Origin of the sequence: Streptomyces sp. NBRC 110035 (genome assembly GCF_000829695.1) — a bacterium.
Taxonomy (GTDB): Bacteria; Actinomycetota; Actinomycetes; order Streptomycetales; family Streptomycetaceae; genus Streptomyces.
Window position 1 is genome coordinate 1 of record NZ_BBNN01000042.1, and the last position, 45,034, is coordinate 45,034.

A 45,034-nucleotide genomic window follows, 5' to 3' on the forward strand; every position below is an offset into this window, starting at 1 on the left:
CCCGCGACCCGCACCCCGGACTCGTCCGCGTGCGCGACGGGAGCGGTGGCCAGATGCTCTTTGACCTGGGCTTCGAAGCCGGCGAGACCGTCATGGGCGCGGGCCAGGACCGACAGGACGGTGCCCGTCGAGATCGGCAGGGCGAACATCGATCCCATCGCTTCGGCCAGCCGCTTCGCCGGCAGGTGCTGATACGCCGACAGGTAGCAGATCGCCGCCCGGACACCGGGTCCGTACACGGCGGCCGCGCTGACCTGCCCGGGAGCCACCGCTGCGGTCACGTGCCCGCAGCCGCAGCGGACCTGGTGCAGCCGGTGCTCGGTGACCTCCGGCGTGATCTCGGGCAGATCGAAGACCTGCCGGGCCCGATACCCCGAACTCGCCACACCCGACAGCGTGTTCCCGCAGCCGTCGCACGCGGACGGATGGTGATCGACTATCGCGTCCGGGTCGCAGACCTGCTCCAGCCGGCCACCCGGATCCCCCTTGGCCCGACCCGGCTTACGGCCAGACGCCTTGCGTAGCGATTTCGGCGCGGGCTTCTTGCGCAGCCCGTCACTCGACGGCGGCTTGGAGGAGTTGCGCGAGTTGACGGCGACCTGCCGCTCCAGCTCCGCGATCCGCTCCGCCTGCGCGGACACCAGGAGCTTCAACTCCGTGACCAGCGTGGCCAGCTCCTCGTAGGAAGGCGGCGACGGCGGGCTGACGGATACAAGATCAACCTACCCGACCGGAACGGCCACCCCGAACGGCATCGCCGCAACTCAGCAGCCGTCCTAAACAGTCACGAACTGGCAGCCGACGGCACTCTGCCGCAAGCCAAGATCAAGGCGAAACTGCGCGACATCGAACGCCAGCGACAGCACCTCAAGGAGCGGCTCACAGAGGCTGGTCAAGACCTCTCCGAGGGCGCCCGTCTGATCGATGTCTGCCTACGGCTGTTGGAGAACCCCCAGGAGCTGTATCGCCGCTGCGATGACGACCAGCGACGCCTACTGAACCAAGCGATCTTCCACGGGCTCTACGTCGACGAGGACCAGGTCGCCGACCACGACCTTCAGGAGCCGTTCGCACGTCTCCACGCCGTTCAGGTTGCCAGGCAGCAGCCTGGGGCCCAGAACAACAGCAGGTCCCTCCCCCATACGGGGAAGGGACCTGCGTTGGACACCATCGAAGTCCTGCTAGGGGGCGTTGATTCGGCCCCATGTTCTAGTAAGCCTTCTATGGTGGGCGATACTGGGTTCGAACCAGTGACCTCTTCGGTGTGAACGAAGCGCTCTCCCACTGAGCTAATCGCCCGGGAACGCAGTGAACCATACAGGGCCGGGCGGGCTCGGTTCAAACCGCTCGGAGGTGGGCGGCCAGGCCGCGCCGCCCGGAGCGCATCATCAGGGCGTGGTTCGCGCGGAAGAGGGGACGCCCGGGCACGGCGAGGCGGCGCAGGAGGGGCTTGCGGACGTCGACCTCCTGCTCGTAGCGGGCGAGTGTGCCGGCGGGGCCGGCGGGGGCGACGGTCCAGCGGGCCCAGCCGTCGAGGTCCCCGGACAGGTGCACTTCGAGGATTCCGGCTACGGGGTCGCGCCGTGTCTCGCGCAGGGCCGTCCTCAGGTCGAAGGGCAGTACGGAGCGGATCCGCACGGCCCCGCCGACGGCGTCGTGCCGGGTGACCTCACGCACCTGCGGCCACCAGCGGGGATAGTCCTCGATGTGCTCCAGGGCGCGGTACACCGGCCCGGCGGGCGCGGGCAGGCTCCACAGACTGAGGAAGCGGTAACGGCTGCGGTCCATGGAGGGAGTCTGCCCGCCCGCGCCCGGTGCGTACGGTCTCCTACGGCCCCTTGTCTCCTTCTACGGCATTCGGTCGCCCAGCAGAGCGAGGTTCTCGATGGCGGCGAGGCCGTAGAGCGCGGTGTCGTTGGTGGACACCCAGGCGGCCTCGCTGCCGGCGACCAGGGCGGTGGGGCCGGTCACCTTCTCGGTCTTCCAGGGGGCGGATTCCCTGTAACCGTCGGAGTTGTAGAACTTGTCCCAGGCCCGGTCGGCGAGCCGGTCGTCGCCGGTCTGCACGGCGGCGTAGGCGTCGAGGCGGGAGTGGCCCTGGAAGAGGATCAGGCTGCCGAAGTGGGAGCCGTAGCGGGCCGCCTGTTCCGTCTTGCTCGCGTTGAAGTAGCGGCAGTAGTCGTAGTACGCCTCGTTGAAGGCCGGCATGTCGACCAGGTCGATGAGTTCGGCGCACAGTTCGTTCAGGCCGAAGACGGCCGAGAGGTGGGAGACGCCGACCACGGGTTCCTCGGCGATGGCGAACTTCCCGGTGTCCAGGTCGTACAGTCCGGTGCCCTGGACGAACCCGTTGGGCTGGGCGGCGATGGTCTCCATGGTCGACAGGACACGCGCCCTGGCCTTCTGCCACTTCGGGCCCCGGCGTTCCCATTCGGTGAGCCAGGCCGAGACCAGGCCGCTCCAGTCGGTGCCGAAGCCGATGGACAGGGCGTGCCGGTCGGGGGTGTACGGCTCGGTGCGGATCTTGCGGATGGGGTCGAGGACGAGGAAGGTCTCGTCGGAGTCGACGTTGGCGTGCATGAGGTCGCCGACGCGTTCGTCGGCGGTGAGGAAGTAGTAGTAGCGCCGGTAGGTGGTGTTGGCGATGCGCTGCTGCTTGGCGCTGTCGGCCCAGTGCTGGACGCCGTGCCGGGTGCCGAGGCCGGCCCACTGGCCCAGGTGGTAGACGTCGACCTCGCCGGTGTGCCGGGTCATCGCCTCGGCGAAGCGGAAGATGTCGGCGCGGCCGGAGCGCAGGTAGGCGTACCAGAGCCAGAGGTCCGGCGAGAGTTCGGAGTTGTCCCAGGCGTAGCCGCCGACGTCGTAGCGCCACTGGTGCCGGGCGGTGTCGTAGGTGTGCATGATGTCGCCGTAGTCCCAGAAGCCGTACCAGCGGCGCATCTCCACCTGGTCCTTGTAGTAGGTGAAGAGGAAGTCGAGGTGGTCCTCGATCTTCGCCTTGGCCGGGGTGGAGCGGTCGGGTGCGGAGAACAGGCCGGGGCCGAACACCTTGGCACCGATGAGCTGTTCCGGCGGGGCGGCGAGTTGTGGGAGGACGCGGACGGCCTCGACCTGTTGTGCGAGTCTCTCGGCGCTCGGGGTCGACTCGTTCGCCCAGAAGAGGAGTTCGGAGGTACGGGCGATGCCGTAGGGGGTGCCGAACCCGGGCTCGTGGTCCTCGTAGGTGATGTTGAGGCCTTCGAGCTGTTCGGGGAAGGTGTCCTGGCCCATGCCGTCGTGGTAGAAGCGCAGGTCCATGGGCTGCGCCTCGGGCGACCAGAGCCAGAGGGTGACCTCGGCCGCGTCGGTGTGGGCGTCGCGGATGTCGAGCTGGGCGGGGTGCTTCTCCCAGAAGTCGCGCAGGCCGAAGGAGAGTCCGCCGCCGACTCCGCCGACGTAACCGAAACCGGAGGCGCGCCGGCCGCCGCCGGCCGGGATCCAGCCGTGGCCCTTCTTGGTGCGCTTGCGCAGGGCGAAGCCGTCGGCGGAGAGCTGGGAGAGGGTGTAGTCGCCCCATTCGGGGATGTACTGCAGGCGGGTGGTGACCCGCTGGTCCCAGGTGGCGGGGTCGGGGAGCTTCTCACCGGCGAACTGGGCGGCCTGCACGGCGGCGCCCGGGTCCCGGCGCAGTCCGGTGATGCCCTTGACGGCCTCGCGCAGCAGTCCTGTGCCCTCACCGCCGATGCGGATGTGGCGGTCGTAGGCCTCGTCGCGCAGGGGCACGGTGAAGCGGACGCCGATGCCGCGGATGAAGTCGCCGCTCGCCTTGCCGGGTTCCTGCGTGCCGTCGTAGGTGATGGTGTGCACCATGCGGAAGGAGTCGGAGCCCGCGTAGAAGTAGAGGCGGACGGAGAAGGGCAGCCAGCCGCGGCGGCCCTTGCGGTGTTTGCCGTCGACGCGGACGACGGCGCGGACCGGCCCCTCCTGTTCGACGGTGACGCCGTCGACGGCGCCGTCGAAGCGCTCGGTCCTGACGGCTGTCTGGTCGCCGTCCTCGAACTCGGGCTGGCTCAGCAGGACGAGGCGCCCGTTTCGGGCGATCTCGGTGGAGCCGCGGGTGACGGACTTGACGATGGTGGCGCCGGACTTGGCGATCCTCGCGGTGATGACCCCGGTGGAGATGCCGATGGTGCCGCCGCGCCGGTCGACGGTGACCTTCCGCTCGGGTGGTGCGGGGGTGCCGGCGGTCAGGGTGAGCTTGCCGGTGCCGGAACTCACCGCGTGCGCGGTCCACTTCAGGGAGCCGTCGGGCCAGTAGGCGAGGGGCCAGGACTGTACGGGTACGGCCCTGCCGTCCGCGTCGGTCAGCGCGAAGGTCTGGTCGTCCTGGTGGGCGCCCTTGGGCCAGGGCACGCCGACGGTGGATCCGGGCGCCGCGCCCAGGCCGCCGTCCTCGAGCCAGTCCAGGGTCACGGGGCCGTCGGCGGCGGTCTCGGCTCTCGGCGCGGCGGCGGCGTCTCGGCTGCCGAGGGCCCAGCTGAACTGGGCGGCGGCGCCTGCGACGGCGGCTGCCTTCAGGAGGGACCTGCGGGGGATGGGAGACATGGCCTTTCCTTTCCGTGCGGGACGCAAGAGGATGTCAAGGGCATGACAGACAAAGGAGCGGCGCCGGGGCGCCGGACCTGGTACGGAAGGCACCGCCCGTCAGCGGTGCCGGTAGCGCTCCTCCACGGCGACGGCCGCCGCCGCGACCGCTCCGAGGACGGGCAGGGCGAGCGGCGCGCTGAACCAGGCGGAGCAGACCACCACGGCCAGCCCGCCGACGACCAGGAAGGATCCGGCGGGGTCGAGCACGGTGCGGCGGCCGGCCCCGGCGAGCAGCGACCGCCAGGAGTCACCGGGCTGCCAGGAGGCCGCCGCGCGCAGTCCGGCGACGACCGCGGCGATGAGGGCGAGCACGCCGACGGCGCCCACGAGTGCACCGCCCGGCAGCCCGGCCCGTACGGCCCGCACGTCCACCAGGACCACGGCGAGGGCGGCCCACCCGGCGAGGCCGACGAGCCACCCGCCGCGCAGCGCCGACCGGAAGTCGGCCGCGAACTCCCGCAGTCCGCCACGCTCATGGGCGAGCTGCCGCCCGAGGTGCCGCGACCCGGCCGCGAACGCGGCGGGGTAGGTGACCAGCGGGAGTGAGGCCACCGCGATCCACACCCCGGTGAGCAGGCACTCGGCGAACAGGGCGAACCTCCCGGCGAGCGGTGACTCGCCACGTGCGGCCCGGCTCCCACCGCCACGGCGTGCGGTACGGGTCCCGGCGTGCGCCTCCGGCATGATCGGTCCTCCTCAGCCCTTCAGGCCGGACGTGGCCATGCCGTCGATGAGATAGCGCTGGAAGGCCAGGAAAAAGGCCAGCACCGGCAGCAGCGCCACCAGGGACATGGCGATCATGCCACCGTAGTTCGCCAGCGCTTCCTGGTCGACGAACATCTTCAGCCCGAGCGAGACGGTGTACTTGCCGGGCTCGTTGAGGTAGATCAACGGGCCCATGAAGTCGTTCCAGGCGTTGATGAAGGTGAAGATGGCACTGGTGATCAGGGCCGGCCGGCACAGCGGGAGCACGATCGACCAGTAGATGCGCAGGTGCCCGCAGCCGTCGAGCCGGGCCGCCTCGTCGAGTTCCCTCGGCAGGTTGCGCATGAACTGCACCATCAGGAAGACGAAGAACGCCTCCGTGGCCAGGTACTTCCCCAGCAGGAGCGGGGTGTACGTGTTGATCATGTCCATGTTGCGGAAGAGCACGTACTGCGGGATCAGCAGGACGTGGTACGGCAGCAGCAGGGTGCCGATCATCAGCGTGAAGAGCAGATTGCGGCCGACGAACCTGATCTTCGCGAAGGCGTAGGCGGTCAGCGAGCAGGACACCACGATCCCGATAACGGAACCCACCGCGAGGAAGAGCGAGTTGAAGAAGAACGTGGAGATCGGGATGTCCGCGATGCCGTCGGCGAGGCTCGTGTAGTTCGAGGTGATCGGGTCGGCCGGGAAGAGGTCCAGGCTGCCGACGATGTCCTCGCTGTTCTTGAAGGACCCGCCGACGACCCAGATCACCGGATAGAGGATCACCGCGAGGATCGCCAGTGACCCGATGTGCCAGGCGAGCGAGCCGGGCAGGCGGCGCCGGAAGGCACCCGCCCTCGTGGACCGGGCCGGTCCGCCGTCGGGGGCCGGCGGGGGTGTCCCCCGACCGAGCGGAGCAGAGATGTCGGGGGAGCTCATCGGCCGCCCTCCTCGTAGTGCACCCAGCGCTTCTGGGACCAGAAGAGCACCGCGGTGACCAGGGCGACCCCGGCCAGCAGCATCCACGCCATGGCGGAGGCCAGGCCCATCCGGCTGTTCTCGAAGCCCTGGACGTACAGGTAACAGGTGTAGACCATGGTTCCGTCCGCGGGACCGCAGGCGTTGCCTCCGGCGCCGCCGCCGACGATGTAGGCCGAGCTGAAGATCTGGAAGGAGTGGATGGTCTCCAGCAGCACGTTGAAGAAGAGGACCGGGGAGATCATCGGCAGGGTGATGTTCCAGAACTGCCGCAGCCTGCCCGCTCCGTCGACGTCCGCCGCCTCGTACAGCTCGCGCGGCACCTGCTTCAGGCCGGCCAGGAAGATCACCATGGGGGCGCCGAACTGCCAGACGGTGAGCGCCACCAGGCTGTAGATGATCAGGTCCGGGTCACCGGTCCAGCCGCCGACGTCGACGCCGAAGAGCTTCTGCGCACGGTCGACGATCGCGTCGTCGGAGAAGATCGCCTTCCAGACGATGGCGACGGAGACGCTCGCCCCGATCAGCGAGGGCGCGTAGAAGGCGGCCCGGTAGAAGGCCTGTCCGCGCCGTTTCTGGGCGAGCAGCAGCGCCACCCCGAGCGCCGCGATCAGCTTGATCGGCGTGCCGACGGCCACGTACCAGAGCGTGACCTGCACCGAGTGGCGCCAGCGTGGGTCGGCGAACATCTCGGAGAAGTTGTCGAGGCCTGTCCACCGGGGGGCGTCGAACAGGTTGTAGTCGGTGAACGCGAAGTAGAGCGAGGCGGCCATCGGGCCTGCCGTCAGCAGCAGGAACCCGGCGATCCAGGGGGACATGAAGAGGTAGCCGGCCAGGTTCTCCCGGCGGCCCCGCCGCTTGAGGGCGGCGGGGTGCGGGGACGTCACCGGACCGTGCCGCGGCTCGGAGTCCCGGGTGGGGCCCTCCGTCGCAGGGGCGTGTGTCACGGCGCTTCCCATCAGCCGGCGAGAGCCGTCTTCGACTCGGTGAAGAACTGCTTGACCGCGTCCGCCACGGAGCGCTTGCCCAGGCCGAGTTCCTCCGCGATGCGCAGGAAGGCGGCCTCGCAGATGTCGGCGCCGTTCGGGTGCGGGGTGATCGGTTCCAGGACGCCGGCCTCGACGAGGGACTCCTCGTACGCGGCGATCGCCTTGTTGACCGGGTCGGTCGGCTGGTACGCGTCGTACTGCGCCTGCGTCGTGGGCACACCGCGGTCGTAGCCCATGATCTTGGCGACCTCGGGGTCGTGCACCATGAAGTCGATGAACTGGGCGACCTCCTTGGGATGCTGGGTGCGCCTGGAGGCGCTGAGCATCAGGGAGCCGAGGTACTGGCCGGTCTTCTTGCCGTCCGTGGTCGGAATGGGGGCGAGGCCGTACTCGCTCTTGCCCTCGGAGGTGTAGCGGACGGTGAAGTTGTCCCAGGTGAACTCGCTTCCGGCGAGTTCGGCGGAGAGCGCCGACTTGGGCTTGATCTGGGCGACCTTCTTCGGGTCGGCGAACAGGCCGGTCCTGACGCCCTTCTCGGCCTTGGTCCACCACCGGGTCAGATCCGCCTCGGTGAAGCCCAGGCCGTCCTCGGTGAAGAACGCCTTGCCGTTCTGCCGCAGGTACAGGTCGTAGAGGTACATGACGCCGTACATTCCGCTGTCCCCGGCGCGGCCGGCCTTGTCGCGGATCCTCACCATCGCGTCGTCGAAGTCGTCCCAGGTCCACCCCTGTTCGGGCTTGACGCCGGCCCGGGTGTAGACCGGCTTGTCGATGACCAGGGCCAGCGAGTTCGACCCCACGGGCACACCGAGGAGCTTGCCGTCCACCTCGCCGAACTTCTCCAGGCCGGCCCGGAACCCGTCCATGGAGAGGTTGCCGGCCTTCACCTGGCCACTGAGGTCGAGCAGCACATTCTTCGCGTCGTACTTGCGCAGGAATCCGATGGCATTCTGGAAAACGTCCGGCGGGTTCCCCCCGGAGGCCTGCGTGTTGAACTTCTTCCAGAAGTCGGGGTAGGGCTGGAAGTCGGTCTTGATCTTGATCTTCGGGTACTTCTTCTCGAAGAGCGCGATGGTCTTGTTGATGCGCTCGGCCCGGTCCTCGGCACCCCACCAGGAGTAACGGAGCGTCACCGTCCCGTCGCCCGATCCGCTTCCGCCGCCGCACGCGGTGGCCGTGGCACCCAGCCCCGCGACGGCCAGCGAGGCCCCCGCCGCCTTGAGGACCGTACGCCTCCCGGCCCGCCTCGCAACCCGCCCTTCCGAATTCCCGCTCTGCTGCATAGGAGCCTCCCGCGCCGTCGCGTCCGCCTCATGAATCGTTTCAAGTAAGCGCTTGCTGGCACAAAGTACGGAGGACCCACGGGCGCGTCAATGATTCGGACAGGAATTGATGGGCGCACCGGCCGGACGCCGCCCTCGACGGACCCCGCCCTTTTGGCGGGAACGAGTACGAACACCCAGGTCCACGCGGTCCGGTCGACGGACCGAACGCCACGAGGCCCACCGGAACACGGAGTCCGGAAGGTCACGGTTGAGTGAAGGGCGGCGCAGCCGGGAGGGTCTCACCCGACCGGACCGGCGCGGGCGAACCGGTGGGGGGGCGCACGGACTCGCCCGTCACGCACTGGAGCGACGGCCGGGGAACGGATCCAGACGCGCCGCGGCCCGGCTCACTCTCGGTGAGCCGGGCCGCGGCGCGATCCGGTGGGCGATACTGGGTTCGAACCAGTGACCTCTTCGGTGTGAACGAAGCGCTCTCCCACTGAGCTAATCGCCCGGACGCAGGAAGAACATTACCCCATGTCAGGGAGTGCCCGTGACGGGCGGAGACCGGCGGCCGCGCCTCCGCCGGGGCTCACTGGTTCTCGATCTTCCAGGGCATCGCGAGGCCGAACTTCCACAGGTAGACCCCGGCCAGCACGGCCGCGACCACGAGCCCGACGGTGGTCAGAATGATGTTCCGGCGCCGCACCCGGGGATCGAGCGCGCGCTGCGCCGCCTCGGTGACCTTGCGCTTGGTCCACCGGAGCACCAGCTGGGCCCAGACGAACTCGGTCGCCCAGATCGCCATGCCGCCGAAGATCACCACCCAGCCCGGCCCGGGAAGCACCAGCATGGCGGCGCCGGCCAGCACGACCGCGAGCCCCACGATGAAGACGCCCACCTGCCAGCTCAGATGCAAGGTGCGGCGCGCCTTGACGAAGGCCGGCGCCCTGGAACCCAGCGCCCGCTCGTCCGATGCCTGGCCGGCCCTGTTCGTCCCCGCTCGATCCGCCGTCACGGCCGCCTCGCCGGGTGTGTGACTCCCCGTGTTCATACAGCCAAACACTACCGGAGCCCATCACGTCACTGGAACGGACGCGGCTCGCGAACGATCTCTCGGCCGGTTGAGTTACGTAAATCCACGCAAAACACTCAGAGGGGTTTACAACGGCACCGTAGGTGGCATGTCGATTTCGCCGACGTGCGAATCCCCGAGCGCACACTGAGCGAAAGGCCCTGGCGCTTATGAACACCACGGTCAGCTGCGAGCTGCACCTGCGCCTCGTTGTGTCGAGCGAGTCCTCCCTGCCTGTCCCCGCAGGCCTGCGGTACGACACGGCCGACCCCTACGCCGTGCACGCCACCTTCCACACCGGAGCCGAGGAAACCGTCGAGTGGGTGTTCGCCCGCGACCTCCTCGCCGAGGGGCTGCACCGCCCCACGGGCACCGGCGACGTCCGCGTCTGGCCGTCGCGCAGTCATGGTCAGGGCGTCGTCTGCATCGCCCTGAGCTCTCCGGAGGGCGAGGCTCTGCTCGAGGCCCCGGCACGGGCTCTGGAGTCCTTCCTGAAGCGTACGGACGCCGCCGTGCCCCCCGGCACGGAACACCGGCACTTCGATCTCGATCAGGAGCTCTCGCACATTCTGGCGGAAAGCTAGGCGAGGGTTCACCAAGCTGCCCGGCGCCGTCGACTCGGGGTGACGGCTCGGGCCCTGACAGCCGTGCGACGGCACGCAACGGCGCCGACGCCGCGGAGCACCGCGGTCGGCGCCGTTGTGCTGTGCGCGGTCCCGGCGGGACACTCCGGCGAACCGATGGGCGTTCCCCAGCCGCGTTCGAAGCCGTGTGCGAGCGAGGGACGCTCACCGGCTCGCGGGAGCCACTACCATCGGCCAGCATCGGCGGGCGCCCGCCCGACCATCAGGCCAGGGAGCGAATCGTGCTGATCACCCACGACACCCGGTGCGCGCTGGACACCGTGGTGGATCTGGTGAACTCCGCGCCGGAGGACGACTCGGCACCGGACGGACTGCCGGACGTCCCGGCTCTCGAGGCCTTCGTACGCAGCCACGAGGTCAGCGAGGTCGGGGTCCTCACGGAGTTCGATCTCTCGGCGGTGCGCAGGATCCGCGGACGGTTCGCGTCGGTCTTCGCCGCTCCCGACGCCCACAGCGCCGCCAACCTGATCAACGAACTGGTCGCGGCCGCGGGCACCACGCCCCGGCTCACCAACCACGACGGCTACGACTGGCACGTGCACTACTTCGCCCCCGGCGCCTCGGTCAGCGATCACCTGGCGGCCGACTGCGGGATGGCGCTGGCGTTCTTCGTGGTCGCCGGCGAGCAGGAACGGCTGCGGCGCTGCGAGGCCCCGGACTGCCGGCACGCCTTCGTCGACCTCTCCCGCAACCGCTCACGCCGCTACTGCGACAGCCGCACCTGCGGCAACCGCCTGCACGTCGCCGCCTACCGGGCGCGACGCAAGGAGGCGGCGGGCTGAGCCGCGTATGCCGGGCGTAGCGGCGGAGGGCCTCTCGACGCCGTGCCGACGCGGTCCCGACGGGTGGCGCCGGGTACCGCGGGTACGGCTCACAGCCAGAGCAGGTCGTGCAGGGCAGCCGTGAGCAGCAGACACCCGATCACCGCAAGGAAGATCATCAGCGGTGGCTGGGAAAGGGCGAAGAGGCATCCGCGCGGCTCGTCCTGCGGCGGCGCGGCCTCGCTCTGTGTCGTGTCCAGCATCTCGCGGCGATCATGACGCACCGGGAGCACCCGACGCGATCGCCACTCACGGACTGAACGCACGCGCGTCGTTTACGCCACTCATGGTCCGGATTGTGATCGTTTACGCATGCCCCGGGACCGCCTGTGACGCTTCGGTCCGTTTCCGTCCGCTGCCGCGTCACACCCGTCACCTGCGGTGCGGTGTCGGCGCGTCCGTCTGCGCCACCTTCATATGCCGTGCTTCTTGAGGATCGCCTCGATGTCGCTGAAGTCGTCGTCGTTCTTGGGCGCGGCCGCGGGTCGGGGCGCGGCCTGACGGGAGCCGGGGCCCAGGGAGGGGGCCGAGGCCGTGGGTGCCACCGCTCCGGGCTGCGCGGACGCTCCGCCCGTACGGCGCTGCTGCTTGCCTTCCTTCCGCTCCTGGCGGGTGCCGCCGCGCCGGCGCTCCACCGCGCGCGTGGTCATGAACAGCACCCAGGACAGGCCCAGCACGCCGAAGCCGACCCAGGCGGTGGGGCTGATGGCGGTGTCGGCCAGCCACTCGACGACACCGGTCATCACCAGGCCGACGGGAACGAGCGCATAGGCGGCGACACGGGTCGCGGTGAGGAAACGCTTGCGGTAGGCGGTGATCAGCGCGATGCCCAGGCCTGCCGCGGACACGGCGGAGCAGACGGTCTCGGCAATCATCCGGTCCTCCAGGCAGGGGTTCGGCGGCATCGGGCAGTTCGTCCCTTCCATCCTGCACCTTCCCGACCCCGCCGGGCCATGCTCCGGCCCTAGATCAGGGACATCTCCGGGTCGGCTCCTCCGCAGGTGCCGGTACCGCGCACTCCCCCGTGTTCGACTCCGCTCGAGCAGAGGGTCCCGGATCGCGTCGCCTCCCTCCTCCGCTCCGTGGCCGCGTCGTCGGCCCCTCCTGCGTGAACCGCCGGGGCAGCCCCGCAGGCCCGCAGACCGGCAGAACCCCAGACCCGCAGAACCGCAGGCCCGACCATCACCAGGTCCGGTTGGGTGCCGCGGGGCGGGGCTGGAAGACTGTCGGTCATGAGTGACTCCTCTTCCGGCCGTGCCGCCCCCGTGCTCGACGTGTGGTGCGAGCTGCAGTGCTCGGACTGCCGTGACGCCCTCGACGACCTCCGCGCCCTGCGTGCCCGGTACGGCGACCGTCTGGAGCTGCGGCTGCGGCACTTCCCGCTGGAGAAGCACAAGCACGCCTTCGCCGCCGCCCAGGCCTTCGAGGAGGCGGCCGGGCAGGGGCAGGGCTGGGCCTATGCCGAGGCCGTGCTGGGGCGGGTCGCGGAGCTGGACCGTGGGGGCGAACCCTTCCTGGTCGAGGTGGCCCGGGAGCTCGGTCTGGACGCCGAGGAGTTCGACACCGCGCTGATCGACGGCCGGCACATCCTGATCGTGGACGCCGACCAGGCCGAGGGCAGGGCGATCGGGGTGACCGGCACCCCGACCTATGTCATCGGCGGCGAGCGTCTCGACGGCGGCAAGAGCCAGGAGGGCCTGCGCGAGCGCGTCGAGGGGATCGCGGACCGGCTCCTCGCCGGACAGGACGGCTGACCGGGGAGTTCCGCCCGGTCCCTACAGCAGGTGCTTGTGCATCGTGCACTGCGTCGTCCCGTAGCCGAGTGAGGCGTAGAGCCGCTCCGCCGGGGTGTTGCCCGCGAAGACGTTGAGCCCGAGGACGCGTTTCCCCGCCGCGACCGACTGCGTCTCGGCGAGCTGCATGAGGGAGCGCCCGTGCCCCCGGCCGCGGTGCGCGGCGCCGACCTCGACGTCGAACACGAAGGCCCGTTCCGCACGTACCGAGAGCCACAGGGTGCCCACCGGGGTGCCCTCCTGTTCGAGGACGCTGAGGATCATGCCCTCCGAGTCCCGTCCGCCGGGCAGCAGGGTGGCGCGGTCCTTGGCCGCCTTGGCTCGCGCCTCGGCCTCCGGCACACCGCGTTCGGTCCAGCTTCGCGCGTACGCCGTCTCGCTCGCGGCCGACCACGGACCGTACTCGGCGTCGGTCATCGGCCGTCCGCGGCTGCCCTCCGGCAGAGCGGGCGGAGCGTCCCCCAGCGCCTTCTCCATGGTGTGGTTGCGCACGACGTAGCCGAGCGCCGTGGCCAGGCGGAACGCGGGCCCGGCCGCCCCTGCCCCCTCCCCTTCGGCGGGGACCGTTGCCTCGATGCGGCGGCAGCCCCAGCCGCGCGCGATCTCCTCGGCGGCGAGCGCGGCCACCGTGCCCCGGCCGCGTCTGCGGTCCGGCTCCTCGATCTGCAGGCTCGTGATCCGTGCCACGGCGTCGCCGAAGACGGGATGCGTACCGATGTGTACGCGTCCGACGGGACGGCTGTTGACGCACACCTGGTAGTGGCGGGAGCGCGTACCGTCGGAGTTCTGCTGGAGCGGCTCGGTCGGCCGCAGGGTCGTGGTCATCACGGGTGTTCTACCCATGCGGCCGCCCGGATCAGCCGCATGGCACGTACCGGTCCCGTGCCCGGGCCCCTGCCTCCTCACGGGTCGAGGTCGGCCGCCGCGTGCTCGTCGAAGATCCGCATGGCCTTGGCCGTCACCGGGCCCGGGGCACCGGGCAGTTCACGGGCGTCGACGCGGTGCACGGCCTGCACGTCGCGCAGGGTGGAGGTGAGGAAGACCTCGTCGGCCCGCTGGAGGACGTCCAGCGGCAGATCGGTCTCGGCGGCGCCGGTCCACTCGACGGCCAGCGCCCGGGTGATGCCCGCGAGGCAGCCGGAGGTGACCGGCGGGGTGTGGATCTCGCCGTCCAGGACGACGAAGACGTTGGACCCCGTGCCCTCGCAGAGCCGGCCGACGGTGTTGCCGAACAGCGCCTCGGAGGCGTCCTGTTCGCGGGCGCGGGCGAGGGCGACGACGTTCTCGGCGTAGGAGGTGGTCTTCAGGCCGGTGAGGGCGCCGCGTTCGTTGCGGGTCCACGGGACGGTGATCACGGCGGTGGAGTCGGGGCGGCGGGTGGTGTCGCCCAGGGCGACGACGAGGGTCGGGCCGCGCTCGCCGCGGTCGGACCCGAGGGGTCCGTGGCCGCCGGTGACGGTGATGCGCAGCCGGCCGAGCGGCATCGGGTTGGCCTCGAGAACGGCCGCGCAGGCACGGCGGACCTCGTCGAGGTCGGGTTCGGGCAGGCCGAGGCCCCGGGCCGAGCGGGCCAGCCGGTCGAGATGCCGGGTCAGCGCGAACGGCCTGCCGTTCACGGCCTTCACCGTCTCGAAGATGCCGTCGCCCACGGTCAGGCCGTGGTCGAAGACGGAGACGCGGGCGGACTCGGTGTCCTGCAGCCCGCCGTCGAGCCAGATCTTCACCTCGGGGTCCCTTCATTCGTCTCGTACCCGCCCGACGCTACCGTGAGCAGCCGGGACGCCTTCAGCTCGGTCTCCCGCCACTCCCCCTCCGGGTCGGAACCCCAGGTGATGCCGGCGCCGGTACCGAACCGGAGCCGGGCTCCGCCGTCCGGCTCCCGGTCGATCCAGAAGGTACGGATGCCCACCGCGAGGCCACCGGTGCCCCGGTCGGCGTCGACCCAGCCGATGCCCCCGCAGTACGGGCCCCGGGGCACCGGCTCCAGTGCGTCGATGATGCGCAGGGCGCTCGACTTGGGCGCGCCGGTGACGGACCCGGGCGGGAACGCGGCGGCGAACAGCTCGGGCCAGCCGGCCCCGGAGCGCAGTTCACCCCGTACCGCCGACACCAGGTGCACCAGCCCCGGATGCTTCTCGACGGCACACAGGTCGGGCACGGTGACGCTGCCGGTGGCGCAGACCTGGCCGAGGTCGTTGCGGACCAGGTCGACGATCATCACGTTCTCCGCGTAGTCCTTCTCGAGGAGGTCGGCCTCGGTGCGTCCGGTCCCCTTGATCGGCCCGGACTCGACGACGCGCCCCCGGCGGCTCAGGAAGAGCTCGGGTGAGGCGGTGGCGATCTCGACACCGTGCCCCGGCAGGCGGATCGTTCCTGCGTACGGTGCCGGGTTGCCGCGGGCCAGCAGGGCGGTGAGGGCGTCCACGTCGGCGTCGGCCGGGACGGGGGCGGAGAGTACACGGCAGAGGTTGGCCTGGTACACCTCGCCGGCGGCTATGTGCTCGCGGACGCGCCGCACGCCGGCCACGTACGCGGCGTGGTCCAGGGAGGACGTCCAGTCACCGGCGACCGGCCCGCGCCAGTCGCCCGGAACCGGCACGGGCACCTGTTGCTCGCGTACGTCGCGGAAGCGCGCGCAGGTCAGACGGCCCTCGAAGTCCGCGCAGACGGCCCAGAATCCGTGCGACTCCAGGGCGGCCGGGTCGTCGGTGACGTCGAGGAGGCCGGTGGCGACGCGGTTGCCGAAGCGGGCGAGAGGTGTCGGATCGAGCACGCCGTCGAGTCTATGGCGGGGGTCGTCGAGGTGGCCCGGCCGTGTCCGTGAGCAGGCGCAGCGCAGCACGCTGCACAAACGGGTTTTTGTGCTGGCCCCGGAATCCGCTAGAGTTCAGCACGTCGCCGGAACGCGCAAGCGGGCCGGACCGACAGGCGGACGTAGCTCAGTTGGTAGAGCGCAACCTTGCCAAGGTTGAGGTCGCGAGTTCGAATCTCGTCGTCCGCTCGAAGGATCGGGGGCCTCCCGGGCCCCCGCACTCCTGGTGGAGTGGCCGAGAGGCGAGGCAACGGCCTGCAAAGCCGTCTACACGGGTTCAAATCCCGTCTCCACCTCCATGGACGATTAGCTCAGCGGGAGAGCGCTTCCCTGACACGGAAGAGGTCACTGGTTCAATCCCAGTATCGTCCACTGGATCTTCGGATCCTCCGCGCGATTAGCTCAGCGGGAGAGCGCTTCCCTGACACGGAAGAGGTCACTGGTTCAATCCCAGTATCGCGCACGCACCGCCCATGATCCGCTCCTCGGAGTGATCGTGGCCCCGAGGACGATTAGCTCAGCGGGAGAGCGCTTCCCTGACACGGAAGAGGTCACTGGTTCAATCCCAGTATCGTCCACACCGCCCGGAACCCCCGGCCGCCTGAGCGGCCGGGGGTTCCGTCGTCGTGCCAGGGCCCGCTCAGGACGAGAAGAGCATGCGGCCGAAGCCCTTGTGCCGGTGGTGGCCGTAGTGGTGGCCCCCGTGGTGACCGCCGTGCGGGGCGCCCCACGCGGGCCGGGGTGCCGCCGGGTACGCCTGCGGGGCCGCGGGAGGCGGCGGTGCGGCCTGCTGGGACCACTGCGACTCCAGCCGGGTCAGCGACTCCAGCTCGCCGTAGTCGAGGAAGATCCCTCGGCAGCCGCTGCACTGCTCGATCTGGACACCGTTGCGGTTGTAGGTGTGCATCGGCGCACGACACTTCGGACACTGCATGATCGGTTCAACTCCTCGCCGGTCGGACCTGGTTCAGGTGTCTCCAGGACAGACTCTGTCCCACTGCGGTCGGTTGCACCCTACTTCGACGATTCGTGCGCCGATTCGGCCGGGACCGCGGCTATTCGCCGGCAGGCGTCGACCAGGGCGTGGTCCACCTCGTCCAGGGACCGCCCGTCCGCCACCGCCTTGGTGACCGTCCGCGCGGCGGTCTGCACGGTGAGGGCACGGGCCGGGACGTCCAGGACGGCCCAGGGATCGCCTGCGGCGTCGAGTGCGGTCCCGCCCGCGGCCCGGTAGGCGTCGAGGAACCGCCCCCATTCCTGCGGCTCCAGCAGCCCGCAGGCGAACCAGGCGGCGGGTCGCCCGAGATCCCAGGCCGGGGTGCCCGCTCCCAGGTCGTCGACGTCGATCAGCCGCCAGGCCCCTCCGGGGACCCGTACCAGCTGGCCGAGGTGGAGGTCGCCGTGACACAGGGCGGCCGGCCGCGGCATGGGTGCCTCGGCGCGCGCCCAGGCCGGCAGGGTCGCCCAGGCGGCCAGTACGGGGGCCACGGCCGGGTGGGGGCCGATCGGGTGGAGCCCGGCGACGGCACGGGCCGCCTTGTGGGGGCCGCGCATGACCGGCGCCGACTCGGGGACGGGTGCGCGGTGCAGCAGGGCGAGCAGCGTACCGACGGCTTCCCAGGGGGCGGCGTCGGGATCGTCCGGGTCGACCGGGATGCCGTACGGCCAGAAGGTCACGAGCCTGCCGCGCAGGTCGGCCGGTGCCGGACCGAGCGGGGGCAGGAACACGTCCGGGAGGTGGGAGGCGAGGGCGAGGCGCCGGGTCAGCCCGGCGGCGTCGGCGTCCGGTGCGTGGGCCTTCGCGACGGTGTCCGCGTGCCGGACGACGGTGCCGTCGGGGCGGTCGGCGAGGGTGCCGCCGGCTCCGCAGGAGCAGGCGGGGGTGCGGGCATGGGCGATGCCTTCGGCCCGGGCGGTGAGTTCGGTAAGGAGGGTGGTGGCTGTCACGGGGCTCCCTGGGTGCGGTCTGGGGAGAGGGTACGCGGGGGCGTGACCGGCGTTGGCCGGTGACGCCGGGGGAGACACGGATGCCCGCAGTGACGAGGCACCGGTGGGCGGTGGCGGCCGCGCGACTCGGCGACGCTCCCGAACACCGTCCGCCGCAACACCCCCGTAGGCACCGCGGCCACGCGTCGGGGACCCCCCGCGGCCGGCGGCCGCCTCCGCGAAGGGGCACACCGGTTCGGGCGCGGAGAGATGCCGGCGCAGCTCCCCAGCTGCGCCGGCATTCCTGCCGTCCGCCGCACCCCCGTCCCCACGGGGTTTCATGGGTGGATGTCCCCGCCCGGACCGCTCTTCCGGGCCTGGGGTCGCCGCTCAGCGCCCCAGCATCTCTCCCACGGACGACGCCTGTGTGGCCACTGTCTCCCACCCGTCGAAGACGAGGAGGAGCAGGACCGCCAGGGGAAGAGCCATCAGTGTCGCCACCACGGGGTGGCGACGGCCCTCGCGGCTCGGGCGGAACATGGCGGCGCCCGCCTTGTGTGCCCGTGTGCGGACGACTGTCCGCGATGCCGTGTGGGCCATGAGCCCTCTCCTGACCGTTTCTTGTTGTCGCGGTGCCTCGGGTGCCGTGTGCGAACCTTCGGCAGCGGCGGGCGTCTGACCTCGGAGGACGAGTACCGCACCCGCCGCTCGACCTCAAATCTAGGTGCCCGGCACTTCCCGGACGTCATGCCCTCGTACCGATTGCCGGGCCTCCCGGAGGATGAGCCATGACCTGCGGCGTACTCCCCTGGGTGGAGACGGGCCCCTCCGTGTCAGGGACATCCCCGAGGGGGCGTCCGGTCCGCCCCTTCTCGTCGCTCATGTCTCCGAGTCGTCCACCCGCGGCACCGGGTGCTCGACCAGCGCGAGGACCCGGTTCGCCATGAACCTGGCCGTGCGCACCGCCGTTCCCGTACGCGTGACTTCACTCACTTCGACCACGCCCCGGCGCACCGCTGTCTCCACTCTGCGGCCCGCCCTGCTCGCCACCACCTCGTACGTGCGCGTCGTGTCCCCCGCGTCCACGACTATCTCCACCCGGTCACCCTTCATTTGATCAATCACCCTTCGGCGTCGAGTGGTTGGGGCCAGCGCGACCTGCGAACCCGGCCTGTCCGCACGTCCCCCGACCACTCTTCAAGTGTCCCACCCGGCACTGACAATCCGTCGCTGCGAGAGGGCGCGGCCTCTGCGCAGGGGCGCCCGGGGAAACGTAAGCTGTGGCACGTCACAGGACCGGGCAGCGGGGATGAACATGGCGATGATGCGCCTGAGGCGCGAGGACCCGCGCGTCGTCGGCTCTTTCAGGCTTCACCGACGGCTCGGCGCGGGTGGGATGGGCGTCGTCTATCTCGGCTCCGACAAGAAGGGGCAGCGCGTCGCGCTGAAGGTCATCCGGCCCGATCTGGCGGAGGACCAGGAGTTCCGTTCGCGGTTCGCGCGGGAGGTGTCCGCGGCGCGCCGCATCCGTGGCGGGTGCACGGCCCGGCTGGTGGCCGCCGACCTCGAGGCGGACCGGCCCTGGTTCGCCACCCAGTACGTTCCCGGCCCGTCGCTGCACGACCGGGTCGCCGACGGGGGGCCGCTCGGGGCGGCCGAGGTCGCCGCGGTCGGCGCGGCCCTGTCGGAAGGGCTGGTGGCCGTGCACGAGGCCGGGGTCGTGCACCGGGATCTGAAACCGTCCAACATCCTGCTGTCCCCGAAGGGGCCGCGGATCATCGACTTCGGCATCGCCTGGGCCACCGGCGCCTCGACGCTCACCCACGTCGGTACGGCGGTCGGCTCACCCGGTTTCCTCGCGCCGGAGCAGGTGCGGGGCGCGGCCGTCACACCGGCCACGGACGTGTTCTCGCTGGGTGCCACGCTGGCGTACGCGTCGATGGGCGACTCGCCCTTCGGGCACGGCAGTTCGGAGGTGATGCTGTACCGCGTGGTGCACGAGGAGGCTCATCTCCAGGATGTCCCGGACGCGTTGGCGCCGCTCGTGCGCGCGTGCCTCGCGAAGGACCCCGAGGAGCGGCCCAGCACACTCCAGCTGTCGCTGCGGCTCAAGGAGATCGCCACGCGGGAGGGGCAGGGATTCACCGACGTACGTCCGCCGATTCCGCGCGGCGCGGAGTCCGAGCGGGGGGCCGGGCGTCTGGCCGGCACCTATCCGGACCGTGCGCAGCGCCGCGCGACGGGGCAGCAGGGCGCGTCCGAGGGCCGGGCCACTCCCCCGCCGCACGGCGCGACCCCGGGTCGCGGTACGGGTCCGGCCGGAGGCGGAGCGCCGCCGCGGCGCGGTGACCGGAGCGTGCCGTCGTCGCGCGGCGGCAGGCCGTCCGGGTCACGGTCGACATCGGGTTCCCGGTCCTCGTCCGGGTCACGGTCGACGTCCGGTTCCCGGTCCGCATCGGGGTCACGGAACCCGACGCGGTCGGATACCGGCTCCCGTCGTCCCGGGCCCCGGACGAGGGGTACCGGCCTGCGGCCGGCCAATCCGCGGCTGCTCGCACAGCGACTGTTCGTGTTCGTCGTGGTGACACTGGTGGTCGCGGCCGGTATCGCCCTGATCCAGGGCTGACCGGAAGGCCGGTCCGCGGCCTCGGCGACGACCGCGGGGACCAGACGGCCACCGGCCGCTGGAGCAGGGCGCCGGCCGGCTCGGGACCGCCGACGCCGTACGAGTCACCGCCCGGCCCCCTGCCCGGGTGCCCGCCCGTGGTCCGTGCCCGCGCCGCGCCCCGGCAGCGGCCCCGGTGTGCTCACGGCGCCGGTGGGCTCACCGCGTCCTGTGCCGTCGGCCGGCCCGTCGCCGTCGCGTAGAAGGCGACCGCGGCCGCCGCGCCCACGTTGAGCGAGTCGACGCCGTGGGACATCGGGATGCGGACCCGTTCGTCGGCGGCGGCCAGGGCCCGGGTGGTCAGCCCGGCGCCCTCCGCGCCCAGCATGAGGGCGACCCTGTCCATCCGGTGCGGGGCGACCTCGTCGAGGCTGCGGGCCTTCTCGTCGGGGGTCAGGGCCAGGAGTGCGAAGCCCGCCTCGCGGACCGGTTCCAGCCCTCTGGGCCAGCTGTCCAGCCTGGCGTACGGCACGGAGAAGACCGCGCCCATGGAGACCTTGACGCTGCGGCGGTAGAGCGGGTCGGCGCAGTCCGGGGAGAGCAGGACCGCGTCCATGCCGAGGGCCGCCGCCGAGCGGAAGACGGCTCCGATGTTGGTGTGGTCGTTGACCGACTCCATGATCACCACCCGGCGGGCGGTGTGCAGCAGTTCGGCCGCCGTGGGCAGGGGGGTGCGCTGCATGGAGGCGAGCGCGCCGCGGTGCACGTGGTAGCCGGTGACCTGTTCGGCGAGTTCCGGGCTCACGGCGTAGACCGGCGCGGGGAGTTCGTCGATGACGTCGCGCATGACGTCGACCCACTTGGCCGAGAGCAGCATGGAGCGCATCTCGTAGCCCGCGTCCCTGGCCCGTCGGATGACCTTCTCGCCCTCGGCGATGAACAGGCCCTCGGCGGGTTCGCGTGTGCGGCGCAGCTCCACGTCGGTCAGGTTCGTGTAGTCGTGCAGGCGCGGGTCGTCGGGGTCCTCGACGGTGATGAGATCGACCACGGGGTGATACTGCCTCGTCCTGGGTGGTGTGGTGCCGACGGCCGGGTCCGGCCGTCGGCACCGGGGGTTGTTTTCGGGTACGTCGCCCGGGTCCGCGAGGACTGCGCGGGCTTACGAGGACTGCGCGGGCCGAGAGGGCTGCGCGGACTGTGAAGGCTGCGCGGCCTGCGCGGCCGGGGGGCCGACGTGCACGACCTCGCCGATGACGATGACCGCCGGCGGCTTGACCTCCTCGGCGCGGACGGTCCCGGCGACCGTGGCGAGGGTGGCGTCGACGCGGCGCTGGGCGGCCGTGGTGCCCTCCTGGACGAGGGCGACCGGGGTGTCCGGGGACCTGCCGTGCGCCACGAGGGTCTCGGCGATCCGGCCGATCTTGTCGACACCCATGAGTACCACCAGGGTGCCGGTCAGCTTCGCCAGGGACGGCCAGTCGACCAGGGAACGCTCGTCGTCGGGCGCGACGTGGCCGCTGACCACGGTGAACTCGTGGGCCACGCCGCGGTGGGTGACCGGAATCCCGGCGGCGCCCGGGACCGAGACGGAGCTGGAGATACCGGGGACCACGGTGCACGGGATGCCCGCCTCGGCGAGCGCCTGGAGCTCCTCCATGCCGCGGCCGAAGACGTACGGGTCGCCGCCCTTGAGCCGGACGACCGACTTGCCCTGCCGGGCGTGCTCGATCAGCGCGTTGTTGATGGCCTCCTGTGCCATGAACCGGCCGTACGGGATCTTCGCCGCGTCGATCACCTCGACGTGCGGCGGGAGTTCGGCCAGCAGGTCGCGCGGGCCGAGCCGGTCGGCGATGACGACGTCCGCCTCGGCGAGCAGTCGGCGTCCGCGCACGGTGATCAGGTCCGGGTCGCCGGGGCCTCCGCCGACGAGGGAGACTCCCGGGGTGCGGGTGCGGTGGTGCGGGGCGACGAGTGTGCCGTCGCGCAGGCCCTCGACCACGGCGTCGCGGATCGCGGCGGTGTGGCGGGGGTCGCGGCCCCTGGCGTTCGTGGTGAGGACGGCGACCGTGACTCCCTCGCTGTGCCCGGTGGCCGGGGTCCAGGCCGTGGCCCGGTCCGCGTCGTCGGAGCGGACGCACCAGACGCGGTGGTTTTCGGCCTCGGCGGAGGCGATGGCATTGGCCTCGCCGTCGCTGGTGGCGATCAGCGCGTACCAGGCGTCCGCGAGGTCGCCCTCGGCGTAGCGGCGCCGTTCCCAGGTGATCTCACCGGCGTCCGCCATCCCCTCCACGGAAGGTGTCGCCTCGGGTGAGATCAGGACGATGTCCCCGCCGGCCGCTATGAGGGCGGGCAGCCGGCGCTGGGCGACCTGGCCGCCGCCGAGCACCACGACTCGACGGCCGGTGAGGCGGAGGCCCACGGGATAGGCGGGGTGTTCGGCCATGAGGCTGCGGCTCCTCGTACAGGCGGGCGTGCGAGGGGCGCTACGACACTGGAGCGGCCCTGACGTGCGGTGTGTGGATGTGCGGTTGCGGGATCAGCGTACGGCGGGGGGGGTGGGACGACCGCGACGGAACACCTGCCGCCGCGTCCCACCCCGCTCCGGGGTGCCTGCTCCTGCTGCTCCTGCTGCTACTTCTCGGTGACGCCGGCCGAGTCGAACGTCGCCACCTCGTGCATGGCGCGCGCGGTGCTCTGCACCATCGGCAGGGCGAGCAGCGCGCCCGTGCCCTCGCCCAGGCGCAGGTCGAGGTCGACCAGCGGGCGCAGACCCAGCTTGTTGAGGGCCGCCACGTGGCCGGGCTCGGCACTGCGGTGTCCCGCGATGCAGGCGGCCAGTACCTCGGGGGCGATGGCACGGGCCACCAGGGCCGCGGCCCCGGCGCTGACACCGTCCAGGATCACCGGGGTACGCAGGGACGCGCCGCCGAGGAGCAGGCCCACCATGGCCGCGTGCTCGAACCCGCCGACGGCGGCGAGGACGCCGACGGGGTCGGCCGGGTCCGGCTGGTGGAGTTCGAGGGCGCGGCGCACGACGTCGGTCTTGCGGGCCAGGGTCTCGTCGTTGATGCCGGTGCCCCGGCCGGTGACCTCGCCGGGGTCCACGCCGGTGAAGACGGAGATCAGGGCGGCGGACGCGGTGGTGTTCGCGATGCCCATCTCACCGGTGAGCAGCGCCTTGTTGCCGGCGGCGACCAGGTCGCGGGCGGTCTCGATGCCCACCTCGATGGCCTGCTTGACCTCCTCGCGGGTCATCGCGGGGCCGGCGGTCATGTCGGAGGTGCCGGCGCGGACCTTGCGCGGCAGCAGCCCCGGGGTGGCCGGAAGGTCGGAGGCCACTCCGACGTCGACCACGCAGACCTCGGCGCCCACCTGGGTGGCGAAGGCATTGCAGACCGCTCCGCCGCCGAGGAAGTTGGCCACCATCTGGGCGGTGACCTCCTGCGGCCACGGAGTGACGCCCTGGGCGTGGACACCGTGGTCGCCCGCGAAGACCGCGACGGCCGCGGGCTCCGGGATGGGCGGCGGGCACTGGCGGGACAGTCCGGACAGCTGCGCGGAGATGATCTCCAGCATGCCGAGCGCGCCGGCCGGCTTGGTCATCCGCTTCTGTCGCTCCCAGGCCTCGCCCAGCGCCTTGGCGTCCAGCGGGCGGATCTGCGCGACGGTCTCGGCGAGCAGGTCGTGCGGCTCCTCGCCGGGCAGCACGCGCCTGCCGTACGTCTCCTCGTGCACGACCCACGACAGCGGGCGGCGCTTGGACCAGCCGGCCTGCATCAGCTCGGGCTCGGCCGGGAACTCGTCGACGTAGCCCACGCACAGGTAGGCGACCACTTCGAGGTGCTCGGGCAGGCCCAGCGAGCGGACCATCTCGCGCTCGTCGAAGAAGCTGACCCAGCCGACCCCGAGGCCCTCGGCACGCGCGGCGAGCCAGAGGTTCTGGACCGCCAGGGCGGAGGAGTACGGCGCCATCTGCGGCTGGGTGTGCCGGCCCAGGGTGTGCCGGCCGCCACGGGTCGGGTCGGCGGTGACGACGATGTTCACCGGGGTGTCGAGGATGGCCTCGATCTTCAGTTCCTTGAACTGCTTCGCCCGGCCCTTGGGCAGCGACTGCGCGTAGGCGTCGCGCTGGCGCTCGGCCAGTTCGTGCATGCTGCGCCGGGTTTCGGCGGAGCGGATGACGACGAAGTCCCAGGGCTGCGAGTGACCCACGGAGGGCGCGGTGTGGGCGGCCTCCAGGACGCGGAGCAGGACCTCGTGCGGGATGGGGTCGTCACGGAAGCCGTTACGGATGTCCCGGCGCTCCCGCATGACCTTCTGCACGGCCGCGCGCTCGGCGTCGTCGTAGCCGGGGGCGGCGGGGCCGGCGGGCGGCGCGGCCTCCGCCGCTCCGGCGTCCCGGGTGGCAAGGCCGTCGGGGTCCTGAGCGAGTACGGGCTGGGTCGGTTCGGCCTGAACCGGTTCGGTCTCCGTGGGCGGGTGCTCGGCCGGCACGTTCTCGGCGAGTCCCTGCTGGGCCGGCGGTTCGGGGGCGGGAGCCTCGGGAACGTCGCCGGTGTCGGCCTGGGGCGGCACGGAGACCGGGCCGGTGGCCCCGGGTCCGGGCTCTTCCGGCTGTTCCTCGGTGGGGAGGTTCAGGGGCTGCGGCGGGGTCGGCACGACTGCCTCGACGGGAACGGACTCCCCCGGGACCCGGTCCGGCATCGCCGCCGGGGGAACGCTGCCGGGAGGCGGCGTGGCGGTGCCGTCGGGAGGGGGCACGGCCGCGGCGGGGACGGCCGGGTCGGTGGCCGGGGCTTCGGGACCCGACAAGGCGGGCGGCACGGGAAGCGGCGTCCACGCCTCCTGGGCGGGCGGGGCGGGGGGGGCGGCCGGGGTCTGCTGGGGCCCCTGGACCGGATGCGCGGCCGGGACGTACTGGCCGCTCGCTTCCTCGGCCACGGGTTCGGCCGCAGCGACGGGAACGGACTCCGCGCCGGGGGCCGGCTGCGCGTCGGGGGTCGTCACTGCTTCCGGGGCCGGGACGACGGGCTCCGGTGCCTCGGCGTGCTCGGGCGTCCGGAGGACCGCGGCTTCGGGAGCCTGTGCCTCGGCGGTGGGGGCCCCCGGTTCGGCGGGGGCCCCCGGTGCCGCGGGAGCCTGTGCCTCGGCGGCGGGAACGGGGGCCTCGGCGTCGCCGTCGCTCAGGGCGACAGCGGGGGCTGCCTGCGGGGCTGCCGGGCCGGTGACCGGGCCCTGGGGCTCGTGGGCCGCGGCGGAGGCGGGGTCGGACCCCCCGGTGGCGGCGACGCCCTCCGGCACCGGGGCGGCCGCGGCCTCTTGGGCCGGGGCCTCCGGTGCCGCGCCGACCACAGGGGCGGCGTCGGCCTCGGGAGCCCGTACCTCGTCGGGCACCTGCGCCTCGGCAGCCGGTGCGGGAACGGTCTCGGCGCCCTGACCCGCGTCCGGGACGAGGGGCGGTACGGCGTCCGCGGCAGGTCCGGCTTCGTGTCCGGGGTTCTCGGGCAGCCCGGCGATCCCACCGGCCGCCGGATCCGCACCCGAACCCGGGCCTGTGCCCGAACCGGAATCGGACCCGGCCGCCCCGGACGTCGGTACGGAGGGGCCCTCCGGGTCCACCGCGGGGCTCTGCAGGTCCGCCGCGGCCACGGCGGGCTGCGGCGCGTTCTGCGGCTGACCGGCTCCCGCCTCCGTCGCGACACGTGCGACCAGGGCCTGGGCGGCGCCCATGGACTGCTGAGGCGGAGCGACCGTTTCCGTTCGGGCGGTCGCGCCCGCCGTGGCACGGGTGCCCCAGGGTTGTGCCGGCTGCGGGGCCGTCTCCCGGGTGTGCGGCACGTCGAGGTACTCGGGGCCGACGGCCGGCGGGCCGACCTGGCGCACCGGCACGTCGGCCGGGCCGCGGTCGGCGAGGGAGCGGACCGGGCCGGCGGTGGTGCTGGGGATGGGCGGGCCGAGGTGCAGTGGACGGCGTGGTGCGACCGGTGTCTGCGACTCGTGCGTGACCGCGGGACCGGGCGCCTGCGGCTGCCCGGGTTCGGGCAGCCGGACACCGCCGAGGTCGACCGAGCCTGTGTCCCGGCCGTCCGTCTCGTGCGGCCCCGGCTCGTGCACGGTCTCGACGACCGGCTCCGGCGCGGGTGGTGCGATCTCGTTGCCCCAGGCGCCCTGGGCACCGGGCAGCAGCAGGTCTTCGTCCTCGGCGGAACTCTCGGAGAGGTAGGTGTACGAGTCGGGCGCGGGGACGCCCGGCTGCTCCACCATGCCTGCGTTCTCCGGCTGCCCCTCGCCCGGGACCCGGCCGGTGTCGGTCATGCGTACCCCTCGCCCATCGGTTAGTGCTCCTACGACCAGCTCACCCGGAACGGCGCACCCGACCGCCCCACACTGAAGAACGAGCGTGCGTCCCCAGCGGCACGAACAGCCTGCCCCGGAATGACGACAAAGCCACTCACAGGCATTGTGGCTGCCGTACGACCGCCGCGTCAGCTTGATCCGCGACGGTTCCGCTGTGGACTGCGCCACGTTGCGCGTCCTCGGGTTGTGCCGTACCACACACGCGTCGGAACGGGCGTGTTTTCAGGACATCGACCGACGGGTCGGCGGGCGTCCGAGATGCGGTACAACGATCGGCCAGCCTACCGCGAGCGGTACGACGATCCGATCGCGGGGACGGCATCGGAACAGGGCCTCGCGGTCAGGGGGCACGCGTCGGCAACACGCCGCTGAGCAGGAACGCGACGCTCCGCTCGGTCTCCGTCCAGGCTCTGGTGTCGAGCTCGACGGACTGCAGAAGGGCGCACTCGACCCGGTAGCCGTGCTCGGACAGTTCCCGGCCGATCCGTTCGGCGGCGTCGCGGGTGGCGGCGTGCGTGACGATGCGCTGCGGGCGGCGGTCGGCGACCGCCAGGACCACGGCCGCTCCCCCGCCGCCGACCCGGACGACGTCCGGTTCGGGGAGGTCCTCCAGTGCCTGCGGGGCGGCGCCGTGCACGATCTGGAGCTGGACGCCGTACCGGCGGGCGGTGGAATCGGTGCGCGCACAGGCGCGCGGGTCGCTGTCGACGGCGATGACCGCGGCACCGGCCCGCGCCGCCTCGGTGGCGAAGGCTCCGCTTCCGCAGCCGATGTCCCATACGAGATCGCCGGGGACCGGTCCGAGCCGGGCGAGCTGGGAGACGCGCAGCGGCTCCCGTTCCCCCTCGCCCAGGTCGCCGCCGTAGGCGTCGGCCGGCAGCGTCCAGCCGCGCGGGCCGGCGGCGGGGGCCCGGCCGGCGATCCAGCCCCCGGACGCGGTGGCGGCCTGGCCGCCGATGACGATGACGACGTTCGGGTCCCGCCAGGTGTGGTCGGCGGCCTTGTCCGAGGTGACGACGCTGACCTGCTCGCGCGTGGTGCCGAGTTCCTCGCAGATGACGAAGGTGCGGTGGACGCCCTCCAGGAGCAGGCCCAGCTCTGCGGGGCCGGCGCCGGGAGAGGTGAGGACCGCCACCTTGGTGTGGGCCCGGCACACGTTCACCGCGCGTCGCAGGGTTCGGGGATGCGCGACGACCACGTGTGCGTCGTCCCAGGGCATCCCGGCTCGGGCGAAGGCGGCGGCGACGGAGGAGACCGCGGGGACGACCTCGACCTCCAGGCCGAACTCGGGTGCGCGCAGGGTCCGCACGACGCCGAAGAAGCCGGGGTCGCCGTCCGCGACGACCACCGCCGTGCCGCGGTGGCCTGCCACCCGGCGGGCGGCCAGGGCGGCGCTGCCGAGCCGGATGCGTTCGGCGCCGGCGGGTACCTCGGGGAGTTCCAGGTGGTGCGCGGCGCCTGCCACCAGAGTGGCGGCGCCCAGTGCGGCGCGGGCCGCTGCGGTCAGCGGCGAACCGTCCCAGCCGATCACCGTGACCCGGTCGGCCATCGTTGTCAGTCTCCTGGTGTGCGCGGGGCGTCTTGGGTGTGCGGGGCGCGGTCGGCCGCTCCGCCCGCGAGGGGGCAGGCTTGGTGAGAGTACCTGGTACGGCTGTCGACCGGGGCGACCTACCGCCGGCCGTCTCCCCGGGAGGGGGTCAGTTCCAGTCGGTGAAGGCGGTGAACTGTCCGGTGTCGGCCAGGTGTTCGGCCGAGCCCTCGAGGTCCTCCGGCAGCAGGCTCCACACGATGAAGTCGGTGCGTACGTCCGTCCAGGCGCCGTCGTCGCCGCGGACGTGGGCTATACAGGCGTTGCGCAGGACGCCCTCGCTGATGCAGCCGATCTTCTGGGCGACCTGCTGCGAGGCGGTGTTGTCGGCGGCGGTGCGCAGCTCGACACGTTCCAGCTTCTGGTCGCCGAAGAGCCACTGGGCCGTGGCGATGGCGGCCTCGGAGGCGTAGCCCTCGCCACGCGCCCAGGGGGCGACGATGTACGAGAGCTCGGTGGACCGGACGTGCCAGTTGGTCTTGGTGAGCTGGATGACGCCCACCAGCCGATGGGTGAGGAACTCCGTGACGGCGAGGTCCAGTCCGCGTCCGGCCGCGCGTTCGGCGGGGGCGTACTCGGTGATCCAGGTGAGGGCGGCCTGCTCGGTGAAGGGCTGGGGCACGTCGGTCCAGGCGGCGATCTGCTCGTCGTTCATCATCTCGGTCAGGGTGGGCACGTCGTCCGCGTCGAGGGGACGCAGCACCAACCGCTCCGTGTTGATGGAGATGTTGGGGAAGGTGCTGCTCGTCATGCGCCGCTCCATAACCTTCGTGACCGTCAGATGCCGCTGAACTGCCCAGCATGCAGCATGAAAGCACCGGGCCGCACCAGGGGGTCCACTCCGTGTACCGGAGTGGACCCCGAGAGTGCCGAACGGGTGCCGGGCGCGGCACGGACCGCCGTGACCGCCGTGCGCAGGGCGGGGGGAACGGTTCAGAAGGAGGGGACGACGGAGCCCGAGTACGTGTCCTCGATGAACTTCCTGACCTCGTCGGAGGTGAGGAGCTCGGCGAGCTGCTTCACGCGCGGGTCGTCCTCGTTGCCCTCCTTGACGGCGAGGAGGTTGATGTTCGGGTTGCCCTTCGCGGACTCCAGGACGAGGGCGTCCTCGGAGGGCTTGAGGTCGGCCTCGATGGCGTAGTTGCCGTTGACCACCGCGGCGTCGACGTCCTCGAGGGAGCGCGGTGTCTGGGCCGCCTCCAGCTCCTTGAACTCGAGGTCCTTCGGGTTCTTGGTGACGTCGGCGGGGGTCGCCGCGGTACCGACGCCCTCCTTGAGGGTGATCAGGCCGTTGGCGGCGAGCAACTGGAGCGCGCGGCCCTCGTTGACGGTGTCGTTCGGGACGGCGACGGTCGCGCCGTTCCTCAGCTCGTCGGCCTTCTCGACCTTGTTCGAGTAGAGGCCGAGCGGCTCCAGGTGCACGTCGACGAGGGGCACGATGTGCGTGCCGTTCTTCTTGTTGAAGTCGTCGAGGTACGGCTGGGTCTGGAAGAAGTTCGCACCGACCGAGCCGTCCTCCGTCGCCGTGTTCGGCGTGACGTAGTCGGTGAACTCCTTGACCTCGAGGTCGAGGCCGGCCTCCTCGGCGAGGTTGTCCTTGACGAAGGTGAGGATCTCGGCGTGCGGCAGGGGGCTCGCCGCCACGATCAGCGGGCCGGAGGCGCCGGAGCCGGACTCGTTGTCCGAGCCGCAGGCGGAGAGACCGAGGGTCAGGGCTCCGGCGGCGAGGACGGCGGTGGTGGTCTTGACGGTGTTACGCACGAAAAGTGCCTTTCCTGGTGGGTGGTGCGACCCCGCCTCGGTGGTACGGGGTTCGGGCGGGGAGTGGGGTACGGGGGCCGGAGGGGTTATGCGGTCCTGCCTGCGTCGGCCGTCACGGGCTCCTTGGCCCTGAGCAGCCGCAGCCTGGGCGCGGCGCCCGAGCGGCCGCGGCGGTGCAGGGAGCGGGCCGCGAGGTCGCCGGTGAACTGGATGACCGAGATGACCACGGCAAGGATCGCGACGGTGATCCACATCAGTTCGCTGTCGAAGCGCTGGTAGCCGTAGCGGACGGCGAAGTCGCCGAGACCTCCGCCGCCCACGGCGCCTGCCATGGCCGAGTAGCCGATGAGGGCGATGATCGTGGCGGTGGTGGCGGCGATCAGCGAGGGCAGGGACTCGGGGACGAGGACCTTGCGGACGATCGTCCAGGTGTTGCCGCCCATGGCCTGCACGGCCTCGACGAGCCCGTGGTCCACCTCGCGTACGGCCGTCTCGACGAGGCGGGCGAAGAAGGGGATGCCGCTGATGGCGAGCGGCACGATCGCGGCCTCGCTGCCGATGGACGTCCCGGTGATCCAGCGGGTGAGGCTCGTCAGGGCGACCATGAGGATGATGAACGGCATCGAGCGGCCGACGTTCACGACCTGCCCGATGACCTTGCTCACGGGCGCGTTCTGCAGCAGCCCGCCCCGGTCGGTCAGGACGAGCAGGATGCCGATCGGCAGGCCGGCGAGTACCGCGATCAGGGTGGACCAGCCCACCATGACCAACGTCTCCTGACATGCCTGCACCAGCAGTGGCCGCATCTGGGACCAGGTCACTTGGACTCCTCCTTCACGGGCGCCGGGGAGACCCGCGCCGTCCCGGCCGCCTGCGGTCCCGGTGGCGCCTGCCGCGCCCGGCCCGCGGTCTCGACGTGCAGCCCCTGTTCGCGCAGGAAGCCGACCGGTACGACGTTGTCCTCGTAGCGGCCCGGGAGTTCGATGCGCATCCTGCCCACCTGGAGGCCGCCGACGGTGTCGATGGCGGCGCCGAGGATCGAGATGTCGATGTTGTAGGTGCGGGACAGCCGGGAGATGACCGGCTGGGTCGCGCTCTCGCCCTGGAAGGTGACGTCCAGGACGGTGCGGTGGTCGCCCGAGGCCTCGCCGGCCACCGGGAACAGCGCGGAGGCCAGTTCGGAGCCGGGGGTCGCCAGGAGTTCGGTGACGGTGCCGGACTCGACGACGCGGCCGTGTTCCATCAGCGCGGCGGAGTCGCAGATCGACTTCACGACGTCCATCTCGTGCGTGATGAGCAGGACGGTCAGGCCGAGATGGCGGTTGAGGTCGCGCAGCAACGCCAGGACGGAGCGGGTGGTTTCCGGGTCGAGGGCGCTGGTGGCCTCGTCGGACAGCAGCACCTTGGGGTCGCCGGCCAGGGCGCGGGCGATGCCGACACGCTGCTTCTGGCCGCCGGAGAGCTGGGCGGGGTAGGCCTTGGCCTTGTCGGCGAGGCCGACCAGGTCGAGCAGTTCCAGCGCCTTGCGGGAACGTTCCCCGCCCGACCGGCCGAGGATCTCCAGCGGCAGTTCGACGTTGTCCTGCACGGTGCGCGAGGAGAGCAGGTTGAAGTGCTGGAAGACCATGCCGATACGACTGCGCGCCCGCCGCAGTTCCCGGCCGGCCCGTGGCCCGCGTCCGGCCAGGGCGGTGAGGTCCTGCCCGGCGACGGTCACGGTGCCCGAGGTGGGGCGCTCCAGCAGGTTGACGCAGCGGATGAGCGAGGACTTTCCGGCGCCGGACTGACCGATGACGCCGTAGACTTCGCCTTCGCGGACGTGCAGGTCGACGCCGTCCAGGGCGGTGACCTCGCGTCCGCGCGAGCGGTAGACCTTGGTGAGGCCCGAGGTGGTGATCACGTGGGTATCCGTCACTGTCGAGTGCGCGGCACGTCGTGGGTGCCGGGCACGAGTCATCCAGGGGTGAGGCGTGCGGGGCCGGGAACGGCCCGGACGCGGCACTGCCTCTCGCGGGCTCTGCGAGGGGAACGGCTCAGAGGCGTGCGCGCGGGGCGGGGTCCGCTCGCGCATGCGGGACGCGGGGGGACTCGCGTGCGGGGACGGACCGGCTCTCGCTTCGGGGCGCGGGGCTCAGATGGTGCGGGGGCCCTCTAGAAGGCGCGCATTCGGAGCGGACACATACATCCGGCACCGAGCGGCACACGCGCCTCGGTTGCGGGGATGCGGTCGCTCGTCGTGGTCATGCGAGCAGTAAACCAGATGCTCGGTCCTGACCGGACAGGGCTGTCCACATTCCGGACAGCCGTGGACACCCGTGACCGCACGTCAGGAGCGTGCGGTGATCTCCACCCCGGCGTCCGTGACCAGTACGGACAGGGCCGACAGGTCCCCGACCACGAGATCGGCGGTCAGTTCGTGGGCCTGGTGGGTTGTGGCCAAGGCCACGGTCGTCATCCCGGCCGCCCGGCCCGCCTGGAGCCCGGCGGGGGCGTCCTCGAAGACGACGCAGTGGGCGGGGTCCACACCGAGGGTGCGGGCGGCCAGCAGGTAGGGCTCGGGGTCGGGCTTGCCCCGGGTGATGTCGTCGGCGGCGACGAGGGTCTTGGGCAGGATGCCGGCGGCGGCGAGGCGGGCCTCGGCCAGCCGCCGGGTCGCGGAGGTGACGACGGCCCAGCGTTCGGCCGGCAGCACGCCGAGGAGGTCCCGGGTGCCCGGCAGCAGGATCGCCCCACCGTTCGGCACGTCCTCCACCTCCAGGTCCTCGATCCGTGCGACGGCTTCGGGCACGGCGTGGGCGGGCAGGAGGTCGGCGGCTATCTCGGCGGCCGGGCGGCCGTGCAGCTCGATCCGCCCGAACTCCTCGGCCGTGATCCCGTACTCGACGGCCCACCGGGTCCAGCAGCGCTGCACGGATTCGAGGGAGGAGACGAGGGTGCCGTCGTTGTCGAACAGGAGGGCTTGCGCATGAATGGTCATGCCATCGACCCTACGGTGCCCGGCCCCCACCCCCGCGCCCGTGTCCGCGCCCGTGTCCGGCCCCACCGCACACGGGCGCGCACCCGGGCACGGGAGGGTGGGGGCCGGGCACGGTGGGGCCATTACGGCGTAATAGGGTCGCTGGCATGCTTGATGCCCTGACGCCGGCGACCGGTGCCGCCGCGCTGCTGCTCGCCGCGTGGTGCGGCTGGGCCGCCTACCGCGACCAGCCGACGAAGGACTGGCACTTCATCGGTATGGCCGTGGTCACCCTGCTGACGCTGGTTCAGCTGGTGGTCGGGGTCGTGCTGCTGGCCCGGGGCGAGGAACCGGAGCAGGGGACGGTCGTCTTCGTGGCGTATCTGCTGGGCTCGTTCGCGTGCGTCCCGGCGGCGGGCTTCATGTCGCTGGCCGAGCGCACCCGATGGGGCTCGGTCACGGTGGCCGCGAGCGGTGTCGTGCTGGCCGTGCTCGAGGTGCGGCTCCATGACATCTGGAAGGGCTGAGATGACCGCGACGGAACACGAGCCGGAGCGCGAACCGGGCGGCACGCGGCTGATCGGCGGGCCCGGACTGCTGCTGGTGTGGCTGTACGGCGTGATGGTCGTCGGCGCCGTGTCGCGTTCCGCGTACCAGATCGCCACCGAGTTCGACCGGGCGCCGCTCGCGTACTCGCTCTCGGCGATCGCGGGAGTGGTCTACGGATTCATCACGTACACCCTGGTCCGCGGCGGGGAGACGGCCCGCCGGGCGGCGCTGGTGTGCTGCGCGGCCGAACTGGTGGGCGTTCTGACGGTCGGCACCTGGACCCTGGCGGATCCCTCCGCCTTCCCCGACGCGACCGTGTGGTCGGACTACGGGATGGGCTACCTGTTCATCCCGGTCCTGCTGCCCCTCACCGCCCTGTACTGGCTGCGCAAGGCCCGCACCCGCACGGTGTGACGGCCGTTCCCGGGCGGACGGTGGGGCCGCGCCCCGATCGGACGGCGGCCCCGGCACGCGCCCGGTCAGGCGGTGGCCGCGTACGAGTCCGCCGTCTTCTCCAGGACGATCATCGGTACGCCGTCCGTGCCCCGGGACGTCCCGACCCGCTGGTAGCCGACCCTGCTGTACAGCTGGAGGTTGCTCTCGCTGCGGTGGCCGGCCTGGAGGCGGAACATCCTGGCGCCCCGCTCGTCGGCGAGGGCGGACTCGGCGGCGCGCAGAAGCCGGGCACCGATGCCGTGCCCCTGGAGACGGGGGTGGACGCAGAGCTTGCCGATGGCCGCGGCGGCGTCCTCGGTGCTCCTGCCGTGCACCGAGCCGACGATCTCGTCGCCGAGCCGGGCGACGAAGACCAGGTCGTTGGTGACCTCCTCGCGGACCGAGTCCAGACTCTGGACGAGCGGCGCGATGCGGTAGTTGCCGTACAGCGCTGCCTCGCTCTGGAAACACAGGTACTGCAACCTGAAGATCTGCTCGGCGTCCTGCTCCGTCGCCGCAGAGATGGTCACGCTCATGCCCATGTGCGCACGCCTCCCGCTCACCTGATCACCTGTGGTCCCTCACTCCTATCCCCGTCCTCACCCCGACGCAACCTCCGCCGCGAGCAAACGACGCAGACATCCCAGACATCTCGAGCGTTCTGGCCCCATGCTGCCTTGTGAGATACCCAACTCCCCTGCGATTTCCCGGTATGTCGGGTCGTGCGGGGACAGCAGCGCCTCCAGCAGCCGGGGACAGCGGCCGGGCAGCCGGCGCACCGCGTCCCGCAGGGCGTGACGGCGGGCGGCGGCGAGGGCGAGGAGTTCGGGGCCGTCCTCGCCGGTGTCGGCGGGGTCGCCGGCCCACGGCGTCTCGTACCGGGCCACCCGGCGGGTGCGGCGGGCCTCGGTGCGGACGGTCCGGCGGAGCCAGCCCGGGGGGTCGCGCGGCGGGTCGTGCGCGTCGAGGCGTTCCAGCAGGCGCAGCCAGACCGTCTGTTCCAGGTCGGCGGGTTCGGCGCCGGACGCGTACGCCTCGGCGGAGGCCTCCGCGGTGAGCAGCGGGCCGAGGGCGGTGACCAGGTCGGGCGTCATGCGCTCAACGACGCCGGCCGCCCCGGGCCGGGTTGCCCGGGGCGGCCGGAACTCACCCCAACCGGTGCGGAACGGCCCGGCGGTTGACGACAGGGCCTGACGCTGTTCGAACTCAGCCGGCGCGGAAGTCCTCGCGGGCCAGCAGACCGGTGTCCGGGTGGTCGGTGAAGACGCCGTCGATGCCGGTGGCGAAGTAGGCCCGGAAGGCCCCGAAGACGTCACCGTAGGCGTCGGGGTCGCTGCCCTTGCGGAAGTCCGCGGGCAGGAAGGGGTTCTCGTTGCGCATCGTGTAGGGGTGCAGGATCAGGCCGGCCCGGTGCGCGTCGCGGACCAGGGTGGTGGGCTCGGTGAGGTTTCCCGCCGTGTCCTTGGGGATGACCAGGTCCAGGGTCGGTCCGATGCCCTGCGCGTAGGAGGCGATCTCCTCGAGGCCCTTCGGCGTGACGAGGTCGGCCACCGTGCGCGGGTCGCCGTTCTCGACGAAGTCCCAGGGGCGGCTGTTCGCACCGGAGAGCAGCACGGCGAGCGGGTTGCCGACGAGCCGGCTCATCCGCTGGATGCTGGTGGGCTCGAAGGACTGGATGACGACGGGCGAGTTCCTCCTGTCCTTGCCGTGCCTGCGCAGCAGGCGGGCGAGGAGTTCCTCGGTGCCCAGGCCCAGCTTGCGGAAGTAGGTGGGGTGCTTGAGCTCGGGATAGATCCAGACCTGCTTGCCGCGCACCCGGGTCTGCTCGTTCTGCCAGCGGAGCACCTCTTCGAAGGTGGGGATCTCCCAGCGGCCGTCGTAGAGGGTGTTGTGCGGGCGGTTGGCCGCAATGCGCTCGACGGCGCGGAGCCGCTTCAGTTCGGCGAGGGTGAAGTCCTCGGTGAACCAGCCGCTGACAAAGACGCCGTCGAGCAGCTTCGTACGCTTGCGGCCGGCGAACTCGGGGTGGTCCGCGACGTCCGTGGTGCCGCCGATCTCCGGCTCGTGCCGGCAGACGAGGTGGCCGTCCCTGGTGGGCACCAGGTCGCCGGCCTCGACGATGTCGGCGCCCAGGTCGAGGGCCAGGTCGTAGGCACCGAAGGTGTGCTCGGGCCGGTAGCCGCTGGCGCCCCGGTGGCCGATGATCGTCGGGACGGGCAGGCCCTTCAGCCCTCGCCCGCCGTGCCGGGACTCGCCGTACCGGGACTCGGCGGCTCTCGCCGTGCCGCTCAGCCCGAGGGCCGTGCCGCCCGCGCCGAGCACCGCCGCGCCGAGGAGCGCCCGCCGTCCGGTTCCGCCGGACGGCGTGGTCTCCGTCCGCTCGCCCGACTCCTGCGTTCCCATGGGGCCCTCCTGCCGTCGACCGTCAGTGCGGGGCGATCGTAGGGGCGCGTACATGTCGAACGGGAGACCTCGACCGGAACACACGGGGGATACGGCTGTACGGGATGTCGCGCGGGCCGGCCGTGACCCGAACGGGCTCAGGGGACGGAACGTCTGACATCCCGTCGGGGCACCCGGCCGGTCCGGAGGGCCGGCGGCGCGCCTCCCGCGCTCCGCCGGGCGCGTGTGGTTCCATCCGGGCCGTGCCCGTACCCCGGCCGACGGCGGTCCGTACCCCGGACCGACGGCACCGGCTTCCGCGGACGCGACATGCCTCACATCCCGGTACGCGTGTTACGGCCGTGCAACACCGTGCCACCGCAGGTGAACATGCGTAGACATCGTGCGATACCAGGTGAACCCGGCGTGCGGGACCCCCTCCGCCGCGAGTAATGTCCTTACCTGCACAGACTCATACCGCATTCCCGACACCGGAGGACCCGTTGTCCCGCTTCGCGCTCATCAAGGCAGTGCTCGGCCCGGTCATGCGCCTGATGTTCCGCCCACGGGTGGAGGGCCTGGAGCACATCCCGGGTGACGGTCCGGTGATCCTGGCGGGCAACCATCTCACCTTCATCGACTCGATGTTCCTGCCGCTGGTCTGCGAGCGTCAGGTCTTCTTCATCGGCAAGGACGAGTACGTCACCGGCGAGGGGCTCAAGGGCCGGCTGATGGCCTGGTTCTTCACCGGCGTCGGCATGATCCCGGTCGACCGCGACGGCGGCCGGGGCGGGGTCGCGGCGCTGATGACCGGTCGTCAGGTGCTGGAGGAGGGGAAGATCTTCGGCATCTACCCGGAGGGCACCCGCTCCCCCGACGGCCGTCTCTACCGCGGCCGCACCGGTATCGCGCGGCTCACCCTGATGACCGGCGCGCCCGTCGTTCCGTTCGCCATGATCGGCACCGACAAGCTCCAGCCGGGCGGCGCGGGCCTGCCCCGGCCGGGCAGGGTCACGGTCCGCTTCGGCGAGGCGATGGAGTTCTCCCGCTACGAGGGCATGGACCGCGACCGCTACGTCCTGCGGGCCGTGACCGACTCGGTGATGACCGAGGTCATGCGCCTGTCCGGCCAGGAGTACGTGGACATGTACGCCAGCAAGGCGAAGGCTGCCTGACGCCCGGCACCCCGGAACCTCCTCGGGGTACGGGCACCCCGCGGCCTTACGGGTGCCCGGCCCCGCGGCGAGGACCGGGCCGCTTCGGCGTCGGCCCTCGCCCGAGGAGCGCCTGGCCGGTGGGCTCCTCAGTGCCAGGCCAGCCGTCCGCGCCGCTCCCAGTACGCGTGCGGGTCCTCGGGCAGCGCGGCGAGGCGGGCGAGCTGCTCGTCGTCGAGGTCGACGACCGCCGCGTGCAGGTTGGAGGCGAGCTGCGCGGTGGTCGCGGCGCCGGAGAGGACCACGCCCGCCCAGGGCCGGCGCAGCACGAGAGCGAGGGCGACGGCGTCGCAGGCCAGGCCGGTCTCCTCGGCGACGGACCTGAGCGCGTCGGGAGCGTGGGCCCCGGCCAGCCGCCCGTTGGCCATGCCCTCCTTGACGATCACCGTGAGCCCCGCGTCATGGGCCTCGGCCAGTGCGGACCCGGCGGAGGTCTCCAGCGCGTTGTAGGTCGACTGGACGGTGCGGAAGAGGGGTTCGCCGCCGACGGTGACGGCGAGCGCGGCGCGGACGGCGTCGGCCTGCGCCGGACCGCTGGTGGAGAAACCGACGGTGAGACCCTGGGCCGCCGCCTCGGCGAGCCGGACGTGGAGGTCCTTGTCGGTGAGGGCGGGGCTGTCCGGGGTCACCGAGTGGATCTGGTACAGGTCGAGCCGGTCCCCGAGCAGCGCGTCGGACTCGGCGCGCTGCCGCTCGTAGGCGGCGAGGGAGTGCTCCTTGATCTCGTGGTGCTCGGCGTCGGTGGACCAGTCCGCGGTGTACGTGTAACCCCATTTGCTGCCGATGACGACGTCGTCGGCGTCGGGCCGTTTCGTCAGCCAGTCCGCGAGGAACTCCTCCGACCTGCCGTAGGAGCGGGCCGCGTCGAAGTAGCGGACTCCCTGGGCGTAGGCGGCGTCGAGGAGGTCGTGGGTGCGGGTGCGCAGGGCCTCGACGCTGCGGTCGCCGCCGAGGTCCTCGTCCCGGCCCAGGTTGATGTAGCCGGGCCGGCCGACAGCGGCGAGTCCCAGGCCGATGTGGCAGGTAGGGGTGGTGGCCGAAGCCAGTTTGGCGAAGGGCATCGGGGCTCCGATCGGTCGGCTCCTTGCGGCTGCCCGACCAACGTAACCCGCGATGCCCTTCCGGAACCGGACCGGCGACCGGTCTACTCCTCGGCGTCCCGCTTGTTCCTGGCGTCGGCCCAGGCGTGCTGGGCGGCCACGTCGGCCTTCGCCTCGGCGAGCTGGGCGGCGACCGCGCTCGGTGCCGTGCCGCCCCGGCCGTCCCGGGAGGCGAGGGCGCCGGGGACGTTGAGGACGGTGCGCACCTCGGGGGTGAGGTGGGCGGAGATCTTCACGAACTGCTCGTCGGTCAGCTCGTCGAGTTCCTTGCCCTCGGCCTCGGCGGCCTTGACGCACTCGCCGGCCACCTCGTGCGCGACGCGGAACGGCACGCCCTGCCTGACCAGCCACTCGGCGATGTCGGTGGCCAGCGAGAACCCGGCCGGGGCCAGCTCCTCCATGCGCTCGCGGTGCACGGTGAGGGTGGCCATCATCCCGGTGAAGGCCGGCAGCAGGATCTCCAGCTGGTCGATGGAGTCGAAGACCGGCTCCTTGTCCTCCTGGAGGTCGCGGTTGTATGCGAGCGGGAGGGCCTTGAGGGTGGCCATCAGGCCGGTCAGGTTGCCGATCAGCCGGCCCGACTTGCCGCGCGCCAGCTCCGCGATGTCCGGGTTCTTCTTCTGCGGCATGATCGACGAGCCGGTGGAGAAGGCGTCGTGCAGGGTCACGAAGGAGAACTCCTTCGTGTTCCAGATGATGACCTCCTCGGCGATCCGGGAGAGGTTGACCCCGATCATCGCGGTGATGAAGGCGAACTCGGCGACGAAGTCCCGGGAGGCGGTGCCGTCGATGGAGTTGGCCGCGCTGCCGTGTTCGAAGCCGAGGTCGCGGGCGACCGCCTCGGGGTCCAGTCCGAGGCTGCTGCCGGCCAGCGCGCCCGAGCCGTACGGCGAGACCGCGGTCCGCTCGTCCCACTGGCGCAGCCGCTCGGCGTCCCGGGACAGCCCCTGGACGTGGGCGAGGACGTGGTGGGCGAAGAGCACCGGCTGGGCATGCTGGAGGTGGGTGCGGCCGGGCATGGCCACGTCCGGGTGGGCTTCGGCGAGGCCGACGAGGGCGTCCTGGAGATCGGCGATCAGACCGCCGAGCGTACGGGCGTGGTCCCGCAGGTACATCCGGAACAGGGTCGCGACCTGGTCGTTCCTCGACCGTCCGGCGCGCAGTTTGCCGCCCAGGTCGGGGCCGAGGCGCTCCAGCAGGCCGCGTTCCAGGGCGGTGTGCACGTCCTCGTCGGCGATGGTGCCGGTGAACGAGCCGTCGGCGACGTCCGCCTCCAGCCGGTCGAGGCCCTCGATCATGCGGGCGAGCTCGTCCTCGGTGAGCAGGCCCGCCTTGTGCAGTACGCGCGCGTGCGCCCGCGAACCGGCGATGTCGTAGGGTGCGAGCCGCCAGTCGAAGTGGACGGACGCGGACAGCTTGGCCAGGGCCTCGGCGGGACCGTCGGCGAAACGGCCGCCCCAGAGCCGTACGTCACCGCTGTTGCTGCTCACTTGTGTTGCTCCTCGAAGACAGGCGGATCGCGGATGGGCCGCATCATGGATGCGCCACCGCCTCCTCACTCGGGCGCGGGAGAGTGAGGAGGCGGTGTCAGGGTAGTGCGTGACGGGACGTCAGCCGGTCAGGCCAGGTCGCGCTTGGCGGCGATCTTCGACGACAGGCTGTAGATGTCGATGAAGCCCTTGGCCGCCGCCTGGTCGAACGTGTCGCCGGTGTCGTAGGTGGCGAGGTTGAAGTCGTACAGGGACGACTCGGAGCGCCGGCCGGTGACGACGGCCCGGCCGCCGTGCAGCGTCATCCGGACGTCGCCGCTGACGTGCTGGTTGGCTTCGGTGATGAAGCCGTCCAGGGCGCGCTTGAGCGGGGAGAACCACTGGCCGTCGTAGACCAGTTCGCCCCAGCGCTGCTCGACCTGCCGCTTGTAGCGGGCGAGTTCGCGCTCGACGGTGACGTTCTCCAGCTCCTGGTGGGCCGTGATCAGCGCGATGGCGCCGGGAGCCTCGTACACCTCGCGGGACTTGATGCCGACGAGGCGGTCCTCGACCATGTCGATCCGGCCGACGCCCTGGGCACCCGCGCGCTCGTTGAGCTGCTGGATGGCCTGGAGGACGGTGACGGGCCTGCCGTCGACGGCGACCGGCACACCCTCCTTGAAGGTGACGACGACCTCGTCGGCCTCGCGCGCCACGGCGGGGTTCTGCGTGTACTCGTAGACGTCCTCGATCGGCGCGTTCCAGATGTCCTCGAGGAAGCCGGTCTCGACGGCGCGGCCGAACACGTTCTGGTCGATGGAGTACGGCGACTTCTTCGTGGTCGCGATCGGCAGGCCCTTGGCCTCGCAGAAGGCGATGGCCTTGTCGCGGGTCATGGCGTAGTCACGGACCGGGGCGATGCACTTCAGGTCGGGGGCGAGGGCGACGATGCCGGCCTCGAAGCGGACCTGGTCGTTGCCCTTGCCGGTGCAGCCGTGGGCGACCGTGCCGGCGCCGTGCTTGTGCGCGGCGGCGACGAGGTGCTTGACGATCGTCGGCCGGGACAGCGCGGAGACCAGCGGGTAGCGGTCCATGTAGAGGGCGTTGGCCCTGATCGCCGGGAGGCAGTACTCGTCGGCGAATTCGTCCTTGGCGTCCGCGACCTCGGCCTCGACGGCACCGCAGGCGAGCGCGCGCTTGCGGATGACGTCCAGGTCCTCGCCGCCCTGGCCGACGTCGACCGCGACGGCGATGACCTCGGCGCCCGTCTCCTCGGCGATCCAGCCGATGGCGACGGAGGTGTCCAGACCGCCCGAATAGGCGAGTACGACGCGCTCGGTCACGGGATTCTCCTTACAGTGCATTCGCTGACATGCATGAGTATGCAGAAGGATGCATGATTCGTCAATCCGGCTCCGTCCGGAGGGACCGAATCCGATCCGAGGGGTCGATACCGGACGGAGTCCGGGGTTGATCCGGCGGACGGTTGAACGCGGGTAATCGCTTTCCCGTATCTCACGCCGGACGCAGGCGCCGCGTCGGCACAGCCGAGCCCTCCCCACGGGCTCTCCCCCCACGCAACCCCGAACCCGACCCCGACCCGAGTGAGGCATCCGCATGTCCAGGGCCCTTCCGAAGTACAACAAGCGTCGCGTCGGTCTCATCGGCGGCGCCGCCGCGGTGGCGCTGTCCGGTGCGGTGATCGCCGGATCCGCCCTCGCCGGCGAGTCGTCCGACGACAACGAGGCGAGCGCCCGGACGCTCGCGGGAGCGGGCACGATCAGCTGCCCCGACGTCGCCCCGGAGCTTCCCGCGATCCCCGCCTCCGCCCAGGCCGAGGTCGACCGCAACCTCGGCCAGCTCGACACCCAGATCAACGAAGCCAACCAGCGCCTCGTCGACACCGTCGGCCAGGGCGGACCGAACTTCGTCCAGAACGCCATCCTCGGCCCCCTCGAGGACAAGCGCGTCGCCGCCATCAACCGCATCGCCACCGCCATCGGCCGCACCGCCGACCGCCCCGCCGGACTCGACTCCCTGGCCGCCTGCACGCTCGACGCCCAGGGCGCGGCGGACGCGGGCGGGGAGGCAGGCGGCGACGGCGTCGGGGAGGAGGTCACCGCCCCGCCCGCCGACGACGCCGGCCAGGGAGCGGACCAGGGCGGCGGGGGCCAGGAGGGCGGCGGCGCGGGCGATGCCGGCAACGCCGCTGCGGGCACGATCAGCTGCCCCGACGTCGCCCCGGAGCTTCCCGCGATCCCCGCCTCCGCCCAGGCCGAGGTCGACCGCAACCTCGGCCAGCTCGACACCCAGATCAACGAAGCCAACCAGCGCCTCGTCGACACCGTCGGCCAGGGCGGACCGAACTTCGTCCAGAACGCCATCCTCGGCCCCCTCGAGGACAAGCGCGTCGCCGCCATCAACCGCATCGCCACCGCCATCGGCCGCACCGCCGACCGCCCCGCCGGACTCGACTCCCTGGCCGCCTGCACGCTCACCAAGTGACGTGACAGGCGCCGTGGCCGCCCCGCACACGCCGGCCGGGGCGGCCACGGGAGGGTCTCCGGCACCACCCGGACTCCCCCTCCGCCCCTTTCCTTTTCCTTAGACAGGCGAACGAACCGGGTCCATACTCGGTGGACATGGGAAAGACCTATGAGCGCATAGACGGCCGCCTGCGCACGTTCATCGAGGCGCAGCCGGTCTTCTTCACCGCGACCGCACCCCTGTCCGCCGACGGCACGGTCAACCTCTCGCCCAAGGGCCTCACGGGGTCCTTCGTGGTTCTCGACGAACTCACCGTGGCCTACCTCGACTTCGCCGGGTCCAACGCCGAGACCATCGCCCATCTGCGGGAGAACGGCCGCATCACCCTGATGTGGTGCGCCTTCCAGGGGCCGCCCACCATCGTGCGCGTGCACGGCCGCGGCGAGCCCGTCTTCCGGGACGACCCGCGCTTTTCGCACCTGCTCGCCCGCTTCCCCGCCATCGACCCGACGGTCCACGGCCTGCGCGCGATCGTCGTCGTGACCGCCGACCTCGTCCGCGACACCTGCGGCTACGCCGTCCCCCACATGACGTACGAGGCGGACCGCGACCTGCACGGGAAGCGGTTCGCGCGCGAGGACGACACCTCACTGGACGCGTACTTCGCCAAGAAGGACCACGTCGCGACGAGCCTCGACGGCCTTCCCGGGCTGCCCCTGCCGCTGCCCCCGGCCCCGCGCCCCTCCACGCCCACGCCCACGCCCCGGGACGGGTGACGGCCTCACGCTCCCGTCCTGTCTGCGGACACCGCCCACGTCGCCGTCCCACTTCCGCCCCTGCCTCCGGACACCGCTGAACGCTCCCGCCCCACGGCACGTATGTGTGAGCCAAGGGTCAAGTCCCACGGAGGAACCGTGACCACCACGCTCGCAGGCGGACGTGCCGCCCGCCGCCAGACGATGCGCCGCATCCGTCCGCGCCGCTCCCCCGCCGTGCCCCTGCTGCTCGCCGTGGGGGCGGGCGCGGTGGCCGTGCTGTGGTTGTGGTGGAACAACACACCGTCCATCTCGGACACCACCGGCCGGATCATCGCCGCGGGCCGCATCACCGGTCTGCTGGGCGGCTATCTGATGGCCCTCGTGGTACTGCAGATGGCCCGGGTGCCCGCGCTGGAGCGCCGGGTGGGCTCGGACCGGGTCGCCCGCTGGCACGCGATGAGCGGGCGCTACACCGTCAGCCTGGTCGTCGCCCACGTCTTCCTCATCATGTGGGGCTACGCCCTCCAGGCGGGCAAGGGTCTCGGCGACATCGTCCAGCAGACGATCACCTCGGTCGGTCAGCTGCCGGACATGGGCAAGGCCGCCATCGGCACGGGTCTGCTGTTCCTGATCGCCTTCCTCTCGATCGGCCCGGTCCGCCGCCGGCTGCCGTACGACAGCTGGTACCACGTGCACCTGCTGACGTACGCGGCGATGTACCTGACGTTCTGGCACCAGATCACCACAGGCAACGAGTTCGCCGTGGAGCCGTCCGCGAAGACCTTCTGGTACGGGCTCTACGGCGTCGTCACCGCGCTGGTCCTCTGGTACCGGGTGATCACCCCGGTCCGGCTGAACCTGCGGCACCGGATGCGGGTCGAGGCGGTCGTCGAAGAGACGCCAGGCATCGTGTCGGTGCTGATCAGCGGGCGCAGGCTGCATCGCATCGGCGCCGAGGCGGGGCAGTTCTTCCGCTGGCGGTTCCTGGCGCCGGGGATGCGGTTCAGCTCCCACCCGTACTCGCTGTCGGCGGCGCCCCGCCCCGACATGCTGCGGATCACGGTGAAGGCGATCGGCGACCACACCACCCGGCTGCGCGAGCTGGAGCCCGGCACCCGGGTGTGGGCGGAGGGCCCCTACGGGGCGCTGACCGCCCAGCGCCGCAGCCGCGGCAAGGTGCTGCTGGTCGCCGGCGGCGTGGGCATCACGCCGATGCGGGCCCTGTTCGAGACGCTGCCCGGCGCCTCCGGCGACATCACCCTGCTCTACCGGGCCAACAGCACCCATGACCTGGCCCTGTGGAGCGAGCTCGCCAAGATCGCCGACGAGCGCGGCGCCCGTCTGATGTACGCGGTGAACAGCCCCGAGGGGGAACGCCCCGACATCTCCGCGGAGAGCCTGCGCCGCAAGATTCCCGACATCGACGACCACGACGTCTTCATGTGCGGCCCGCCCGGGTTCGCCCAGTCGGTCCACGACGCACTGCGCGGCGCCGGGGTCCCCGCCCGCCGTATCCACCACGAGTCGTTCGAGATGTGAGCGACGGGTCATCCACACCCATCAGGAGCTTGAGGAACGATGAGGAAGAGTCATCCCGTCCGGCGTGCCGTGCTGGCCACCGCCGCCACCGTCTCCGGGATCGTGCTGCTGCTGACGCTGAAGCCCGATTCCGACCAGGGCTCGGCGGACGCGGCCGGCGCCGTCCCGCCCGCGGCCGCGCAGTCCCCGCAGGGCGGCGCCCAGGCCATCGCGAA

40 protein-coding genes, 7 tRNA genes and 2 pseudogenes are annotated in these 45,034 nt (G+C 71.8%); 15 read left to right on the plus strand and 34 right to left on the minus strand.

What is annotated here, in order from left to right; genetic code table 11:
* The 10 genes from TU30_RS36225 to TU30_RS27500 all read right to left on the minus strand — a co-directional run.
* On the minus strand, positions 1 to 653 hold a 653-nt coding region (locus tag TU30_RS36225), incomplete at its 3' end, for a DUF6444 domain-containing protein (protein WP_158719380.1).
* Positions 654 to 1,224: 571 nt separating this feature from the next.
* A tRNA-Val gene (locus TU30_RS27460) sits at positions 1,225 to 1,299 on the minus strand.
* Positions 1,300 to 1,338: 39 nt separating this feature from the next.
* Positions 1,339 to 1,788: an SRPBCC family protein gene (locus TU30_RS27465; protein WP_042174913.1), complete on the minus strand. Its 450-nt coding sequence runs from the start codon at positions 1,786 to 1,788 to the stop codon at positions 1,339 to 1,341.
* Between the two features lie 60 nt (positions 1,789 to 1,848).
* Positions 1,849 to 4,584 carry a hypothetical protein gene (locus TU30_RS27470; RefSeq protein WP_042174915.1) on the minus strand — a complete coding sequence of 912 codons (2,736 nt, stop codon included), beginning with the start codon at positions 4,582 to 4,584 and terminating at the stop codon, positions 1,849 to 1,851.
* Positions 4,585 to 4,683: 99 nt separating this feature from the next.
* Positions 4,684 to 5,310, minus strand: a complete 627-nt coding sequence (locus TU30_RS27475) for a hypothetical protein (protein ID WP_042174917.1) — start codon at positions 5,308 to 5,310, stop codon at positions 4,684 to 4,686.
* Positions 5,311 to 5,322: 12 nt separating this feature from the next.
* Complete coding sequence (locus TU30_RS27480; RefSeq protein WP_042174920.1) at positions 5,323 to 6,255, minus strand: carbohydrate ABC transporter permease; 933 nt, start codon at positions 6,253 to 6,255, stop codon at positions 5,323 to 5,325.
* Positions 6,252 to 7,253, minus strand: coding sequence for a carbohydrate ABC transporter permease (locus TU30_RS27485; protein WP_042174922.1), 1,002 nt, complete (start codon positions 7,251 to 7,253; stop codon positions 6,252 to 6,254). The genes TU30_RS27480 and TU30_RS27485 overlap by 4 nt, the downstream gene beginning before the upstream one ends.
* Positions 7,253 to 8,566 (minus strand): ABC transporter substrate-binding protein, encoded by a 1,314-nt coding sequence (locus TU30_RS27490; RefSeq protein WP_042174924.1) that lies wholly within the window; start codon positions 8,564 to 8,566, stop codon positions 7,253 to 7,255. Before TU30_RS27490 ends, TU30_RS27485 begins: the two co-directional genes overlap by 1 nt.
* 424 nt (positions 8,567 to 8,990) lie before the next feature.
* A tRNA-Val gene (locus tag TU30_RS27495) sits at positions 8,991 to 9,062 on the minus strand.
* A gap of 78 nt (positions 9,063 to 9,140) precedes the next feature.
* Complete coding sequence (locus TU30_RS27500) at positions 9,141 to 9,602, minus strand: TIGR02611 family protein (protein WP_042174926.1); 462 nt, start codon at positions 9,600 to 9,602, stop codon at positions 9,141 to 9,143.
* Positions 9,603 to 9,793: 191 nt separating this feature from the next.
* Here TU30_RS27500 and TU30_RS27505 point away from each other — a divergent pair, with 191 nt between their 5' ends.
* Positions 9,794 to 10,207, plus strand: a complete 414-nt coding sequence (locus TU30_RS27505; RefSeq protein ID WP_004002642.1) for an SsgA family sporulation/cell division regulator — start codon at positions 9,794 to 9,796, stop codon at positions 10,205 to 10,207.
* Positions 10,208 to 10,488: 281 nt separating this feature from the next.
* On the plus strand, positions 10,489 to 11,049 hold the full coding sequence (locus TU30_RS27510; RefSeq protein ID WP_042174930.1) for a CGNR zinc finger domain-containing protein: 561 nt from the start codon (positions 10,489 to 10,491) through the stop codon (positions 11,047 to 11,049).
* An 89-nt stretch (positions 11,050 to 11,138) separates the two neighbouring features.
* Here the strand turns inward: TU30_RS27510 and TU30_RS36620 are convergent, their stop codons facing one another.
* Positions 11,139 to 11,291 carry a hypothetical protein gene (locus TU30_RS36620; protein ID WP_167353808.1) on the minus strand — a complete coding sequence of 51 codons (153 nt, stop codon included), beginning with the start codon at positions 11,289 to 11,291 and terminating at the stop codon, positions 11,139 to 11,141.
* Positions 11,292 to 11,501: 210 nt separating this feature from the next.
* The gene (locus TU30_RS27515) at positions 11,502 to 12,014 is read right to left on the minus strand and encodes a hypothetical protein (protein WP_370626716.1); all 513 of its coding nucleotides are present in this window, start codon (positions 12,012 to 12,014) and stop codon (positions 11,502 to 11,504) included.
* 306 nt (positions 12,015 to 12,320) lie between these two features.
* Between TU30_RS27515 and TU30_RS27520 the strand changes: the two genes are divergently transcribed.
* Positions 12,321 to 12,842 carry a DsbA family protein gene (locus tag TU30_RS27520; protein WP_042174932.1) on the plus strand — a complete coding sequence of 174 codons (522 nt, stop codon included), beginning with the start codon at positions 12,321 to 12,323 and terminating at the stop codon, positions 12,840 to 12,842.
* A gap of 21 nt (positions 12,843 to 12,863) precedes the next feature.
* On the opposite strand, the gene TU30_RS27525 is transcribed toward TU30_RS27520, so the two are convergent.
* The 3 genes from TU30_RS27525 to TU30_RS27535 all read right to left on the minus strand — a co-directional run bounded on the left by TU30_RS27525 (position 12,864) and on the right by TU30_RS27535 (position 15,654).
* On the minus strand, positions 12,864 to 13,706 hold the full coding sequence (locus TU30_RS27525; RefSeq protein WP_042174934.1) for a GNAT family N-acetyltransferase: 843 nt from the start codon (positions 13,704 to 13,706) through the stop codon (positions 12,864 to 12,866).
* 77 nt (positions 13,707 to 13,783) lie between these two features.
* Positions 13,784 to 14,605 carry an aminotransferase class IV gene (locus tag TU30_RS27530; protein WP_042174936.1) on the minus strand — a complete coding sequence of 274 codons (822 nt, stop codon included), beginning with the start codon at positions 14,603 to 14,605 and terminating at the stop codon, positions 13,784 to 13,786.
* Positions 14,602 to 15,654: a chorismate-binding protein gene (locus TU30_RS27535; protein WP_042174938.1), complete on the minus strand. Its 1,053-nt coding sequence runs from the start codon at positions 15,652 to 15,654 to the stop codon at positions 14,602 to 14,604. The genes TU30_RS27530 and TU30_RS27535 overlap by 4 nt, the downstream gene beginning before the upstream one ends.
* A 155-nt stretch (positions 15,655 to 15,809) precedes the next feature.
* Here TU30_RS27535 and TU30_RS27540 point away from each other — a divergent pair.
* From TU30_RS27540 to TU30_RS27560, 5 genes are all read left to right on the plus strand, one after another.
* Positions 15,810 to 15,882: transfer RNA gene (locus TU30_RS27540), tRNA-Gly, on the plus strand.
* Positions 15,883 to 15,918: 36 nt separating this feature from the next.
* Positions 15,919 to 15,992: transfer RNA gene (locus tag TU30_RS27545), tRNA-Cys, on the plus strand.
* A gap of 1 nt (position 15,993) precedes the next feature.
* A tRNA-Val gene (locus TU30_RS27550) sits at positions 15,994 to 16,065 on the plus strand.
* Between the two features lie 19 nt (positions 16,066 to 16,084).
* Positions 16,085 to 16,156: transfer RNA gene (locus TU30_RS27555), tRNA-Val, on the plus strand.
* Between the two features lie 43 nt (positions 16,157 to 16,199).
* Positions 16,200 to 16,271: transfer RNA gene (locus TU30_RS27560), tRNA-Val, on the plus strand.
* Between the two features lie 62 nt (positions 16,272 to 16,333).
* Here the strand turns inward: TU30_RS27560 and TU30_RS27565 are convergent.
* From TU30_RS27565 to TU30_RS27580, 4 genes and pseudogenes are all read right to left on the minus strand, one after another.
* Entirely contained in the window at positions 16,334 to 16,627 is a 294-nt protein-coding gene (locus tag TU30_RS27565; protein ID WP_078878554.1) for a zf-TFIIB domain-containing protein, read from the minus strand.
* Positions 16,628 to 16,707: 80 nt separating this feature from the next.
* Positions 16,708 to 17,640, minus strand: coding sequence for an aminoglycoside phosphotransferase family protein (locus TU30_RS27570; RefSeq protein WP_042174942.1), 933 nt, complete (start codon positions 17,638 to 17,640; stop codon positions 16,708 to 16,710).
* Positions 17,641 to 18,009: 369 nt separating this feature from the next.
* Positions 18,010 to 18,219: a hypothetical protein gene (locus tag TU30_RS27575; RefSeq protein ID WP_042174944.1), complete on the minus strand. Its 210-nt coding sequence runs from the start codon at positions 18,217 to 18,219 to the stop codon at positions 18,010 to 18,012.
* Between the two features lie 229 nt (positions 18,220 to 18,448).
* Positions 18,449 to 18,732, minus strand: a pseudogene (locus TU30_RS27580) (hypothetical protein); the annotation flags it as partial.
* 196 nt (positions 18,733 to 18,928) lie between these two features.
* On the opposite strand from TU30_RS27580, the pseudogene TU30_RS27585 reads away from it, so the two are divergent.
* Positions 18,929 to 20,343: pseudogene (locus TU30_RS27585) on the plus strand (serine/threonine-protein kinase); the annotation flags it as partial.
* An 83-nt stretch (positions 20,344 to 20,426) separates the two neighbouring features.
* Here the strand turns inward: TU30_RS27585 and TU30_RS27590 are convergent.
* The 9 genes from TU30_RS27590 to TU30_RS27630 form a co-directional block, all read right to left on the minus strand.
* Complete coding sequence (locus tag TU30_RS27590) at positions 20,427 to 21,272, minus strand: RNA methyltransferase (protein WP_042174953.1); 846 nt, start codon at positions 21,270 to 21,272, stop codon at positions 20,427 to 20,429.
* Positions 21,273 to 21,383: 111 nt separating this feature from the next.
* The gene (cobA, locus tag TU30_RS27595; RefSeq protein ID WP_042174955.1) at positions 21,384 to 22,667 is read right to left on the minus strand and encodes a uroporphyrinogen-III C-methyltransferase; all 1,284 of its coding nucleotides are present in this window, start codon (positions 22,665 to 22,667) and stop codon (positions 21,384 to 21,386) included.
* A 188-nt stretch (positions 22,668 to 22,855) separates the two neighbouring features.
* Positions 22,856 to 26,539 (minus strand): nicotinate-nucleotide--dimethylbenzimidazole phosphoribosyltransferase, encoded by a 3,684-nt coding sequence (gene cobT / locus TU30_RS27600; protein WP_042174957.1) that lies wholly within the window; start codon positions 26,537 to 26,539, stop codon positions 22,856 to 22,858.
* Positions 26,540 to 26,921: 382 nt separating this feature from the next.
* The gene (cbiE, locus tag TU30_RS27605) at positions 26,922 to 28,130 is read right to left on the minus strand and encodes a precorrin-6y C5,15-methyltransferase (decarboxylating) subunit CbiE (RefSeq protein WP_042174959.1); all 1,209 of its coding nucleotides are present in this window, start codon (positions 28,128 to 28,130) and stop codon (positions 26,922 to 26,924) included.
* Positions 28,131 to 28,278: 148 nt separating this feature from the next.
* On the minus strand, positions 28,279 to 28,920 hold the full coding sequence (locus TU30_RS27610) for a GNAT family N-acetyltransferase (protein WP_042174961.1): 642 nt from the start codon (positions 28,918 to 28,920) through the stop codon (positions 28,279 to 28,281).
* Between the two features lie 182 nt (positions 28,921 to 29,102).
* Entirely contained in the window at positions 29,103 to 29,930 is an 828-nt protein-coding gene (locus TU30_RS27615; RefSeq protein ID WP_042174963.1) for a MetQ/NlpA family ABC transporter substrate-binding protein, read from the minus strand.
* 86 nt (positions 29,931 to 30,016) lie between these two features.
* Positions 30,017 to 30,751: a methionine ABC transporter permease gene (locus tag TU30_RS27620; RefSeq protein WP_042174966.1), complete on the minus strand. Its 735-nt coding sequence runs from the start codon at positions 30,749 to 30,751 to the stop codon at positions 30,017 to 30,019.
* Positions 30,748 to 31,830 (minus strand): methionine ABC transporter ATP-binding protein, encoded by a 1,083-nt coding sequence (locus TU30_RS27625; RefSeq protein ID WP_078878555.1) that lies wholly within the window; start codon positions 31,828 to 31,830, stop codon positions 30,748 to 30,750. Before TU30_RS27625 ends, TU30_RS27620 begins: the two co-directional genes overlap by 4 nt.
* A 426-nt stretch (positions 31,831 to 32,256) precedes the next feature.
* The gene (locus TU30_RS27630; protein ID WP_042174969.1) at positions 32,257 to 32,907 is read right to left on the minus strand and encodes an HAD family hydrolase; all 651 of its coding nucleotides are present in this window, start codon (positions 32,905 to 32,907) and stop codon (positions 32,257 to 32,259) included.
* Between the two features lie 146 nt (positions 32,908 to 33,053).
* Here TU30_RS27630 and TU30_RS27635 point away from each other — a divergent pair, with 146 nt between their 5' ends.
* Both TU30_RS27635 and TU30_RS27640 read left to right on the plus strand, forming a co-directional pair.
* Positions 33,054 to 33,413 (plus strand): hypothetical protein, encoded by a 360-nt coding sequence (locus tag TU30_RS27635; RefSeq protein ID WP_042174972.1) that lies wholly within the window; start codon positions 33,054 to 33,056, stop codon positions 33,411 to 33,413.
* A 1-nt stretch (position 33,414) separates the two neighbouring features.
* Positions 33,415 to 33,849, plus strand: a complete 435-nt coding sequence (locus TU30_RS27640) for a hypothetical protein (RefSeq protein WP_042174974.1) — start codon at positions 33,415 to 33,417, stop codon at positions 33,847 to 33,849.
* 65 nt (positions 33,850 to 33,914) lie between these two features.
* Here the strand turns inward: TU30_RS27640 and TU30_RS27645 are convergent, their stop codons facing one another.
* From TU30_RS27645 to TU30_RS27655, 3 genes are all read right to left on the minus strand, one after another.
* Positions 33,915 to 34,412 (minus strand): GNAT family N-acetyltransferase, encoded by a 498-nt coding sequence (locus tag TU30_RS27645; protein ID WP_042174977.1) that lies wholly within the window; start codon positions 34,410 to 34,412, stop codon positions 33,915 to 33,917.
* 57 nt (positions 34,413 to 34,469) lie between these two features.
* Positions 34,470 to 34,964 (minus strand): RNA polymerase sigma factor, encoded by a 495-nt coding sequence (locus tag TU30_RS27650; RefSeq protein ID WP_042174979.1) that lies wholly within the window; start codon positions 34,962 to 34,964, stop codon positions 34,470 to 34,472.
* 112 nt (positions 34,965 to 35,076) lie between these two features.
* Positions 35,077 to 36,273 carry a glycerophosphodiester phosphodiesterase gene (locus TU30_RS27655; protein ID WP_042174981.1) on the minus strand — a complete coding sequence of 399 codons (1,197 nt, stop codon included), beginning with the start codon at positions 36,271 to 36,273 and terminating at the stop codon, positions 35,077 to 35,079.
* Positions 36,274 to 36,755: 482 nt separating this feature from the next.
* On the opposite strand from TU30_RS27655, the gene TU30_RS27660 reads away from it, so the two are divergent.
* On the plus strand, positions 36,756 to 37,427 hold the full coding sequence (locus tag TU30_RS27660; RefSeq protein ID WP_042174983.1) for a 1-acyl-sn-glycerol-3-phosphate acyltransferase: 672 nt from the start codon (positions 36,756 to 36,758) through the stop codon (positions 37,425 to 37,427).
* 128 nt (positions 37,428 to 37,555) lie between these two features.
* Here the strand turns inward: TU30_RS27660 and TU30_RS27665 are convergent, their stop codons facing one another.
* The 3 genes from TU30_RS27665 to TU30_RS27675 form a co-directional block, all read right to left on the minus strand.
* Positions 37,556 to 38,527 (minus strand): aldo/keto reductase, encoded by a 972-nt coding sequence (locus TU30_RS27665; RefSeq protein ID WP_042174985.1) that lies wholly within the window; start codon positions 38,525 to 38,527, stop codon positions 37,556 to 37,558.
* 83 nt (positions 38,528 to 38,610) lie between these two features.
* Complete coding sequence (argH, locus tag TU30_RS27670) at positions 38,611 to 40,056, minus strand: argininosuccinate lyase (RefSeq protein ID WP_042174988.1); 1,446 nt, start codon at positions 40,054 to 40,056, stop codon at positions 38,611 to 38,613.
* A 128-nt stretch (positions 40,057 to 40,184) separates the two neighbouring features.
* Positions 40,185 to 41,378, minus strand: coding sequence for an argininosuccinate synthase (locus tag TU30_RS27675; RefSeq protein ID WP_042174991.1), 1,194 nt, complete (start codon positions 41,376 to 41,378; stop codon positions 40,185 to 40,187).
* 274 nt (positions 41,379 to 41,652) lie between these two features.
* On the opposite strand from TU30_RS27675, the gene TU30_RS27680 reads away from it, so the two are divergent.
* From TU30_RS27680 to TU30_RS27690, 3 genes are all read left to right on the plus strand, one after another.
* The gene (locus tag TU30_RS27680; RefSeq protein WP_042174995.1) at positions 41,653 to 42,540 is read left to right on the plus strand and encodes a hypothetical protein; all 888 of its coding nucleotides are present in this window, start codon (positions 41,653 to 41,655) and stop codon (positions 42,538 to 42,540) included.
* 137 nt (positions 42,541 to 42,677) lie between these two features.
* Complete coding sequence (locus tag TU30_RS27685; protein ID WP_042174997.1) at positions 42,678 to 43,298, plus strand: pyridoxamine 5'-phosphate oxidase family protein; 621 nt, start codon at positions 42,678 to 42,680, stop codon at positions 43,296 to 43,298.
* 138 nt (positions 43,299 to 43,436) lie between these two features.
* On the plus strand, positions 43,437 to 44,819 hold the full coding sequence (locus tag TU30_RS27690) for a ferric reductase-like transmembrane domain-containing protein (RefSeq protein ID WP_042174999.1): 1,383 nt from the start codon (positions 43,437 to 43,439) through the stop codon (positions 44,817 to 44,819).
* Positions 44,820 to 45,034 lie beyond the last annotated feature (215 nt).

Excerpts from the sequence above, each read along its gene's own strand:
- TU30_RS27465 (WP_042174913.1), bottom strand. The coding sequence starts at position 1,788 with ATGGACCGCAGCCGTTACCGCTTCCTCAGTCTGTGGAGCCTGCCCGCG.
- TU30_RS27470 (WP_042174915.1), bottom strand. The coding sequence starts at position 4,584 with ATGTCTCCCATCCCCCGCAGGTCCCTCCTGAAGGCAGCCGCCGTCGCA.
- TU30_RS27475 (WP_042174917.1), bottom strand. The coding sequence starts at position 5,310 with ATGCCGGAGGCGCACGCCGGGACCCGTACCGCACGCCGTGGCGGTGGG.
- TU30_RS27480 (WP_042174920.1), bottom strand. The coding sequence starts at position 6,255 with ATGAGCTCCCCCGACATCTCTGCTCCGCTCGGTCGGGGGACACCCCCG.
- TU30_RS27485 (WP_042174922.1), bottom strand. The coding sequence starts at position 7,253 with ATGGGAAGCGCCGTGACACACGCCCCTGCGACGGAGGGCCCCACCCGG.
- TU30_RS27490 (WP_042174924.1), bottom strand. The coding sequence starts at position 8,566 with ATGCAGCAGAGCGGGAATTCGGAAGGGCGGGTTGCGAGGCGGGCCGGG.
- TU30_RS27500 (WP_042174926.1), bottom strand. The coding sequence starts at position 9,602 with ATGAACACGGGGAGTCACACACCCGGCGAGGCGGCCGTGACGGCGGAT.
- TU30_RS27505 (WP_004002642.1), top strand. The coding sequence starts at position 9,794 with ATGAACACCACGGTCAGCTGCGAGCTGCACCTGCGCCTCGTTGTGTCG.
- TU30_RS36620 (WP_167353808.1), bottom strand. The coding sequence starts at position 11,291 with ATGCTGGACACGACACAGAGCGAGGCCGCGCCGCCGCAGGACGAGCCG.
- TU30_RS27515 (WP_370626716.1), bottom strand. The coding sequence starts at position 12,014 with ATGGAAGGGACGAACTGCCCGATGCCGCCGAACCCCTGCCTGGAGGAC.
- TU30_RS27520 (WP_042174932.1), top strand. The coding sequence starts at position 12,321 with ATGAGTGACTCCTCTTCCGGCCGTGCCGCCCCCGTGCTCGACGTGTGG.
- TU30_RS27525 (WP_042174934.1), bottom strand. The coding sequence starts at position 13,706 with ATGACCACGACCCTGCGGCCGACCGAGCCGCTCCAGCAGAACTCCGAC.
- TU30_RS27565 (WP_078878554.1), bottom strand. The coding sequence starts at position 16,627 with ATGCAGTGTCCGAAGTGTCGTGCGCCGATGCACACCTACAACCGCAAC.
- TU30_RS27575 (WP_042174944.1), bottom strand. The coding sequence starts at position 18,219 with ATGGCCCACACGGCATCGCGGACAGTCGTCCGCACACGGGCACACAAG.
- cobA (WP_042174955.1), bottom strand. The coding sequence starts at position 22,667 with ATGGCCGAACACCCCGCCTATCCCGTGGGCCTCCGCCTCACCGGCCGT.
- cobT (WP_042174957.1), bottom strand. The coding sequence starts at position 26,539 with ATGACCGACACCGGCCGGGTCCCGGGCGAGGGGCAGCCGGAGAACGCA.
- cbiE (WP_042174959.1), bottom strand. The coding sequence starts at position 28,130 with ATGGCCGACCGGGTCACGGTGATCGGCTGGGACGGTTCGCCGCTGACC.
- TU30_RS27610 (WP_042174961.1), bottom strand. The coding sequence starts at position 28,920 with ATGACGAGCAGCACCTTCCCCAACATCTCCATCAACACGGAGCGGTTG.
- TU30_RS27630 (WP_042174969.1), bottom strand. The coding sequence starts at position 32,907 with ATGACCATTCATGCGCAAGCCCTCCTGTTCGACAACGACGGCACCCTC.
- TU30_RS27635 (WP_042174972.1), top strand. The coding sequence starts at position 33,054 with ATGCTTGATGCCCTGACGCCGGCGACCGGTGCCGCCGCGCTGCTGCTC.
- TU30_RS27640 (WP_042174974.1), top strand. The coding sequence starts at position 33,415 with ATGACCGCGACGGAACACGAGCCGGAGCGCGAACCGGGCGGCACGCGG.
- TU30_RS27645 (WP_042174977.1), bottom strand. The coding sequence starts at position 34,412 with ATGGGCATGAGCGTGACCATCTCTGCGGCGACGGAGCAGGACGCCGAG.
- TU30_RS27650 (WP_042174979.1), bottom strand. The coding sequence starts at position 34,964 with ATGACGCCCGACCTGGTCACCGCCCTCGGCCCGCTGCTCACCGCGGAG.
- TU30_RS27655 (WP_042174981.1), bottom strand. The coding sequence starts at position 36,273 with ATGGGAACGCAGGAGTCGGGCGAGCGGACGGAGACCACGCCGTCCGGC.
- TU30_RS27665 (WP_042174985.1), bottom strand. The coding sequence starts at position 38,527 with ATGCCCTTCGCCAAACTGGCTTCGGCCACCACCCCTACCTGCCACATC.
- TU30_RS27680 (WP_042174995.1), top strand. The coding sequence starts at position 41,653 with ATGTCCAGGGCCCTTCCGAAGTACAACAAGCGTCGCGTCGGTCTCATC.
- TU30_RS27685 (WP_042174997.1), top strand. The coding sequence starts at position 42,678 with ATGGGAAAGACCTATGAGCGCATAGACGGCCGCCTGCGCACGTTCATC.